Raw genomic sequence first — 54,003 nt, forward strand, 5'->3', positions numbered from 1 at the left:
CAAATCCGCGCCGCGATGCCCCGCTGCGCACGCCGTTGGCTACATGCGTGAAATATCCGGGCTAGCACCAATGGGATGCAGATCACGAGCGCCATCTTGAGGAGCGCAAGCACCATCGGCAGCGCTTGGCGCACCACGTCCATTGCCGGGAACGCCGCGATACCCCCGACGGCCATCCCCACGTCGCCGGCAGCGCGCGTGATGATGTTCGGCAAGGTCTTGTCGATCTGGCCGCCGTAGTCCGTATAGACGCTGCCCTGGTTCAGCTTCTGCTGCCGCGGTGACGCGATCGCGCGGATCACCGAATCGTCCACTTGGGCACGGCTCAAAAAACCCGCCCAGCCCGCCAGCCGCGTGAGCAGGCTCGGGTCCACCTGGCCCAGCAACCGCGCCCGCAGGCCGTTGCTGCCATCGGCCCACCATTGCCTGCAGGTCGGATAGCCGCCGCCACTGGCGACCTGCGCCAGCCCGGCGTCGCGGGTACTGTCGTAGGGCCAGTTGTCGCGCGGTGTGGCGGACCGATAGCTGTCGTAGTAGCCAGCGGTGTCCGTGAAGAAGCGCGAGCCGATCCAGGTGACATCGTGCATCTGCGCCTCATCGAGATCCGGGCGCTGCATGAAAAGTTTGGCGCGCGCCGGCCCGTAGCAGTTGTGCGTGAAATCCGCCACCTCCTGAGCCAGTACCGGATCGTCGATGCGCGTGGCATCGATCTCCATCCTCATCTGCCGAAGGTCTGTTCCGCACGGGATGGCCGCCACCGAGGCGCCCGTGACGGCACGTGATAGCGCGTGCATGAAACCCCACCAGACCGGCACCTTGGCGCTCTGGTTGTTGAGCGTGCTGAAAGACTGCGACCAGCCTGTATCCGTGGGTTGAGGCACGCTGACCTGGCACTGGGCGGAGCGCGAGCTGTCGTACTGGATGGTGTTGAGGTCCACGTCGATGAACGGGATGCCGGCGAACATCACGACGACGATGGCGACGAACACCCGGTTCTCGATGCGCGCAGCCGAGAGCACGCCCTTGTTGCCTTCGTCGGCGCCTTCCGCACGGGCCTTCAGCCACTCCTGCACGATGATCGCCACGAAGGGCAGCGCGGACACCCCGCTGGACACCAGCACCGCCCAGATGCCGTTGTTGATGATCCAGGACACGAGGGTCAGGTAGTACTCCAGGTAGTCGGTCGTGAAAAGAGTCATGGCCTGAATCTCCCCTCAGCCCCGCATCAACAGGCTGGCTTCCAGCGCCACGATGGCAACGACGCCAGCGATCTCGCTGCGCATCAGGCGCCGCCGCGCCTGCTCGTCGTCTTCGCGCGCCAGCAGCCGGCGGCGCATCCACACCCATCCATAGGCCGTTGCCCCATACAGGCACAGCCGCCACACCAGGAAGTAGCCTGAAGCTGCCGCCAGCCACTGCTCCCAGCCGGCAACGCTGCCCAGCAGGTAGATGCCCACGATGTTTGCGCCCACGGCAGCGGCGACGAGCGCCACCGCCCACAGCAGCGCCTTTGCCGCGCGCCGGCTGAACAGCCAGCGCGGGTGCAGCCAGGTCGTGTTCATGGCCTGCCCCCGGGATTGCCCTTCTGCAACCGATCGAGGCGGTCGGGCACCGGATCGCCTTCGTAGATGCCGCGCGAGCCAGCCGCCCGCGTGCTGTGGCGCTGGATGATGGCCATGGGCGAGTTGTTCGCCAGTTCGCGGCGCAGTTCCAATTCGGTCTTGAGGTTGCGGATGTCCTGGTCGAGCGTGTCGCTCTCGTGGTTCACGGTCTCGACCGCCAACTGGTTCGCCGCCACGTTGGGCTCCTTCTTGCCGGTCAACAAAGTCCGCTGAAGCAGCAATGCCTTCTCCAACACGGACGACAGCGCAACTTCGGAGGCAAGGCGCCGCGCCAGCAGGTCCTGGTCCGGCTCGTCACGCAGTGCCTCGATGACGCCGCGCGTGATCGGCAGCGAGGTGCTGCCGGCAGCGCGCAGGTTCTCGAACGTCGTGTTGCGCGCCCCCGAGACCAGTTCCTGCAAGGCTTCCAGCTTCGCCTCGTATTCCTCTTGGATCAGCGGCGTCAGCCCAACGCCGGGTACGGTCTCGGTCTTGGTGCAGGAATCGCACGTGCGCTGCACCTGTTCCCCGAGGACCCGCGTGGCCCATTCGGTTGCTTGCTGTGGCGAGGTCCAGGTCTGGCAGGACAGGCTGGCGCAACTGACGGGCGCAATGGAGGACGTGTCGGTCACGCCGCGGCCATTGACCAGGTTGTAGCCCGCCCGGGTGACGTCGCCGACCACGCGGATGGCGGTCTGGCCTGCGCCGCCGGCATTGTTGCCGCCTACCCAGGGCACGCCGTCGTTGCCCCGGCGCGTCTCGGCCTGCTCGACGGCCGACACGGCGTCGTTGCTCCCCATCGCGTCACGCAGCGCCATGCCTTCCGCCATCTGGCTCCAGCCAAGCTGGCCCCCCGCCGTCTCGGCCATCTTTTCCGCCATCGCGCGGCACGTCAGCTTGGAACGGTCGAAATCCAGCCGCGCCTGCAGCACGCCGTTGGTGAGCAGGTTGTACAGGCCAGGATCAGCGCGCTGGATGATCAGCGCAGGCAGGGACGCCACGGCACTCGTGGCGCTCTGGATCACGTTGCTCATGATCTGCTGAAAGCCGTTCGTGATGCCGTTGAGCTGGTTGCGCAGCGTGGTCTGGATGCTCATGTCACCGCAAATGAGGTTGCTGTTCCAGCCCACGCCGACCCCGATCGAGCGCATGCCGGCCGCACGGCCCATGGACACCGCGCTGCCGCCACCGATGGAGTACATGACCTCATCGCCGATCACCGGGCCGCTGGTCTGGAATCCCGTCTGTGCCCACGCCAGGCCGCAGCCCAGCGCGAGCGCGCCGGCCAGGATCGCCGGACGCAGAAGGCGACCCGTCTTGGTGGAGAGGTTCGTCAGTTCAGGACGCTTCATCGCCGTACCCTCAATAGAAATCGACGCTGCCGAGGAACACCTGGCCCCTGCGTTCGCAGCACGCATAGGGCCGCCACAGCGCCCAGGCGTAGTCGCCCTGTTGGGCCTGGGTCAGGAAGCCGCTGCGAGGGAAAACCGTGCAGGACGAGGACAGGACGGGCGTGAGTTCCTGCCACTTGCCGGTCGAGGCGTCGCCCTCCATCAGCGCGCCGGCAGGCCAGTAGCCGTCGCGGGAGCTGGCGAGCAGCGGCTGATAGACGTGGATCTGCCCGCGGCGCGTGACGACATCGCCAGCGCGTTGTGCGACTACTGCGCCAGCCTTAAGGTCGTCGCTCTGGTGCAAGAAACCGCCGCGGGGATACACGTTGCCCCAGAGGTTCATCGTGGCGCGCGCACCGACCTCGCGCCGGCCCGGAATCAGCGCTTCCGGATAGGCCATCTCGGGCACGTTGTAGCGCCAGGCCAGCGTGTCCAAGGTGCTGAGCAAGTACGGCATGAATGCCGTGCCCGCGCCCTCGCAGAAATAGCCCGAGGACGAGATGAATTGGTTGAAAACCTCGACGCCAGGGTGGCCGATCACGTCGGCGTTCTTGAACTTCGCGAGGTTGTTTTCGTGATCCTCGTTCGTGGTTCCATCGCCGCCTGCCTGGGCGGACGGGTTGGGCGTGCTCATTGCCCGGACTTCGACCCAGGGGTTCTCGCCGGTGTTGCTGTAGCTGGAGACGACTGCATCGGGAACGTAGTGGCGAACCTTGGTGGACGTGCGCACCGTGCAGCCCGTCCAGGTGCAGTAGAGCCAGTAGCAGATGCCGACGACGCGGTATTCGAGGCAATCGGGCGAAGCCACCGAGCCGACGATGGTGGCGGTGTTGAGGGCGTAGCTGCCGGTGGCACTGAGCAGCAGCACGGACGCCACGCTAGCGTGCAGGCGGCGCATCAGGTCGAATGCTCGGGTCACGGCTGGGTCCTCCGGTGCTGCTCGATGCGCGCAATGGCGCGAGCCACGTCCGGCTCGCCATAGGCCACGTAACGCTGGTCCACCACGACTGCTGGGAGGCTGGTGACGCCCAGGCTCCATGCGTCGGTGACGCCCTGATATGCGGAGGCGATGCGGCGCTGGAGGTCGGCGCCGCCGCTTGAGAGCCGGCGCTTGACGATGGCCGTCGCTTGTTCGGGATCGGTGGGCAGTTCCGCTGAAAGCTCCGCTTCAATCCTGTGAGCTTCGTCCAGCTCGATCAGCCGCTCGCCGCCCATGGTCTTGACCGGGTGGCGGCTGTCGGTGACGACCACCACGTCGGCGGCGAAGGTGGCCGGGCTGAAAACGGCCAGGGCTGCCGGCAGCGCCACGGCCAGGCCGAGGGTTCGCCAGCCCGGCGCGAACCTGGAAATAGATGCTGGCATGTCGCGTGCCCTTGAAGTTGATCAGAGCAGTAGTCAATCGCGAAGCCGACGCGGCCCCAACAAACAATGCGCATCGCGCACTGCCCGCATACCTGCTTGTCTCGCGCCCATGAAAAAGCGGAGGCCGAAGCCTCCGCGTGGATTAGCAAGCCGATGCCATCGCTACAGCAGGCCGGATTCCGCGAACGAGTACGGCGTGCCCTGGCCGACGATGAGGTGATCCAGCACCCTCACATCGATCAGCGCCAGCGCGGTCTTCAGCGTCTGGGTCATCGCGCGGTCCGCGCTTGACGGCTCCGTGCAGCCCGAAGGGTGCTGGTGCGAAAAAATGACCGCAGCGGCGTTAAGTTCCAGGGCGCGCTGCACGATTGGGCGCGCATGCACCGTGGTCGAATGGACCGTGCCCTTGAACATCGGCTCGTAGGCCAGCACCTCGTGCATGCTGTTGAGAAAAACGATGGCGAAGATTTCGTTGGGCTCGGCGGCCAGTTTCAGGCGCAGGTAGTCCTTGACGGCCGCAGGCCTCTCCAGGGATGGCCCCTTCTTGAAGACCCGCTGCTCCAGCAACGCGATGGCTTGCCGGATGATCCAGTCATCGGATTGGGACGCGGGGGAAAAACGTGGCTCCACGCAGGAGTCGTTGGCGACGAGAGACATGGCGGACCTCCAGAAAGTGAGCGGAGGGCGCCCCCTGGGAGGGCAAGCCCTCCTGGGGATGGAAACAGCGGAACAAGGTGCATCCATCACCGCGCGGCGGTGATTGTTCGCGGCCAGGATGCGAAAGCGAACGGGTAGCGGTCAGCGCGGCAAGCCGTGCCGTAGCCTCCAAGACCGAGGGCTACCTGGGCATGTCGCCGACAACGTCGGCAGGCATTTCGGATGTGGCGGTGGCGGGTGAAGCCGCCGCGTCGCTGGCCATGTCCCCAGCCGCCAGCATGTCCATGGCCGACAGCAAGGCATCGCCCTCGATAGGCCCCTGCAGCAGGATGGCCTGGCCCGTCTGGCGATCGAGCAGCCGCAGCGACGGTGTGGCGGTCACGCCGCTCTTGGTGGCTTCTGAGGACTGGACGCGAATGGCGGCGCCGGGACGTTCGCTTGCCATGCACTGCTCGATGGCTGGCGTGGATTCGGGGTACTGAAGCCCGTCGGGCAATCCTTGGCCGTCGCTGCGCGTATGGGCATAGACCCATTCGACGGCTTGCCAGAACGCAGCATGCCCGCCAGCTTCAGCGGCGCACTCGGCCAGACGTGCCTCGGCCGACGCGGCCGGCTCGTGCGCAGCCAGCGGCTGGTGGTGCCATTGCAGTGCGACGTCGGTGTTGTTGCCGACCCAGCGCTTGAGCTGCGGGAAGTACTCCCGGCAGAACGGGCACTCCAGGTCGGCATAGAGCGTCAGCGTGAAGCGGCCCTCCGGGTTGCCCATCTGCCAGGGCGGCCCGGAAGGCTGCGTCATGCTGGCCGACGCGGGCGGCTGCGGCGGGGATTCGCCGGGCGACCGGAACACCAGCCAGATCAGCAGCAGCGCGACCAGCGCAGCAGCCAAGACCCAGGGCCAGCGAGGCCGCCGAGTGCGGCCGCGGAACGCCTGGACCTGCATCGGGATGGAAGGACGTTTCGGTTCCATGGCGTTCTCCGGCTTACGACAGTTCCAGGGCCGGCGACTCGATGCCGCGCGCCTGGTCGATCTTCTCGGCCACCTTGAAAGCCGCTTCCAGTTCGGTGCAGCCGTACTGCTGCATGAGTTGGTAGCGCTCGGCCTTCTCCTCTGGTTCTGTCTGCGCGAGCGCGAGGTACAGGCTCGGTGGCACGGCGCGGAACAGCACTTCCATGCTCTTGGAGAGGATGACGCCTTCGGTGAATTTCCCCGCCTCTTTGCGGGCCGAAAGCATCAGCGCCTTCTGCGCGGGCGAGAGTTCGCGGAACCGCGCGATCTTCTCGACTTCATCGGGCGGCATGCTGAGACAGATCCACCACTCGATCATGTTGAGCATGGGCTCTGCAGCGCGTGGCAAGTCGTCGATATTCTGCGTTGCGAGCCAGAACCAGGCCCCCAACTTTCTCCACATTTTTGTAATTTTCACGACATAGGGCGCGAGCAGCGGGTTCTTCGTGATGATGTGCCCTTCGTCGGTGACGTTGATGATCGGGCGTCCCAGGTACTGATCGCGCTCGGCGATGTTGTTCACCGTGCTGATCAGGCTGATGTAGGCGATGGAGAGCTGGGCGTTGTAGCCCTCGCGGGCGTAGGTTGCGAGGTCCACCAGGGTGATGTCCGCCTCGGGCCACGGCGTGCCGTCACGGTCGAACATCTCGCCGTCCGTGCCTTGGCAGAACATGTCCATCGCGTCCGCCATCTCCAGCAGCCGCACACGCCGCATCTCGGGCAGCGTCGGGTCCTGGCCGCGGGTGCGCAGCGCGTTGCGCACATCGCGCGTGAGCACCGTGCGTTTCTCGGCCACGCAGTGCTCGGCGGCGTCGAGGATGCACTGGCGGACCAGCGAGCGGTCGGCCCGCGTCATCCGAGCTTCTTCCTTGTCCTCGCCGCCGGTGATCATCAGCCGCGCCGTGATCTCCAATTCGCCCAGCACGTCGCGCTGCTCGTCCGCCTCCATGGCCGAGGCATCCGGGGGAAGGTCCTCGTCCAGCGCGTCGGCATCGAGCGTCTGCACGTCGCTCGGCGTTTCGATCAGCCGGCGCGCATCGGCGAACGGTGCCAGGCTGATGCCCGAGCCAGGGGCCAGTTTGACCCGGTTCACGGTCAGGCCCAGCCGCTTGGCGAAATCGCTGAACAGGCCGAAACTGTTGCCGGCCTCCACGATGAACAGCCGCGGCCGATAGATGGCCGTGACCTGATTCAAGAGGTTGTTGAGCGTCGCGGACTTTCCCGAGCCCGTAGGGCCGAACAGAAACAGGTGGGCATTCATCTGCCGATCCAACCTGTTCAAGGGGTCAAACGTAATCGGGCCGCCACCGCGATTGAACATCGTGATGCCGGGGTGCCCCGTGCCTTGGGCGCGGCCCCACACCGGCGACACGTTCGCGATGTGCTGCGCGAACATCAGTTGGGTGTACCACCTACGCCGGTCCTGACCGGGGTTGTAGCAGCACGGCAGCCAGCGCAGGTAGCTGTTGAGCGGTGCCACCTCGTCGTCCTCGCGCACCGGCTGCAAGCCGGCGTTGAGCATGACGTTCGCCAGGTCCAGGCCGCGCCGGTCCAGCTCCGCTTCGTCGCGCCCGCGCAGGTAGAACGCCAGCGTCCCCCGGTAGAGCTTGTGTGCGCTGCCGATCAGGGAGCGGGCTTCCTGCACGTCCTTGAGCGTCTGCTCTGACGCCAGCGTCTCGCCCACGGCCTTCTTCGCCAGGTGGTTCAAGTCCGCTTCCAGGACATCCTGCGGCGTGGCGACCATCGTGAGACAAAGCAAGGTGTCTTCCGGCATCTGGTCGAACAGCGTGTTGATGGCATCCCCTTTGCGGGTCTCGCCGGTCAGGTGTCCGGTGCCGGGCGGCATGCGCAGCCGGTCGGTGATCAGCACGCGGTGCGGCATGCCATCGAAGTACCAGGTGCCACGCTCCACGTCGGAGCGTGGCTGGCCGAAGAACAACCGCTGGCTGAAATCCCGACCGCTCGCCAGTTCGATCTCGCCGTCCTCGGTCTCGTCGGGGTAGCGCGCCAGCGCGTAGAAGCGCTCCCGGTCCTCTGCACTCGGCCCGAGCATCGCGGGGCGCGGATTGAACCAGCGCAGCAGCCAGTCGTGGACGTCGGCTGCGACCATGCGCCGTGCCTGGATGCCTGCGTTCGCCAGCCCGCCGCACAGGCGGTCGCAGACGATGTTCAGCATCTGCTCGGGCGTCTGGCCGCGGCGGCTTGCCTGCCCGGTGGCACGGCGATAGATCACCATGCGCACCCGCCGCGTCTGGCCGCGCCAGCGCAGCCGCGTGACCACCGTGTCCTCGAACAGGCCGCCCGGCTTGGCGACCGCGCGCAGGTGGTGGCTGAAGAATCGAAGGTAGAACTCCGTGAATGCGGTGCCGCGGGCGCGCGGCTGCACGTAGTTGCGCAGGTTCTCCATGTACTGGTCGAAGCTGGGTTCGTCCTGGGCGTAGAGCTGGAGCACCCAGGGGTTCTCGTCCAGTTCATCGAAACTGTCTTGCAGCGCGTTTTCGAGCGCATCGCGGGCATGTGCCAGCCAGCCGGGTTCCCGCCCCTCGGTGCCTAGCGGCACCAACTCGTAGAAGGCCGCCACGGATTGCCCGTCTTCGAGCAGCATGGACTTCGACTGCGGCAAGAACTCCACCCAAGGCAGCAGTTCCGCGAACGACGGCGCGACGTCGTACAGCGCCTGCTCGTCGGCTACCGTCGCCGGCCTGCGGTCCTGGACCGCTGCGCCGGGTTCAGGGACGCCGGCCTGGCGCAAGGCCTCGACGTGGCGCTGACAGCCGTCCGGCTTCTCTTCGTCGCCGGTGCCGGATGCGGCCAGCTTCGGCCAGGGAAGTTTCCAGCGCATCAATAGTCCTCCAGCCGTTCACCGGGCATGGCGTACTGCACGCGCTGGTACAGCGGGAAGACCGTCGTGTAGCCCGGAACCGGCACGGGGTCCGTGCCCGCCAGGTGCGGGTACACGTACATGACGAGATCGGGGTTGGGCAGGCGCTGGAACTGGCGATAGACCTCGTTGCGCGCGGTGCGCGTGTAGCGCATCTGCTCGGCCGGTGCGGCCTGCACATCGGCGTCGGTCAGCGGCCGGCGCAGGCGCTGGCGCGCGTCGAGCAACTGCCGGCGGGCGACCTGGCCGGTGCCACTGCCGCCGCCGCCCGTTTCCTGCTGCCAGATGTCCATCATGGTGCGGTCGCTATGGGTCAGCAGCTCTTCCTTGCTGGTGGCGCAGCCGCCGAGCACGGCGACGGCCGCTGCCAGCGCGAGGCCTTTAATCGAGTTCGAGCGCATGGCTTTCTCCTGCACGGTGATCGACGCGCCGGCCTTCGGGGTCGTGATCGATGGCGAGCGGCTTTTCGAGGTGGACGGCGACCTTGGCGCCGGGCTGCACATAGACGGCGGCGAAGGCCTGGCCGTAGAGCTTGTTGACCCAGGCCGACATGTCCCGCACGCCGCCCGCGAGGATCTGGCCGACCGCTTCCTGGCCGCTGATCCCCACGGTGCCGATGGCGCCGTCCGAGCCGACGTAGGACATGCGGCCGCTGTCGCTCTCGATGAGCGAGGCGACGCCGGCACCGGCCGCCGTGATCAGGGCCTGCGAGCCGAGGTATTGCTGGGCGTTGCTGCGCCGCTCGCCGCTGACGCAGGGGATGCCGTGCGGATCGATGATCCAGCCCAGGCCGTCGCGTTGCTGGTTGTTCTGCTGGTTGCCTTCACGGTCTTCGGGGATGGTGCGGATCGTGCCGTCGTTGAAGACGAAGGTGATGCTGCGCACTTGGCCGCGCACGCACGAGAGCGTCCAGTCACCCGATGCGGTTCCGCTGAACACCGCACCGGCCACGTCGGGAATATCAATCCCGTTGGCCGTGAGGTTGTCCGGCCCGACCAACACTTTGAAGGGGTACGGATCGTTCACCGTCCCGTCGATCGGCACACGACCGATCAGCGCCGTCATCGCGACCGACCCCATCAGCGTCGAGTTGGTCGGCACGGTATAGACCGGCTTGGCCCTCTTGACGCCTGCCGCACGTGCGCCGGCGTTCGCCACGGTTTCCGCGGTGGTTTCCAGCGTGCTTTGCGCGGGGCCGAAGCTCGTCGGGAAGCTCATGCCGTTGCCCGTGCCACGACTGCCATTGCGGCCCTCGGCCTTCTTCGCGTCGTCCGGTTCGACCCATCGCATGCCGCCTTCCATGCCGGCCTCGTCGCCATCACGCAGCCCCAGGCCCACCGGCAGATCAGCATGGCCGCCGCCGCGCCCGCCGATGCTGTCCAGGCGCCGCTGCAGGTCGGCGAGCAGCCCCTCGGTCTGCTGGCGCGCGCTGGCCGCCTGTTCCTGGTCGCGGCGCAGGTTGGAGCGCTCGGATTCGAGGGCCGAATTGATGCGCTGGTCGATGGAGTTTTCGCGCTGGCGCAGCCGCTGGTTTTCCTCGCGCTGCGACTTGTTGTCGGTCAGCGCGGTCTGAAGCTCGGTGCGCAACTGCTTCACCTGGGCCACCAGGGTTGCAACGGTGTCGCGCGGGGTATCGCCTTCGATGCCCAACGCCTTCATTTCCTCGGGCGTAAGCTTGGAGCCGGCATCCGCGGCGGGCGGTGCCGACGTGCTTCCGCCGGAGAACAGCCGGATGGCAACGAACAGCACCAGCAAGGCGACCGGGATCATCAGCCACTTGAGCAAGCCGTTACTGCGCATGGCGGGCCTCCTTGCCGTCGTCGGCTTCCGCTTCCGGCTGCGGCAGATGCACGGCCGGGTCGAAGCGGTGGATCGCCGGCAGCAGCGATTGCGCGAGGCCGCGTCCGCGCGTCACCAGGTACAGGACGGTCGTGTCCTCGGGCGTCCCGCGGGGGCCGAGCGCTTCGTGCTGGAAGGTGGCGGTGAGGAAATCGCCTTGCAGCACGCGCGGGTCGAGCGTGACCCAGCCGCTGCTGCTGTTGGTCAGGCGCACGGCGGTGACCCACTGGTCTTCCAGACGCCATGACGCAAGCGCGACCGCGCGCACGGGCAGCGTCGGCATCAGCGTGCCCAGGTCGAGGTCGCGGCGCAGGTTCACCCGCATGACGCCGGGCAGCGGCTCCACGGTGCGCAGGGGCGCGTAGAGGTTCTGCGCGGCGAAGCGCGTCAGGACGACCGAAACCGGCGTCTCGCGCCGCGCTGCCCGCGTACCTGTCTCATCCTGGGCGCGTGCTGGGGCCTCATTGGCACCGCCTGCCTGATCACCATAGCGTGCCGGGGTGCTGCTGCCCTCGACGATGCGCACCGGCTCCAGCTCGGCTTCGCCGTCCTTGGGCGGCTCGGCCGCGATGTCGAGCAGGATCAGCGCGCCCGTGTCGGCGTCCTGCAATTGCAGCCGCGTGGGCTCGATCGGCTCGCTGGCGCGCAGGTACACCGCACCACCCGCGCTCTGCACGCGCAGGCGTTCGCCCACGCCCGCAGGCACGCCCACGCGGACGTTCCGATCGATGAACACGATGCGCTCCTGGCCGACCTTCAGCGGCACCGCCAGCGGCATGCGCTCCCAGCGCAGAATCTCCACAGCATGGGAGACGGGTGCCGCGGCCGCGGCCAGCAGCCCCAGCAGCACGAGTACAGGATGCTTCATGGGGTGTTTCCTCCTTGGGGCGCTTGCGGAGACAGGCCGTCAGGCGCCGGGCGCGTCGGCTCCGGGGCGCTGATGCGCTGGGGCGCACCGTCGTAGCAGTCCAGCGCCAGGCCGAACGGATTGCGGGCGGGATCGACGTCCACCCGCGTGACTTTCACCGGGTAGCGCACGAGCGCGCGCTTGACCTGCTCGGCGCCGTAGTACTCGTCGGCGGTGATGTCGAGCGTCACCACCCAGTCGCGGTCGGAAACCACGCGCACGCGCGCCGTGGGGTCGTCGCCGTAGCCGCGGCCGGGGATTTCATAAATCCCGCGCACGCGCTGGCGCAGTTCGCCCGTGCTGCGGCGGTAGTCGTAGTCCGCGCGCAGGAAGGCTTGGCAGGACGGGGTGAGGTACGGCGAGAGCGTGTGGAGGTTGCGCGCGTAGTCCTCTTCGCCGTTCGTCGGCCAGCGGTTGAGGGTCTGGAACACGTAGAACGTGAACGCATAGACCGATTCGGGCGGCACTTCCCACCACTTCCGGGTACTGCCGGAGCGCAGGTCGGGCGGGACGTGGATGGTCAGGTCGCGCGGCGCGCTCCACCAGCCACCGCCCATGACCAGGGCGACGATGACCAGCGCGCCAGCGCCCAGGCGAAGCGTCTTGATGTGCGCCTGCAGGTGGATGATCTCGTTCTTGAAGCGGCTCATCGTGCCCCCCTTGCAACGGACCTTCGGGTGGACCAGAAGCCGGAGCGCGAGATCAGCACGTGCCCGCCTACCCAGCCCGCCATCAGCGGATGGCGCGTGGCGATGCGCCATTGCAGTTGCCGGTACAGCCAGGTGTCGGGACGCCCGCGCTTGAGCCGGCGCAGGATGCCGCCGCCGATGAAGACGCCCAGGGCCACGCCCAGGACGACGAACGTCGGCGCGATGGCGATCGTGCGGAACACCCAGGACAGCGGCGCACCGACCAGCAGGCCGGCGGCGCCGGACAGGCCGCAGCAGATCCACAGTTCGTCGGCGGTGAGGCCGCGCACGACCACGGGGTGGCGGTTGAGCCGATGCGGAAGGAACGTGACCGTCCCGTCCGCACGGATGTGCTGCTGGTCGGACATACCGGCCTCGCCTTACAGGATGCCGGTGGCTTCGGTGAGCAGCCAGATGCCGATCACCAGCAGCACGGCACCGATCGCGACGGTGAGGCCGAACTGGCCCCAGGTCTTGCGGCCGGTGTGGATTTCCGCGTAGGTCCCGTAGGCGTGGTAGCAGACGCCGATGAACATCGACGCCACGACCAGGAGGGCCACGAGCATGATGATGTCGTAGCCGTAGTTCCTGATCGTTTCCATGATGCCGTTGCCGGTGCCGCGGGTTGGGTTCTCCAACTGCGGCAAGCCTTGCGCGAACGACAGCGCGGGCAGCGCGGCGGCGCCCAGTGCCACAGCGGCGCGCTGGGCAAGACGGGAATGGAGGATGCGGTTTTGCATGGTCATGCCTTTCAGGTCAGGAGAGGAGGAAGAAGCTCAGGACGAGGTACATCGCGACGAAGCGGATGCAGACGCCGAGGAACTGGCGCTGGTTGAGGCGGCTCTCGGACCACCCCACGTAGGCCGTTCGGATGGCCCAGACGCCCCAGACGAGCAGGACCGCGAACACGGCGCCGACCAGGACGGTCGCCATCGCCGACGGCGCGATGCCGCTGTTGGCTTGAAATGCCGAGACCTGGGCACCGTTCATTGCTTGCCCTCCGCAGCCGTCGTCGGCGATGGCGGAGCGGACCGCTCGGTGCGGTAGTCGCCGGCCAGTTCGGAGGGATCGCGCGGCTGGGCACGCGACGGTGTGAGATGGGCTTGGATGCCGGCGCGCACGCGCGCCAGGTCAGCCAGCAGCCGCGGGTAATCGAAGTGGTAGCGCTCGCCCGGCTGGACGGGGGCATGCGCGGCGCTGTCGGCGACGGTGCGCTCCAAGGCGTCGAGCTGGCGCAGCGCGGCGACCAGCTCCTGGCGCTGTGCGGGGGACTCGGCCAACGCCATCGGGGACTGACCCAGCAGCAGGGCCGTCACGAGAAAAATGGGCACGCCGCGATGCGCGGCGCGCTGCCAGATCGGAGCCAACATCGCGCCATTCCTGTGTGATCAGCAATGGCTTGATCGTGGGCAGCGAGGGGCTTTTAGGCCGCAAACAATAGGAACTCGCGCATGCCCGGATTGATGGCCTAGAGGTACTTCTTGAAGCTGCCTGCGGTCAGGCTCACGGCCAGTCCCAGCAAGGCGGCGCTGGGCAGCAGGATCAGCAGTGGATGCACCGAGATCGGCAAGGCCAGGTACGTGACCCACGGCAGCACGGCCAGCGGCATCAGGCTCGCCTTCGCGCGGTGGTAGATGAAGCCGGATTCCCGGCCTGCGCCGAACCGGCGCACGTCCCGGCGCACAAGACCGTCGATCAGGCCGACGAACGCCGCGGTGAAGATCAGCGGCAACGTGAGCACCAGAGCCAGCAGGCGCACCAGGAACGTGAGCGTGGTGAAGGCCGCGGCAATCAGGTAGTTCTCGGCCCAGACATAGACCTGGCTGATGTAGTAGCGGAAGTTGCGCGTCTGCCCGTGGCTGGGTGCGCGGGCGCGCTCGGCGGTCTGGCTCATGCGCTCCAGCAGCCCGGAGCGAACGAATACCCATTCGTAGCCGGTATCCACCAGTTCGTGCGCGGTGCGCCCCGGCTCCTGCACGACGACGCTACGCGTGAAGTGGCTGGACAGGTGCCCCAGTTCGTACTGCAACATCTGCTGCGAGTGCCGCCAGCCCTGGTCCTTCCAGAACAGGTGCATGCCTACGCACTCCACGACGATCGAGAACAGCAGCGAGCCGATCAGCACCCCGAGCAGCCGGAACGGCAAGGTGATGGTGCCGACGATCAGGCCCTGGCGCTGGTTCTGCTCCCGTTGTGCAGTCGAGGCGGCGTCCTTCATGGCGAGGCCTTGTTGCCGGTGTCCTCGTCGGTGGCAATGGCCACCGCGGGAGGTTCGGCCGCAGCGGCGTCATCCAGCAGGTCGTCGGGCAGGCCCGTGTCCTGCAAGGCGGGGGAACTGGTGAACTCCCACCACTGCGTCGCTTCGCTGTAGCTCTGGCGCATGTACCCGGCCAGTTGCTGCAAGTCTGCCGGCATCACTTCGTCCGGGTCCGGCGCCGGCAGCGGCATGCGCACTTTCCAAAGCTGGCCGCCCTGCAGCAACGCGAAGCACTGGCCTTTCGGCAGGCCGACGACGTGAGACGGCTCGATCATCGGCACGCTGGACATGCTGATGCGGTCCTGAGTGTTCGACGTGAAATCCGTCGCCCCGCGAATGTCCGAGCTGTCGGTCGCGCCGCTGACGATGGTGGTCGTATAGACCTCGACCTTCGGCAATTGCCGGGTCAGCAGTTCGGCGGTCGCGGTCTCGCGCACGCGCAGCATGAACAGGTTGTTGAAATTTCCGATCACCTGACCGGCCTTGGCGCGGTTGCCGATGCGGGCCTCGATGTCCGAGAGGGTCTGCGTGTACGCAGTGACTTGCAGGCCGGCACCGCCGCCCTTGTTGATCAGCGGGATGAACTCGTCTCCCATCAACTCGTTGAACTCGTCGGCGTGGACATTGATCGGCACGCGCGCACTGGCCGATGCCGACATCGAAGTGTTTGGCAGGCCATCGTCGATCCCATGCTTGTAGATATGCCCGGCGACCGACACGAGATCGCTGAAAATCGAGTTGCCGACCGCTGCGGCGACCTCGGCGTCGGAGAGCGCATCCAGGCCCACATAGACGATGGCCCTCTTACGGATGATCTGCATCCAGTCGAAGATCGGGCGCGGGTCGGCCAGGTCGGAGTAGTTCGGAGCCAGGAGCTGGGCGATCTTGCCGCTGGTGAGCTTCTCCAGCAGCGGCAGCAGCGATGCGACGATCTTGTCGAAGTACGTCTTGTCGTAGCGAACCGCCGTGCGCAGGCCATCCAGCACCGGGTCGTAGTTGCGCGCCTGCGAGAGGTACTGCTCCAGCGCCACCACGCGCTTCTCGCGCCCGATCATGTTGCGCGGGATGTTCTTCTCGTTGATCTTGGCCTCGATCTGGACGATCACCTCCCAGGCCTTGGGCTCGGTCTTGGCGAAGTAATGCTGGGCGTACTCGATGAACAGCGCGTCGATGTTGATGACGTGCCGCTGGATCAGCATGTAGTCCGGGCGCTGCCCCAGCTCCACCAACGCGCGCGCAATGATGTTGACGAAGCGCCAGGCGAACTCGCGGAACGCCGCGCTGTTGCCTTCGCCGGAAAGCTGCCCCGCGACGCGGGTGGCCACCTCGCTGATGCGCCCAAAGCGGCCCACGGCGTTGTAGCGCGCGGAAATGTCCGGCCAGCCCAAATGAAAGACGTAAAACTCGCCTTCGCGGCCCGCGCGCTTGGCCTCTACGTACATCCGCTTCAGGAGATCGGCATCGCCCTTGGGGTCGATCACGATCACCACCTCGTGCTCGCCCGCAGCGTTCACGCGCCGGATGTCCTGGGTCACGAACAGTTCGGCCAGCCGGGTCTTGCCGACGCGCGTGGTGCCCAGCACTAGCGAATGCCCGACGCGCTCGCCCAACGGCAGGCTGACATCCACCTCCTCGGGCTCGATGCCGTGCAGGCGCGGCAGACCGCCCACAGGCGGCAGCGGCCGCACCGGGTTGAAAGGCACGTCCCAGCCGGTGAGCGCTGGCAGCCGGGACAGCGGGAACGGCGCGAACTCCAGCCGTTCTTCCAGACGCCGCGCCAGCCGGTACGCGGGCGTCGGCTCGACGTAGCGGCGGAACTCCGGCCGGTACGTCTGCATCAGCCTATGGGTGTGCTTCTGCTCCCACAGGAAACCGCGCCCGACGAACAGCCGCTGCTGGCTGACCGGCACGTCCTTGCTGGTCATCACGTATCGAGGCAGGCGGCGGATGTTGCGCCGGTAGCGCAGGATGACGCGGGCATCGCGGTAGCGGATGGCACCGTAGGCGCCGAACGCCAGCGCGCTGCCGACGCCCATGGACGGGCTCAGCGCGAGCGACCATGGGGCCACCAGGGACAGAAACGCGGCGCCCGCGCATGCGGCAACGGTGTATAGCTCCACCGCTGGGCGTAGCAGTACCTCGACCGGCTGTTTCCCCGACATGGCTTCATTGCTCGATGCCGGTGGCCGTGATCAGCGCCGGGTAGTGCCGCAGGCCCAGACGCTCGGCCAGGTCGTCGCCGGACACAGGCGCGAGCGGCACACCGGGCACCAGGGCGCGCAGCAGCGCCAGGCCCTGCACGGTCTCGACGTTGACCACCAGGCCGACCGCGCCGCGCTCGCGCAGCGCTGCCGCCTGGCTGCGCAGCCAGGCCCGGGATGCCTCGTCGTCGCCGACGACCACGAAAGGCCGCAGGCCCGGTGCCTCGATGACCCGCCGCGCGACGGTGCCGGGCGTGAGCTTGGCGCTGCGCACGGGTAGCATCGCGGCCTCGTCCGCCGGCGTGGCGAGAACCTGGGGTGTCGGGATCGGCGGCCGGGCCGGCGCGTTGGCGCGCGGCTGGAGGTTCAGGGCTTCGTAGTACGGCAGCGCCGACGCGCCGCCACGGTCTTCGACCACGATCAGCGGCTCGCCGGCAAGCGAGGCCAGCGGCAGGCCCGCCAGCAGTACGAGCAGGCCCCGCAAGGCCAGATGGGATGTCGTCATGGGGATGTCTCCTGGCGTGCGGCGAGAACCGCGGCGGTTGGGCGTGCGCCCTGCACCCGGGCGAGGTGGCGCGACACGCTGCGCCGGTAGCGGGCGGCAGGCTCGCCGCCCGCAGGACGGTGGTAGCGGCCGATCGCCAGCAACCAGTCCTCGCCGGGGGTGTGCTGCTCGCGCAGGATCTCGGCAGCGATGGCGAGGTTGCGGTACGGGTCCAGCAGGTCGCACGCGCTGGCGTAGCGCTGCTGGTGGTAGCCGAGGTTGATCTGGCCCAGGCCGGCGTCGATGCGCGTGTGCGGCGTGGAGCGCATCACCTGCTGCAAGCCCGCGCAGGCATCGGCGCGGGTTGCATAGCGGCGCGACTGGCCGGCGACATTGAGCGACCACGGCCACGGTACGATGCGCCCGTTGCGCCGGATGCCGCTCTCCTGCAAGGCGACGGCGTAGAGCACCGTCGAGGGGATGCCTGCGCGCTGTGCGGCGAGCTGGTAGGCCGGTGGCGGAACCTCCTGGGCCTGGGCGACGCAGGCGCACAGGCCAGCGGCGAGCATCAGTGCGCGCAGGAGTGCGGCTATGGCTGGCGCTGCCATTGGCCGTTCACCTCGCGCACGACCGCGGGCAAGTCGCCGGGCAGGCCCAGCGACAGCCAGCGGCCGCCGTCGTGGTTGAGCGTGATGGTGCCGCTGCGCACGCGCGCCGGATCGACGTTCGCGCGTTTGGCCCAGTCGCGGATGCGCGCATCGTCCTGGCGGCTGCCGACCATGTACAGGTCGAACTCGGTCCCCGAGGATTGCAGGCGCTGTACGAGCTGCCCGCAGGCTTCGCAGCCGTCCTTGACGAACACCGCCGTGCGGCCGGAGCCGCGCGTGGCTCCCGCGACCGGCTTGTCGTCGGGCATGTTCACCCGCTGCATGCCGGGGTTCAGACGCTGCCAGGCCTCGTCGTAAGCCCTCTGGTAGGCGAGCAGCTTCTCCACGCGGCGCGCTTCGACCTGCACCTGCAGCTCGGCGTAGCGGCGCCGTTCTTCATCGGTGCGCGCCTCGATGCCCAGGGCCGACAACGGGTCCAGGTTGGGCGAGTAAATTCCCAGCGGCCCGTCCATCAGTTCGCGGTAGCGCGTCCACTCCTGCGGTTGCAGGCCCCAGTCGCTCGCCACCCGGTCGTCCAGAACGCGAGCGGCCAGCGGGCGCTCCTGGCTCTGCGCATTGCGGGCGGGAGCCGTGGCGGGCTGCTGCCCCCACGCGGGCCCCTGGGTGGACGCCAGCAGGAGCGCGGAAAGGATGATCGATGGCTTCATGCGATCTGCTCCGGTCAGGGAATCGCCACGCGGCGGGTCTGGTCGCCGGCCTGGAACACCGCGGTGTTGCCTTCGATGACCTGCAAGCGCCACGGGCCGACGGCATCGCCGGGTAGCAGCACCTGAAGCTGGTCGGGCGTGAAGTCGCCACTGCTCGGCGCGACGGACACGCTGCGCTCGCCGGCGCGCAGTTCGGCACCGACGATGCGGAACGGGAGCGGCGGGGGTTCAGACTTGGCGGCTGACTTGCTCGGTGCGCGCGGCTGGGCGGGTACTGCGGCGCGTGCGGCGGTCTGGCGCGCCTTGACCTGCTCGACTTCGGCGCGCAGTGCCTGAAGATCGTCGGCAGCGGCATAGGCGCTCAGCGATTTCTCGACCTGGGCCGCGCGTGCTTCCAGGATTTGGTGGGTGTCTTTGAGGTCTGCCGCCGTGGCGACAGCCGGACGCTGCTGGATGGCCTCGATGTTCTCGGCCAGGCCTGTCGCCTGCGCTTCGAGGCGTTGCAGGCGGGAATCGAGGCGCTCCTGGTCGGTCTGGTCGTTCATCGCCTGGTAGCCGAGGGCGACGAGGACACTCAGGCCGATCAGCCAGAGCCACATCAGGCTCTGCACCACCACGGCGGCCGTTGAACGATGGGCGGGCTGCGGGGCGTTCATGGCTGGCCTCCCGATGCCGCGGGCGCCAGCGGGAACGTCTGCACCACCTCGGCGGCGGGCGGCGCGGGTACGTTGTCGGCGGTCATGCTGTCGCCGGGCCGCTCGAAGCAGACTTGCCGCGCGCGGTCATCCGCGTGCAGTTCCCAGGCCGGACCAGCCAGGGTGAGCAGCGCATCGCGCAGGGTCATGGGACCGAGGTGCAGGTGCACCGCCGGCAGTGGCAGTGCGTACAGCTCGATCACGGCGTGCGCCGTCTGGCACAGGCCGTAGCCGCTGCGCTTGAGCACATGCCGTAGCCCGTCGCCGACCGTGGCGCGGGCATCCTCGGGCATCGACACGTCGATGGTCTGCAACAGCAGGTCGCGCTGCGCTGCCGTCGGTGCCAGTTCCACGAGGGTGTAGCGGCCGTAGCGCACGACGGGGATGTAATCGGGCGCCTCGGGTACGGGCGCGGCCGAGATTTCCTCGATGGTGTCGGGCGCGACCGGCGCGCTCGTCGTGGCGCAGCCGCCAGCCAGCACCGACCAAAGCAGGCCGAGAAAACCCGCCAGCAGGCGGCGTTCGGGATGGTGAAACCAGGGGGGAGAGGGGCACATGGCGCGTCGTCCTGAAACATCGAGCCCTCACCATCGCCGCTCGGGCCACGAGCGGCAGCAAACAATGCGAACCAGGCAGCGCCCGATTTCCCGGCAGCCTCCCTCCAAAGAAAAAGGCCCCCGAAGGGGCCAGTGAAGATGCAGCCACGTCCACGGAGACCGTGGGCGTGGCTGCAAGGTGGGAACAATGGAAAGCCGGCGGCGCGAGGCCGGCGTTGGCGTGGGGATCAGGCGGCGACAAGTTGCCGGGCCAGTGCGACCTCGACGGAATCACCGTCTTGGTTGAGCACATCGAGGCCCGATTCGGGCACGTCGCCCGAGGTGGACTGCGAGACCATGATCTTCTTGGCCATCAGCTCCAGGCAGGTCATCTGCGAGGAACCGGCGTAGCCCAGGTAGATCACGCGCACCGGCTGTTTCTGTCCGATGCGCCAGGAGCGGCGTGCCGCCTGCTGGAGCGAGTACACGTTGTAGCCCGACTGCATGAAAACGATCGTCGGGAAGTCCAACAGATCCAAGCCCGTCTTGACCAGCTCGGGGTTGGTGATGAGCACGTCGATGCCACGGTCCAGTTGCTCGGCGATCCAGTCCTCGCGGCGGCTGGCGTCCACGCTTGCGCGCAGCACCGCCACCCGAAAGCCTTCTTGCTCCAGCAATACCTTCAAGCGCGACGTGGTGTCGCGCGTGCCGGTATAGACCGTGTAGGCCAGAACCTTGCGGCCCTGCGCCTTCTCTTCCTTGCAGATGTCGATCAGCTCGCGCTCTTTCGGCGTCACCTCGAACTCGTTGAACTGAGCCGGGACGAACGCCAAGGTGTTGCGCGTGCGCGGATGCACTACGGTTTCCGACCGGAAGCAGCAGTCCGGCCAGGCCAGCAGCACGTTGAGCACCACACCCAGCAGCGTCGTATCGCGTCGCGCCAGAGCCTGTTTCAGCTCTGCGGTCAGCCGACCCGCCAGGTCGCGGTAGGCCGCGGCTTGCGCCGTGTCCATTGCGACTTCGCGGAACTCCTCGTCATACGGCGGCAGGACGTTGCCGCCGATGTCCTTGAGCTTGAGGAAGATCGTGAACGGCAGGATGCACCGCAAGACCCCCTTTGGCCCGAAGCCGGGAGCCTTGACCGTGCGCACCGATACCTTGGTGCCCCTGGCCGTCTTGTGCGCCGTGCCGGTGCTTTCGGAGTAGATGTCCTTGAGGACCCCGTGGTCCCTCATGAACGCCATGGCCGCCGAGGTCATGCTGCCGCTCGTGGTCGGGCGGTAGCCGTCTTCGATCATCCGCCCAGGCAGGGCTCGGAACAGCAGGTAGAACAGGTCGTCCCCGTAGCCGCCCATCAGCGTGCCTGTCAGCAGCAAGGTCTTGCGAGCCTTCGCCGCCAGCACGCCCATAGCCTGACCCTGGGCACTGCCACCGTTCTTGTACTCGTGCGCCTCGTCCGCGATGCACAAGTCGAACGTGCCTTGCGGCAGATAGCGCTTGATGAACTCGGACGGCTGGTAGCCGCCTTCGCCAAAGCCGAACTCCATGTTCGCCATCGCTCTTTCCATGCGATGCGCCTGGCGGTCAGAGAAGACCAGTTCGCCGTTGCCATCCATCAAGTTGATGAACTCGTGGATGTTGTCGCCCAGCATCGACGCCAAGAACCCGTCGCCGAACTTCTGCATCAGCTTCTGCGCAGTGACTTCCCCGATCGTCGGGATGCGCTTCAAGGCTTTCAGCACGGCCGAGGACTGGTCGCTGCCGGACAGGCTGCGCGGGCGGATCAGTGTCCACAGGGGGGCGGCGCAATGGCTGCACTTCCTGCGGTATTCCTCGGCTTGGAGCGCGACCGGGTTGACCGGCTCGCCGTCGAGGTCGGTGATGACCGTGCCGCAGTCCGGGCACGCCGCCACGTTGCCGTGACGGGTACGCCGCTGGGTGAAGACGGGCTTCCAGTGGAACCCCATCCGCATCCTGACCCGGCCCAAGACAAAGAACTCCTGGCCCGTGGGCTGGACATTCAACTGCTCGCGCAGCTTGATGAGCTTGACGAGCGTGTCCGGCCCGTTGAGCACCCACACCTTGGCGCCTGCCACCGTCTCCTGGATCTCGCGCCGCCACTTGTAAACAAGGTGCGGCGGCGAAAGAACCAGGGTGCGGCGGTAGCCTTCGGCGTTGAGCACAGCGGCCGTGGCGATGCCGACGGTCGTCTTGCCGCAGCCCATTTCGCCATTGACGATCGCGGCGCGTTCGCCACGGTCGATCAGCAGCTCGGCGGCGGCGTGGACGACTTCGGCCTGGGCCGGGAACAGCTTGCGCTTGAGGCTGGCGACGACGAGTTGCCGGTGCGCCTGCGGCTGGCCGTTATAGACCGGCGGGTTCGCGCTGTTGAGGGCGTCGAGCAGTTCGTCGCCGAACTCGCCGACGAAATCCTGAAGGCTCAGGGTCAGAGGGGAAGATTCCGCATCGAGCAGTTCGCCCTGTACGGGCGCGGCTTCAACGGCAGTGGTTTCGAGATCGAGGGACATGGTGATGCTCCAATGAAAAATGGGGCATGCACCACCCCCAGCGGGGCAATGGCATGCCCCGCAGTGGGAAGGAAATCGGCGCTTGGCCGAGGTGGTCGAAGTTGCCGGCCGTGGCGGCCTGCTGGTGAATCGTGCTCAGTCTTCGGACGGCAGCACGATGACGGTGGCGCTGCGCTGCGCATCGGTGACGATGCGGATGGCCAGCCCCGGATGGATCACGTAGCGGGATTCCAGCGATGCACCGGATTGCAGTGCAGTGCTGTTGGCCTGCCATTGCTGGATGTTGACGTCGCCCCAGTCGCCACGGGTGTGGCGCCTGAAGTACGGGATCGGGTCGAGGCGACCCGTTCGGACCAGGCGATCGATGCCCCTGCTGAAGATGAGCGCACCGATTGGAAACGCCAGCCTGTGGCAGTAGGTTTCAATGCGATGTGATGCCATGGGCTCCTCCTTGATGAGTCATTGAGCCACGACACCCCTGGCGGAGTGAAGTGGCTCCGGCAGGTGGATGAAGACGACAATGGTGCTGTCAGATCATGTCCCGTTCTTCGGGAAGCTGGATCACCGTGGTCTGGTGGTCCTCGCTGGTTTTGACGATCAACACCAGTTCGGGCGTGATCCTGAAGTGGGAGATCATCGGATCGTCCCCACGGATTGCGACATCGTTGGCTTGACGGGTGGCCTCATCGGTCTCGCCCCAGTCACCGCGCACATGGCGCTGGACAAGAGCCAAGGGGTCGATCAGGCCTTTGCGGGCCAGCCAATGCACCTTTTCGCTCAACTGCAACGTACCTGGTGCGAACAACGGTTGCTTCTGCGGCGCGGGCCGCTTGAACAGGCTTGAGAACATGGGTGTTTCTCCTTCGAGGTGGTACAGCAGGACGGCAGCGCGTCCGGTGGACTAACGGATGGTCAGGACCTCGCCCCGTGTCGCGGAGCCAGGCGTCATGTCCCACGCGCGGATGACGGGTACGAACTTGTCGGTGAGGATGCGGGTCTCGGCGATCGAGCCGTCTTCGCGTTCGGTGAATTCCCGCTGGAGCGTCTTGTCCTTGTGGGTGTCACCTTTGACGACGAGCACGCGCCCGGTCTTGGAGCGCACAACCCCCGAGATCGCGCCCGCGGCCAGAGCCAGGGCGAGATGCCAGTGGGACAAGGCACGCGCCGGTGGACGCAGCGATTGCTGCGCGGCCCCCAGGTGCGTGTCCAGCGACGGCCAGAGGCCTTGCAGCCGACCGACCTCATCGGCGAACTGCTCCGGCTCCATCGTCACGCGGAAGAAATGCTCCGGCTCGGCCGGACTGGCGGGGACGATGTACGGCAGGAACGGCCAATCGCTCGGCAGTTCCTCGGCTTCGACTTCGCCAAGCCCAACCTGCAGCAGCAGATTGCGCACGGCCTTGACGCCATCGGGTGCCTGCTCGCGCTGACGCACCCTGCGACCGAAGATCACCACCTGCTTGAACTGCGTTTCCACCGCTCGGTAGATCCGCAGGTCGGTGTAGTGGCGCGTCAGCCAGCCGACCAGCTCCGCGTCGAGCACGTAGCCGGGGACGATGAAGACCAGCACGCCGCCGTACTGCAACAGCGACAGGCTGCGCTGATAGAACAGTTTTTCGAGGCGGGCACGACCCTGGCCCTGATAGCCGATGTTGCCGTTGACGTCCTTGGACAGGTCGCCATACGGCGGGTTGAGCCAGAGCAGTCCGAACGACTGCTTGGAGACCATCGTGTCCATCAGGTCCGCGTGCAGGCAGTGATCGACCAGGCCACGGGCATGGCGTGCCCGCTCCGCGTCGAACTCAACGGCGAACGCCTTGGCCTGCTCGCGCCCGAGGGCGTGGGCGGCTTCGGCGATCGCTACGCCTTCGCCGGCGCAGGGATCGAGGATGCACATCGGCCCGTCGCTGGGCATCAGTGCGTTGAGGGCTCTTTCGAGCGTGGGTTCGTCGGTCGGGTAGTAACCGTTCTTGGCGAAATTGCGGGCGAGCCGCGGGAACATGAGGGCCATGGAAGTCTCCTGGTTGGCGGGGATGAAGGGCGAAAGCACGCCTTGGCGTGCTCTCGCGGGTGGGTCAAGCCGCTACCGCTTCCGGCGTCCAAATCTTGGCCGGATACGGATAGGCGGTGAGCACGTCACTGCGGATCAAGGAGCCCAGCGCCAGGGTCAGCGCCGGCACGTCGATGGCGAGCCGATGGCCTTCCAGCGGCCCGAGGGCGAACGGAAGGCGGGCCAGCATCTCGCGGGTCTGTAACAGCTCCAGCACGGTTTCGCGCCAGTGGTCGAGCAGCGGCAACGGGCAGGTGTCCCGCACCAGCATCCACAGGCGGTCAAGCCTGTGGGCGCTGTCGCGTGGCAGCAGTGCCAATGCGCTGGCGTTGGCCTTGTCGGGCTTGACGCAGCGCCGGTCGAACAGCCACACGTTGGACAGCGAGCCGAACAGCGTCCGCCGGTACGCGCGCGTGATGCGCTTTTCCAGGCGATCGACGTTGCCGATGAATACCGGGACGCTGCCGCCCTGGTCGGTGATGACGTGGAACTGGTCCAGTCCCTGCTCGTCGCGCCCGAGGGTCAGGCGAGCGAGGAACTGCTGGACGGCGGTGTCCCGCGCCCAGATGGACAGGAAGATCAGGTTGCCCTGGTCATCGCCGACGCAGGCGTCGGCCATCACGTCCGGGCATTCGTCGATGCGGTACAGCGTGGAAGAAGTGTTTGCGGGCATGGTGGTGTCCTCGGATGAACGGGAACAGCACCGCCCGCTGGGGCAAGTACTGCCCCAGGGGGTGGAAGAAAACCGCTCAGTCCGGCTCGAACTGCCGGGTGTGCGGGTTGAAGTGAAGCGCCTCATCTACCGAAGTGATTGGCGTGAAGCCCTCCAGGTAGATGTTGTTGAGGTACGGGTCGCGGTAGGTCAGTGCCTGCCGCGCCTGTTCGTCGGTGAGGCCGTTGCTGATGAAGTACTCCAGCATTTCCTCGTCGGAAGAAACTTCGTCGTTGGACAAACTCCCTTCAACGAGCTTCAGCAGCAAGGGCGGGAGCGCAGCCAGGATCGGGTCCATGTCGGTTCCTCCTGGCTCAGGCCATCAGCGCTGCGGTGGGTGCCGCAGGTGCCATGGGTGTGCGCCGCCGCGCGTGGTAGGCGCGAACGCCTGCACGCCAGTCGGCGGACTGTTCTGGTGCGAGGTCCAGATAGGACAGCGGGCACGAGTAGTGGTACGGGTGCATGGACTCGTCCAGCGGCTTGTAGCCCCACTGACCGCCGCTGCGTTCGAGAAGATCGCAGCGGATGTAGCGCAGGGATTGGCCCGGCGCCAGATGACGATGCACGCCTTCGACCTTGGCCGTCACTTCCGTGACGGACCAGAGGACGTTGCCGCGCAGCGCGTGGGCAATGACCTTGACGCTGGCGCGCTCGGTCTCTTGCGGTGCGATCAGTTCCGCGATCAGTTCAGATCGCGATTGGGGGGAAAAATACCAGCCCATGAGAGGCCTCCTGAAGAATGGAGCCGGAGGCCTCCCCGTGGGGGAGAACCCCCAGCGGGTGATGGAATGCCGCGCGTGCGGCGAAGGAACCTATGCTTTGCCCTTAGTCCCAGTCGTCATCGTCGCGATCACAACCGGCCGGGCAGTAGCCGAACTCGATCCCGTGAGAGCAATAGCCATGCTCCGCATTTCAGTCCTGGGTTTCCTGCCTTTCGGCAGGCGTTGCGTAGTCCCATTCCCGGGCTGCGATTTCCAGCGCTTGAGTGCGCTGGTCCTGCGGCAATCGACTGGCTTGCGCGTCGATTTCCGAACTGAAAAGCGTGACCCAATGATCCCAGGACAGGCCGCAACCACGCTGGGCGCGCTCGGCGGCCGTCTTGCAGACAGCGCGCCAGGCGGTTTCGTCCAGCGTGGAATGAGGTGCATCGCAAGCGATGGTGGACATGATGGAGACCTCCAGAAGAAAGCCGGAGCCTCCCCCGCATGGGGAAGGAACCCCGGCGGGTGGATGAAGAACACCGCAGGTGCGGCGTCTGCGATCACGCAGGTTGCAGTTCGGCCTGGCGGCTCCACTCCTGCGTCTTGAAGTCCAGCGTGTAGCCCAGTTTGCCCAGGCGGGCGATCTGCGCGCGCAAGGTGCGGCGGTCGATGGTCGAATCCAGTTTCACGGACTCACCCAGCGGCCAGAGCAGCCCGAACAGTGCGGCGTCGCCATCTTCGGTGCTGCCGGGGGCAGCGGCCGCAGCGGGCGTCGGCGCATCCACGCCGAAAGGCGTGGTATCGACCATCGGGTCCGCGGACGCCTGCACGGATGCGGGCTTGGCGGGTCTGGATGCCTTGGCGGGCTTGGCCGGCGTTGCCGCAGGCTGCGCCCCCAGTTCTTCATCGAGCGGATCGATGTCCTGGGTGGAAAAGCTGCGAATATCGTCGCGGCTCAGTTTGTCAACGCCGAAGAGCGTCATTCCATCCAAGTTGCAACGAATCTCGAACTTGATACCGCCCCGCATGGGGATCGGATTCGGAAAGATGTAGCGGATCACGAACTCCCCGTCGTACTTGCCTTCGGGGTATTGCTCCAGCTCCGCGTCCTTCACCGCGAAGTTTCCGATAGGAGTGACGAGGTAGCCGACGCAGAACGGACCATTGCGGCCGTGGATTGTGCGAATCGAAAGCTGACCCGATACGACGATGGGCGGGACTGACCTTGCGGATGCCGATGTGACTGCCATGATGGTTCTCCTTGGGGAATAGGAAAAAGGCAAGGCCCCGTGAGGGGCCATGCCGGATCAGAACGAAGCAGCCAATGCTGGCTCCTGCTCCTCGACTTCACCTGCGGGCTCGCGCTCGGCGGGCTCGACAGGCTGGTCGGCAGCGGTGTCGGCGGCAACCTCGGCTTCGGGCGCGGGTGCGTCCTCGGCTTGCGGCGCCTCGGCTTGCGCCTGGCTCGTCGGATAGACCTGGGTGCCGTCGATCTTGATGAGACCGATGTGGACCAGCGTCGATTCCAGGCTCGCTCCCGGTTCCCCGGCGCGCTCGCCCTTGGTGCGGATGTACGGATCGATCTTCATGTCGTTCAGACGGAAGGCGATCAGCACCTTGCGGTCCCCTTCGATGGCCTGCACGCACCGGCGAACCAGGTGCTCGGCTTCGGGGGTGGCGACGATGGTGTCGAAGTACCGATATTCCGGTTCACCGACAGGCCCGGCCAGTGCCGCGACGCAGCACGACAGGAACGGATCGCCATCCTTGGGGGAGACGTCCTTCGGACGGCTGAGGTAGCCGATGCCGCGGGTGATCAGCTCGTGCTGCTTGATCGAAGCCAGTTCGGCCCGGTCAAGTGGCTCGGCCTTCAGCAGTCGCGCCTTCAGAGACGCGGCGGCCTGGCCCTTGTGCTCACCCTTGTCGCGGATGTACGCATCGCCCCAGAGGTCGCCGAGGCGGAAGCGCACCAGCGGCCGCTGCTTGGGATCGTCAACGCCGATGTAGCGCTCGACCAGTTTCTTGGCCTCGGCACCCGAGACCTTGACGTCGAAGTAGCGGTAGCTGGGGTCCTTGGCGGAACCGACCAGTGCGGCGATGGTGCATGCCAGAAAGGGCTGCGCGCGGCGGCCGCCCCGGACGGGAACCTCGCGGGCTCGCTGGATGTAGCCGATGCCCGAGGTGTGGAGGTCGAAATACGATTTCTCGTTGGACGTGGTGCTCATGGTGAATCTCCATTGGGATGAAGCGGAGACACACCGGCCCCACGCATGCGGGGAAAGGTGCGTAACCCCGCGGTGGGTTGATAAGGCGAAAGCATCCGCCACCAGAGACTGGTGGCCGCTCGCGGACGGATGCGGTGCGAGCTGGCTCGGTCACGCAGTGGGAACTGCGTCGCAACCTCGAAGACCGATGGTTGCCTGGCATGTCGCTGACAACGTCAGCAGGCATGGGGGCAGCATGTCCGGGCCTCGCGCGCGCGGCAGCAATCAATCTGCATCCGGGCGTTTCCCTTTGTCCGCACCGCCCGGTGCTTGCCACAAGCACTTAGGGCCGCGCAGGTGGTCGGGGGTGTCAGCGCGAGGACGGCTGGGGCGACTCCAGGCACCGCCGCCGCGCGTTCCGAGCAAATGCCAGCCGGCGGCGCGCAGGCTGGCACCACCTTCATCGAGCAAGGTGTAGGTGATCAGCCGCGTGTAGCCCAAGGCCTTGGCCGCCTTCCAGGCCGCGCCGTAGAGCTTGCTGCAGGCGTTCGGTGCGCCATCGGTGCAGAGCCGGGTGACTTCGAACGTCCAGCCGTCATCCAGGTGGCGGGCGACCGGGCGGCCGACGATGGCCACGCCGCAGATGCCATCGGTGGCGGACAGCGTGACCGCCAGGGCGAACTTCGCTCCCTGAACCGGACGGTGGTGGCGGTGGTGCTTCTGCACGAAGGCATTGGCACAGCGCAGGGATACCGGCAGCAGTCGCAGCGATGGCGAGGTCGATGGCCCGGCCATGGCCGTCAATCACCGCAGAAGCAGGCGATCGGTTCCTCGGCGTCGTCGAACAGGTCGCCCTGGTCGGCGGCGAAGCGTGCCAGGTCGGCGTAGCTCGGGCCATCGGCGCGAAACCGGGCGCCGCTGGGCTTGCTCGCCAGGTTCAGCGATTCCATGCGAATCCACCACACCGCGGCCTCGGGTCGAGCCTTGATGAGGGCCAGGCGCTGCCCGCGCGGCTTCAGGAAACACAGGTCGCAGTTGCCTTCGAGCGTGCGCCCGTTCACCGTCAGCAGGTCGAGGTCGAACGCTTGCGCCTGCCAGAACGCGCCCACGTCGCGCACGGTGACGCCTGCGTCCGCCAGGGGCATGCACATGGTCTCGTGGGTCGATTCGGTGGAATGGCCGCGCGCGCGAATCTTGGCGACGCGACGCTGCTCGTCGGCGCGGATGCCGATCATCTGGTCCCAGTCCGTCCAGCCCAGATGCCGCAGGTAGCGGTGCATCGGTCGAATCTTCAGGCTGGTCGTGCAGCCGCGCGCGACGGGATTGGGCAGGTACTGACGCTTGCGGATCAGCGCCTCGAACGGCTCGCCCTGACGGCTGGCCCGATCGAAGTCCACCAGCGTGAAGCCTGGCTCCCTGGGCAGGTATTCCAGCCAGCGTATCGGCACCTGCCAGTGCCCGGCGCAGTCGCGCACAAAGCGCAGGGTCGCTTCCACCTCCTTGCCGGTGTTGGCGAAGCAGACCACGGTGTCGGCAGGCAGGCCGCCATTGGCCTGCAATACGCGCCAGAGCATGTAGGCGCTGGTGCGCCCGCCCGAGAAGCTGATGCAGGTCGGTTGGGTGATCTTGAACGGGTCGTGCATGCGGTCGTCTCCGTGGGTAGGTCGGCGGGCGAGCCGACGCGGCGGGCCATGGCGGCCGGAGACGAGCACGCACGCGGCGAAGGCCGCAGTGCGGAAAAAAGGAAGCCCCCAAGAAGGGGGCCGTGAGGGGATGGTGGTAGTCGTTGCGCTACACCGATGGCACCACCTCCAGCGACAGGTGCGTCGTGGTGGCAGACAGCATCAGATCGTCCGTGCCGTGCAGGATGCGTGCGAAGACGTCTTCCTTCGGGTCGAAGAACTCGCCGAAGTCGTCGCCACCCAGCTCGGCGCGCGCCAGTTCCCACCAGTCGTCAAACGGGTCGGTATCCGGGTTGCAGCCGACGGCATAGGCCAGCAGCTTCACGCGGCCATCGGGACGGCGCTCTCCCTGCTCGGCGAGGAAGTACACGCCCTGGTCCTTGGCGAGGACGACGCGGCATTGGTTGGCAACGGCCTCGGCCAGCACGGGGCGCAGGTCGGAGCCTTTGAATCGCAGTGACATGGTTGATCTCCTGAAGAAAAAGGCCCTCCACCCGAATAGATGGAAGGCCCATGGGGGCAAGTCGCCGGTAGGCTGCGATCAGCCGTAGCGCCGCTTGGTTGCCTTGGCGTCGATGACGCTCACGTCGATCAGACGCCAGCGTCCGTCGTCGATAAGCCGCTCCAACACTTCACCGAGCATGTCGAAATACACCTCGTCGTGCCGATCGACCAGTTCACCGTCGCGGCGCATCTCCACCACGTAGGTGTCGCCGCCGCGGTCGTAGAGGATCGTCACCTGGCCCTCGAACTTCGCGGTCGAAACCGTGAAGCTGATTGCCGGGGGCGTCTCGATGATCTTGGACGGCTTCGGATCGACCCAGGTGAAGTCGCGGGCGCCCGCATCGACCAGCATGTGGGTGATGCGCCGGAACCCGTCGGGAGCCGGCATTTCCTCCAACTGCTGGATGAGCTGCCCCAGTTCCATGCACTGCGGCTCGGGGATGGGCAGCTTGGCAGGCGCGGAGCCGAGGATGTGCCTGGTGATGGTGTAGGGAACACCGTCCGCGGTCTTCTCGGTGATCACTTCCGGGGTGTCCGCGCGCAGGCCGTCGAAGCGGCGGCGGGCATACGGTTGGACATGCACCTTGGCGCCTTCGCTGGGAACGGTAGTCACCAGGTTGGGATCGAGCACCGCGAACTCGCTGGGCTTGAGCTTGACGACGATGGCGTCGTCGTTGGCCGCGACCACCTTGCCGTCGAAGGGCTTGGGATCGATGGCAAAGCCCAGCGTCGAGGATTGCGGCTGATCATCGAAAAAGCGGTACTTGATCGACCGCACGTTGCGGGGCACATGGCCTGCGACAAGCGAAGGCATCATGGTTTTGATGAGGGAACGGTCCATGGGAATCTCCTTGAGGAAGAACAAGGGATTCCCCGCCCGCAAGGGAGAGGTCCCTTGTGGGTAGATGGACGCGGTGCGTCCGTAGGAAGAAACGACCAGCACGGCTTCCCGTGCTTGCAGCCTCGAAGGTCTCGGCTGCCTGGGCATGTGTCGGCAACACCGACGAACATGGGGTAAGGATGGCCCTAGAGTGCTCGGCCGGCCTGCATGAAACGGCACCACACCGCACCCGGTTTCTTCCTATGGTCTATGCCATTTGCTTCCTCAGGATTTCATGATGCTGTCTTCTGGAACAGGCAGAAAACGAACTGCTGCACTGTCCCGAAGGGCGTGTGATGCGCCTGGCGCTCCTGCCGCAGCATCGTGAAGGCATCGCCGAACTGCGCATGCAGCTCGTCCGGGCTGTAGCGCGTCACCGGCAAGCCGCTGCACTGCTGCGGCCCGTCGTCCGCGAAGGTGGCGATGATGGCGAAGCCGCCCGGCCGCAGGGCATGCAGCATCGTCCGCACATAGGCTTGGCGCTCCTGCGGCGCCGTCAGGAAGTGGAATACCGCCCGGTCGTGCCACAGGTCGTAGGCCAGCGCGGGCAACTCGACCTTTGTAATGTCCCCGACCATCCAGGCCACCGCCTGGGCGCGCTCGCCCAGCCGCGCCTGGGATGCCGCCAGCGCGGCACCCGACAGATCCAGCACGGTGAGGCTGGTATGGCCCTTGTCCAGCAGGTCGTCCACCAGCGTCGAGGCACCGCCGCCCACGTCGATGATCGGCACATCGAGCGGCACGCCGGTTTCCCGGATCAGCACCAGTGAGTGGCTGGCGTGCGGCTGGAACCAGCTCACGCCGGTCGGCTCCTTGGTCCGATAGACGTGATCCCAATGCTCTCTGGATGGCATTTCCTGTTCTCCCGCGCCGCAGGCGCTACGCGGCCGGTGGCGAAGTGTCGAAGTCCACCACCAGCGGCTCGCGCCCGCACGAGCGCATGAAGGCCACCAGTTCCTGCGGCGCCAGCCCGACGCTCTCGGTCTGCCGCAGCGGATGGAAGTTCAATTGCGCATCGCCCATCAGCGAGGCATCGATCACCACCGTCACCACGCCTTCCTCGTCCTGCATCAGGCCCAGCGGCGTCAGCGCGCCCGGCTGCACGCCCAGCAGCGCCTGCATGCGCTCGCCGGCCACGAAACTCAGGTGCCCCTTGCCGCCCACCAGCGCGGAAGCCGCCTTCAGATCCAGCGTCCGGTCCTCATGGATCGCCAGCAGGAAGTGCCGGCCCTTCTTGTCCTTGAGCAGCAGGTTCTTGGTGAATGTCCCGGCCATGGCGCCGCGCAGCGCCTTGCCTTCCTCGACGGTCGCGTGTTCGGGATATGGCACCACCTTCGCGCCGATGCCCAAAGATGCGAAGCGCTCGAACAGGCAGCGGTATGCGGTTTCATCGGTCGTTTCCCGGTTCATGCGCCCACCTTCGCGGCTTTAGACCGCTGACGCATCCCCAGCCACAGCAGCGACAGCGCCGCCAGCGCCAGCCACGGGATCAGCGCCAGGTTCATGGTCTGCCAGCCCAGGGCTTGCAGCAGCCCGCCCGCGCTGAAAGAGCAGGTCAGTCCCACGGCGAAGATCGTCATGTCGTTGATCGCCTGCGCACGCCCCTTCTCGGCGGTGGTATAGGTGTCGGTCAACAGCGTGGTGCCGCCGATGTACATGAAGTTCCAGCCCACACCCAGCAGCACGAGCGCGCTGGCGAAGGAGCCGAAGCCCGTGCCGGTGAGCGTCGTCAGGATGTGCGCGATGAACAGCACCACGCCCGTGAGCATGATGCGCAGCACGCCGAAGCGCGCGATCAGCGAGCCGGTGAAGAACGACGGCAGGAACATGCCCAGCACGTGCAACTGGATCACCGTGGCCGCCGCACCCAGTTCGTGGTGATGCAGCCGCATGGCGATGGGCGTCGCCGTCATCGCCAGGATCATGATGCCGTAGCCCGTGGCAGCGCCGAACAGCGCCACGAGATAGGCGGGCTGCGCGACGATCTGCTGCCAGGATCGGCCCTTGTCCACCGGGCCGGTAGACGCGGCAGGCGCAGGGATGTGCAGGTTCAGCAGCACGCCCGCCGCCACCATCGACACCACGGCCAGGATCAGGAAGGAACCCAGGTACTCGGGCGAGAGCAGCGGCCCGCCCAGCCTTGCCAGCAACGGCCCGGCCAGCGCTGCGACCACGCCGCCGGCCATCACCAGCGAGATCGCGCGTGGGCGGAAAGCCGCGTCCGCCACTTCGCTGGCCGCGAAACGGTAGAACTGCGCGAACGCCTGGTAGCAGCCCACCAGGAAGGTGCCGAAGGACAGCAGCGGCAGCGAAGCCTGATGGATGCCCCAGGCACCCACCAGGCCCCCCGCCACGCCCAGCGTCGTGCCGATCAGGAACCCGGCCCGGCGGCCGGCGCGGGCCATCCACATCGAGGCCGGAAACATCATCGTGGCCGTGCCGAGGAACATGGTGGCGATGGGCAGCGTGGCCCAGCGCGGCGATGCGGCGATCTGCCCGCCGGCCAGGCCGCCAACGGTCATCACCATCACCGACACGATCTGGAACAGGGCCTGCGCGCAGGCCAGGATCAGCACCTGGCGGTGCATGGGGTTCTTGAGCATGAGTTTCTTCGCGTTGTTGTTCTATTCATCGACTCGCGATGGCGCGCAAGCGCTCGGCCACGGCGTCGATCTCTGCTTGCGTGGTGCCGCGCCCCAGGCTGAAGCGCACTGCGCCCATGCCGACCTGCTCGGGCACGCCCATGGCGGCCAGCACGGGCGAGAGTTCCACGCGGCCCGCATGGCAGGCCGAGCCGGTGGAGGCGGCCACGCCGTCCAGATCGGCCAGTACCTCGGCGCCGATGCGGCCGGCGAAATTCACGTTCAGCGTGTTGGGCAGCCGGTGCTCGGCGTGGCCGTTGAGCACCACGCGCTCACCGAAGATCGCTTGCAGCGCTTGCCAGAAGTGATCGCGCAAGGCGCGCAAGCGCTCCGGCTCACCAACATCGAGATTCGTTCTCGCCAGTTCGCAGGCCGCGCCCAGCGCCGCAGCCATCAGCACGCTCTCGGTGCCGGCGCGGCGGCCCGCCTCGTGGCCGGCGCCGTGGATCAGCGGCTCCAGCGCCGTGCCGCGCCGCACGTACAGCGCGCCTATACCCTTAGGCGCGTAGAGCTTGTGCCCGGCGATGCTCAGCAGGTCCACGCCGAGGTCGTCCACCTTCGTCGGCAGCTTGCCGACGGACTGCGCCGCATCGGTGTGGAAGCGGATGCCGTGTTCGCGAGCGATGGTGCCGATGACCTTGATGGGTTGCAGCGTGCCCGTCTCGTTGTTCGCGTGCATGACGCTGACGAGCACAGTGCGCGGTGTGATGGCGCGGCGCACCGCCTCGGGATCGACCCGGCCCGTGCCATCCACCGGCAGCCGCGTGACGCTCGCCCCCAGTCGCTCCAGAAAGGCCAGTGGCTGCAACACCGCCGGATGCTCCGTGGCCTCGGTGATGATGTGCTCGCCGCACTCGCGCAGCGCGAAGAAGCTGCCCTTGAGCGCGAGGTTGTTGGCCTCGCTGCCGCCGCTGGTGAAGACGATCTCATCCGGCGACGCGCCCAGCAGCCCCGCCACCTGGGCGCGGGCATGTTCCAGGGCCGCCTTGGCTGGGGTACTGGCCCAATGGCCGCTGGATGGGTTCCCGTAGGCCGTCTCCAGCAGCGGCAGCATGGCCGCCTGCACTTCCGGCGCGATGGGCGTGCTGGCGTTGTAGTCGAGGTAGATGCCGGCCATCAGAACACCAGCACCTTGTCGGCGGCCACGGTGGCGGCGGCCAGTTCATCCATCGTGCTGCGGCGTGCGCCGGGCATCACTTCCTCGTCCTTGATGCCGCGCGCATCCAGGCAGGTGCCGCACAGGAGCACCTCGCCCTGGGCATTGTTCGTCACGCGGCGCAGCATGCGTTCAACGTTGTAGTAGCCGTCGGGGGTCTTCTGACCGGCCTTGCAGCCGGAGACGGCATCGGCCATCAGGAACACGCTGACGTGGTTGGCGGCGTCCTTGAGCAGCGCGGAAGCCAAGCGCAAGGCGTTGTACATGCGCTCGGTGCCGTAGGGCGGGTCGTTGATGATCAGGAGGGTTTTCATGGAGTCTCCAGCGGAGAAAATGGCTTTTGTCCCGGATGGCTTGATGCTGGGCAGCAATCATGCCATCATTCAATCAATGTGTTGATTGTGTAATTGTGAAATCCATGTTGTCAACCTCATCCGAAAGCCCCAAGCACGTGGTGTTCGAGAACCTGGCCGCCGTGGCGCAAGCGCTGGGCCATGCGCATCGGCTCGAACTGCTCGAAGGCATGGCGCAGGGGCCGCGCAGCGTCGAAGACCTGGCCGGACTGGTCGGCCTGTCGATGGCCAACGCCTCACGCCACCTGCAACTGCTGCGGCGCGCGCGGCTGGTGGAGGCCGAACGCCAGGGCAAGCGGGTCTTCTATCGCCTGGCGGGCGATGTGGAGGTGGTGGCGCTGCTCAAGGCGCTGGGCCGCGTGGGCGAGCGCAACATCGCAGAGGTACGCGGCGTGATGCGCGACTTCTTCCATGACCGTGACGCGCTGGAAGCCGTTTCGCGCGAAGAACTGGCCGAGCGCCTGAATGCCGGCCAGGTGACGGTGCTGGACGTGCGCCCGGAAGCGGAATACGCGCTGGGCCACGTGGCGGGTGCCATCAACATCCCGGCCGACGAGCTGGAGCGTCGCCTGGCGGACTTGCCCAAGGGCCACGAAATCATTGCCTACTGCCGTGGGCCGTACTGCGTGATGTCCTTCGAGGCCGTGGCGGCGCTGCGCGCCAAGGGCTTCAAGGTGCGACGGCTCGAAGACGGCTTCCCGGAGTGGAAGGCGGCCGGGCTGGCCGTGGAGGCTTGAGCCTCGCCGTTGTGCAATCAAGGATCGACATGCAAGCCATCCAAGATCATTACCCGGCCGAATTCGCGCACTGCTACGGCTGCGGGCCAGCCAACCCCCAGGGGCTCCATCTCAAGAGCTTCATCGAGGGCGAGCGCACCCATGCGCGCTTCTCGCCGGCGACGATGTACAGCGGCGGCTATCCGGGCAACGTCTATGGCGGCATGCTGGCCTCGCTGCTGGACTGCCACGGCACCGCCAGCGCGGCGGCCTTCGCATACCGGGTGCAAGGTCGCGTCATGGGGGATGGTGGCCCGCCGATCCGCTTTGTCACCGGCTCGCTGAAAGTGGACTACCGGCGGCCCACGCCGCTGGGCGTCGAATTGCTCATCGAGGGCACGTTACGTTCGCTGGAGGGGCGCAAGGCCATCATCGATTTGACACTCAGCGCCGGCGGCGAGGTGTGCGTCACAGGCGAGATGGTGGCCGTGCAGTTCGCGGCGAAAGCCTGAAAACAAGCAGCCCCTCGGATGAGGGGCTGGCAGGTCAGGCTTCGTACACGAAGTAGTGCTCGCGCTGACGAGGGAAGAAGACATGCTTCCATGTGTCGCCGCTGGTGTTGCCACCGTCGAAGACGACCATTTCGTAGTCATCAATGTCGGTGTCCATCAGGTCGGCGCTGACGATATGGCGCATGTGCAGCGCGCCGTGCGTGCGCTCGAATACCAGGATCTGGCCGATGGCGTCGTCCTGGCTCATGGCGTTGACGCAGGCTCCAAGCTGATGCTCGAAGTCGGCTGCGGGCGAGATGAGGTCGGGGAACATGAGGTTGCGCCTATGAAAATGGACCAGCCCGGCTCCTGGGGGAAACGGGCTGGCATGGGGGGACAATGAGGAAGGCCGGCGTGTCGCGCGGCTGCTAGGACTCGGCCAGCGGCAGGCCCAGCAGCGCGGGTGCGTCGGCGTCGAGGATCAGAATGCGCACATCGGCCTGGCCGGCCAGTTCAAGGATGTTTGCCAGGTCCTCCGGCATGCCCTTGTTCCGGTGCTCCTGCCGAAGCTGCTCGGCGGTGATGCCCTCGGCGTGCTCCAGGTTCTGGTCCGTCCAGGGCGTGGAGATCAGCTTGACGCCGATCGCCGGGCTGTACGGCACACGGAAGGCGATGAACAGCATGGCCTCCGGCGTGGCGATGTCCGCCAGGTCGGCGAGGTAGTGCCAGGTATCGACCGTGATGTGCTCGCGGCTGATCTCCCAGCACCGGCTGTAGTAGCCGGTCTCGAAAGTCAGGCGCTGCACCACTTCCCGCGCAGCCTCGGCCGAATAGGCATCGCCGACGTGGACTGGGCGACCGTCGAAGTCCTCGCCATGGATGGCATAGACCACGGCACCAATCACGCCTTCGCCGCTGACGCCTTCACCGGCGTCGCATTCGGCCAGCACGTCGTCGCTCAAGGGTTCAGGGCCGTTGCTGACCACGGCGAAATCGTTGGTGACGATGCAGGACGATGAAACCAGTTCTTCGTCGGAAAGGAATTGCTGGCTCGCGTGGATGTTGCGCCAGACATGCGGGCTTCCATCGTCGTAGCTGATGCACAGCGTGCGGACGATTTTCAGATTCCAGTAGCCGCGAAGGAAGGGATTAGGATTCTGGGACATGGGATCTCTCCAGATTGAATAATGGAGCCAATCCCCGCCACCGGGAATTGGACCCGGTGGGTTGAAAAATGGAAAAAGCGTCAGGCAGCGCCGACCATGGCGTTGTCAGCACTGCGCTGGACTACGGGAAACAAAATGAGGGGCACGGCCTCGTGGGCGCGTGCCCCTCGTGGGGAGTGAACGAAGACGTGGTGGTGTGCCGGAGACCGGCTCACCAGCCGTTGTAGTTCACGAGCAGGTCGGCGAGGACCTTACGGCGTTGCAGGTCGAGACCGTCGAAGTCCGACAGTCCGTTGAAGTGGCAGCGCTTGAGCATGGCACCGCCCTCGCGCGCGTTGTAGAAGCTGACCATGGCGGACAGGAACATGCGTTCGCCGCTGCTCAGGACGCCGAGGGCATCGTTGAGCCGCAGCATGTTGGGACGCAGATCCCACTTGCTCTTGGCCTGGTTCAGACCTTCACGGGTGCCGTCACCGAACCATTCGGGGCCAGCGATCTCGACACCGCGCTTCCAGGCCTCGAAGAAGGCTTGGGGCGCGGCCGCGAAATGCTGTTCTTCCCGCATGATCTGATCGACGACTTCCCGTGGCAGTAGCTGGTTCATGACGTGATTCCTCCAGTTGGATCAGGGAATGGCGAGCTGGGACCAGCCGCCTCTTTCGAGGGCACGTTGAGCCGCGGCATGGCTGCGGAAGTACTCGCGGGATTCCCGCGAAACGGGCCCTTCGGTATCGCGCGTGCCGATGTAGTGACCGGCGGCGCTTTGCAGGACTTCGAGCGGCAGGAACTTGCCGCAGTAGGTCGAGGCCAATTGGCCGAAAGAGGCTTGCTGGGACATGGACGGGCTCCTTGGAAAAGCGGGGCCTCGTCCCTCACGGGATGGCAGCTCCCGCACGCGGTTGAAAAAATGCATCAGCGTCATGGGGACGCGCGTCCGCAGACTTGATGCGATGCGGACTGGTGGGCAACGCGGGAGAGACCCGCGGCAGCTTGAAACCCTGGCTGCTGGCATGTGCTGACGAATCAGCGAACATGCGGGCAGCTTCGTGCGCGGGCCGCGTCGCGTCAGTTGGAAAACGGCATCCGGCCCACCCCCGATTGATGCGCGCAGAGAAAAAGAAACCCCGCATCGAGTGCGGGGCTGCCAGGAGAGTGCGTCGGTGCTGGGTCAGTCGGGCTTGTCGCCCAGGACATGCTGCTTCCACAGGTCGAATGCCTGCTCGGGCGCAAGCTCGGCGAGGATGACGATGGGCTGGGCCTGCCGAGCGCGCAGCGAAGCGAAGTACGCCTTGCGGTCAGCAATGGCCTTGAGCTTGATGCCCTTGATGAACAGCAATTTGCCGTCCTTGATGAACAGCACCTTGTTGCCGATGTCGCGGTTGAACGCGGCTCGCACCTTGCGTTCCGCGTGCATGGCGTCGGCAAGTTCATCGACCAGGAAGTCGAGCGTCATGTCGATGTAGTGAGGGTCTTCGCCCTCCTGGCCGAGGTTGAGCGGCGCAGGCGGCAGGCCCTTGGCGAAGGCTTCGGCCTGAGCCAGCAACGCCGCCTTGCCGCTGAGCGCGCGCAGGAACGTCGAGCCGCCGTGGCCGTCGTTGCGGGCCTCGGCGATGGGAGTGCCGTCGAACACGACGGTGGCGCTGAAGCACATCGTTTCTTCGCTGGCGAAATCTGCCACCTTGAGGCTCTTCAGCGTGATGCGGTTTTGCTTGGTGATGTTGTCCATGGGAAGTCCTGAAATCGACCGGGTGGCGACATGCCCCTGACGGGACGTGGCGGCCATCCCGTGGGTTGGAGAAAGAGGCATCGGTGCCCCGGTGGGCAGCGTTCGCCGGTGAGATGCCGAGGCGAACTGGCGGGTGGCGCGGGTGGAACCCGCGGCAGCCTTGACACCCTGGCTGCGGGCTGCTGCCAATACATCGGCAATGCAGGAGGGAGAATGGCGCGGCCCGCAGGCTGCGTCGCCGATCAATCCGAAGCGGTCGAGCCCGTCTTGTGCAGGTACTGCACCAGGCGCTGGCCCAGCCATGCCATGCACGGTACAGCCATGGAGTTGCCGATCGCCTTGTAGCGTGGAGCGTCGGCGGCGGGCTTGCCGCGGTAGGTGATCAGCGTGTAGTCGTCGGGCATGCCTTGCAGCCGCTCGCACTCCACGGGCATCAGCCGCCGCACCCGCCAGTGCGACCAGTCGCCGGGGCCAGGGCCGTTCCAGTCGTAGCGGAAATGCGCCTCGAAGTCGGGAGCCAGCACATGGGGCTTGTCCGCGCCGCCGCCGCTGGTGCGAAGTGCGCCCGCTACGGTGCCGCCCAACTCGGCGGCAAGGCCGTTCTCGCGGCCACGCAGAGATACGCAGGCTACCATCGGCACGCCGTAGCCCGGCTTGCCGTTGGACAGCACGGTGCAAGCCACCTGTCCATGGCCGGATTCGTAGCGCACTTCACCGCGGTTGTTCTGCGCGAAAGCGATGGCGGGCACGACACCGGCGTTCGCATGGCTGTTGCGATGGCCGCCAGCGCGCAGCGTCGGCGTCAGGTCGAACGTGGCATCGGCGCCGCTGCCCTGGGCAGTAAAGGCGATGATCGGAACACCCTTGCCGGTGCCATCCTCGCTGCTGCCCCTGCCGTTGTTGGCGGTGTCGAGGGTGTGGGCGATGCTGCCGACGACCGACTGCACCATGAACGTCTCGGTGCGAATGTCGTGCTTGGGGCCAGCGGCCATCAGGCACGCCGCCACATCGACGGGGCCAATGCCGCCGCTGAATCCGAACGTCGTCGTGACCTTGCCGTAGGGCTGCTTCAGCCCTGCGAATCCTGCAAGTCCTGCGCATGCGCCTGCTGCTTCAGCACCCGGTCCAGCATCGTGGGCAGCTTCTTGCCACGGCGCGCGGCCCGCACAAGAATCCCCGAGCAGGCCTGCGCGCTCAAAAAGTACTTCTGCGGGATCGAGGTCATCTCCACCACTTGCCACAAGAAACACGCGCTTGCGGCGTTGGGCGACACCGAAATATTGAGCGTCGAGCACGCGCCACGCGATGCGGCGGCGGGGTCCAGACACACAACCAGCGTGCGCCCACCGATCCCCTGGCGGCTGGAGCGCACGGCTTTCCCCGACCAGTGCCCCCAGGAAATGCCCGAAGGCATTGCTGCGGTCGTTGAGGACGCCGGGGACGTTTTCCCAGACGAGCGTGGCCGCCGGGCGGCGGTCTTGTTGGCGGGTTTGGTCGATGGCATTGGCAAGCTCCACATAGGCAAGGGAAAGGGCTCCGCGCGGGTCATCCAGCCCGCGCCGGCTACCTGCAACGCTGAACGACTGGCACGGCGTGCCGCCGACCAGGATGTCGGGCGCCGGCACGGTGCCGGCGCGCACCTGGCGGGCGATCGCGGTCATGTCGCCCAGGTTGGGCACGTGGGGGTAACGGTGGGCGAGCACGGCGCTCGGGAACGGCTCGATTTCGGCGAACCACACGGCTTCGAGGCCGAGGGGTTGCCAGGCGAGGCTCGCGGCCTCGATGCCGCTGCACACGCTGCCGTACAGCAGTGGCGCGGCCTGGGGCGCACCGCGTGAGGTGCGAGGTTGCGGGTTCATGTCGGGTCTCCTGTTCGTGTGGCCCTGGACCGTGTGGCCGGGCCGGGACGTTGATCGGCAGGAGAAAGGCGCCGAAGGCCGTGTGGCCTTCGGCTCGGGAGGACGGAACCACCCGTGGGCTGTTGCAGGCCCGGTCGTCGCTAGAACCGTCTGCTGTCAGCAATCGCACCCGGCGCATGTCGTGGTTGGCGCCGGCATCTTCTGGCGCACATCCGCGCACAAAAGGAGCCCAGTTTTTCGCCGTTGGGCACGGCATCGAATACCGCTGACCACGAAGGGTCTCCGGGTGGCTCGCAGGCCGGCAAGCCACCGGGGGACCCTTCGCAGAGGCGGAAAATGCTGATCAGCAGAACGCGCCGGGAAACCCCGGACATGGTTCGTGGAGAAGATACCTTCAGGTCCCGCGGCTGGGGGACGGCTGGGCGGGACGCGCACACGGACAAGAGAAGGCGTTGCGCGCTGGGCGTCCCGCAGGGCGTGCGGGACATGGGCCACGCCGCCGATGGCGGGCACGGCTCTCGGGGAGCGGGGTCGGTCAGGAGCCCTTGCGGCCGCTACTGCGCGGGCGCGAGGCACCGCGCTTGGACGTGCCGGGATCGACCGGCAGCGTGCCTTTGCAGTCGGGGTAGCGACTGCACGACCAGAAGGGGCCGGTCTTGCCGGTGCGCTGGCGCGTCGGTGCGCCGCACTGCGGACAAGCAGGCCCCTGGGGAACCTCGATGGACAGCGAGGTGCTGCCGTACTGCACGATCAGTTGCGAAATCCATGCGGCCTGCTTGCCGATGAACACATCCAGTGTGAGTTGTCCGGCCTCGATCATGTCGAGCGCCTGCTCCCACACGGCGGTGGTTCCGGGGTCGGCAATCGCCGCGGGTACGGCATCGATCAAGGTGAACGCCGCATCCGATGCGCGAATGGAGCGCCCCTTCTTCACGATGTAGCCGCGGGTGATCAGCCCGCTGATGATGTTGGCCCGTGTCGCCTCGGTGCCGATGCCGACCGTATCCTTGAGCTTCTGCTTCAGGCGCGGGTCCGTCACCAGCTTGGCGACCCCCTTCATGGACTTGACCAGTTCGCCCTGCGTGTACGGCTTGGGCGGCATCGTCTTGAGCGCCTTGATCTCGGCCTCGGCCACCTGGCACGCCATGCCCTCGCGCAGCGGGGGGAGTACCTGGCTGCGCGCCGTGGCTTCACCGTCCTCATCCGCTTGCGGTTCGGCCAGCACCAGGCGCCAACCCTGGGCGACCATCTGCTTTCCGGTGGCCGCCAACTTCTGTTGGCCGCAGGACAGCTCGGCGACAGTGCGGTCGAACTCGTGGTGAGGGAGGAACTGCGCCAGGTAGTGCGCCCGGATGAGCCGGTACACGGCCAGCTCCTTCTCGCTCATCGCAGAGAGGTTCGCGGGTTCGAGCGTCGGGATGATGCCGTGGTGGGCTGTCACTTTGCCGTCGTTCCAGGCGCGCGAGCGCTGGTAGCGGTCGAGTTGGCCCATGATCGGGCGCAGCGAGGGATCGGTCTTGAGCAGGCTGTCAAGGACAGTCGGCACTTCCGCGAACATGCTTTCGGGCAGGTAGCCGGAATCCGAACGCGGGTACGTTGTGGCCTTGTGTGTCTCGTACAAGGCCTGCGCGATTTCGAGGGTCTCTTGAACATCCAGCCCAAGCTGCTTGGAACAAACCTCCTGAAGCGTTCCCAGGTCGAACAGCAGCGGCGGACCTTCGCGCACGCGCTCGGTCTCGACTAATAGGACCTGGGCGCTGCCCGCAGCGCGGATCTGCTGCGCGGCCTGCTGGGCGATCGGCTGCTGCAGGCAGCGACCGGCGTCGTCGGTGCAGCCATCGGGCGGAACCCACTGCGCGCTGAAAGCCTGTCCACCTGCGGACAGGGACACGTCGATGGCCCAGAACGGCACCGACTTGAAGGCCGCGATCTCGCGGTCGCGGTCCACGACGAGCTTCAAGGTCGGCGTCTGGACGCGACCGACGGACAGCACGCCGTCGTAGCCGGCCTGACGCCCGAGCACCGTGAACAACCGGCTGAGGTTCATGCCCACGAGCCAGTCTGCGCGTGAGCGCGCAAGCGCCGAGTAGTACATCGGCAGCGTGTCGGATGAGGGCCGCAACTTGCCGAGCGCGGTGCGGATCGACGCATCGTTGAGCGCCGACAGCCATAGCCGCTCGATGGGGCCGCGGTAGCCGCACAGGTCGATGATCTCGCGGGCGATCAGCTCGCCCTCGCGGTCGGCATCGGTGGCGATGACCAGATGAGTCGCCTTCGCCAGAAGCGCTTTGACGACCTTGAATTGCGTGGCGGTCTTCGGTTTGACCTCGACCCGCCACTGCTGGGGAATGATGGGCAACTGCTCCAGCGACCAGCGCTTGAGCGCCGCGTCATAGACCTCGGGAGCTGCCGCTTCTACGAGATGGCCGATGCACCAGGTGACGGTGACGCCGGAGCCGCTGAGACAGCCTTCACCGCGCTGCGTCGCGCCGAGGATTCGACCAATGTCTTTGCCTTGCGATGGCTTCTCGCACAAGAACAGCCGCATGTCCGTCCATCCGAATTCCGTGGTTCATTGAGTTGCTGGAATCGAGGATGCCGAGCATCACCAGGGGCAGCAGCAAACAAGCCGCATGCGGTGGCGACCACTTTCATGGGATGGAATGGCCGGGACGGAAGTGGCGTGCGGCCGGGGGTGTGCGGGCCGGGAGCCACGATTTTTTGGAGCGCGCGGACGCCGGTGGACGTTGATGGAGCTATCCCCTGGGGATAGCTCGCGAGGGCGTGGGGCGACGGACGACTGCCGCCGCCCCATGCTGCATCACTTCCTGCGCTTCGGCTCCTTCGGCGCGGTCGGTTCCTGGGCGGCCTGGGAATTCGGCTGCGTGTCCTGCGCGGTCTCCTGCTGCCTGGGGCTGAGGGTCACCGACTCGATGCGGAACGGCAGGATGCCGACGCTGCGCGCGTTGATCTGCCAGGTCTCGCGCGGCTGATCCTCGTTGTCCGTCCAGGGTTCGCGCTCCATGCGGCCGACGACCAGCACGCGCATGCCTTTCTGGTACAGGTCCTTCCAGTGCGCGGCGTCGCGGTGCCAGATTTCCACCGGCGCCCAGAAGCCGCCGCGATCCTCGAAGTCGCCGCCCTTGGTGGGGACGGGGTTGTCGAAATACACGTTCAGCCGCAGCAAGCGCCGCGGTTCGTCGTTGCCGTTGGGAAACTCCCGGTACTCGGGGGGCGAACCGATGTTGCCTTCGCCAGAAAAATGCGTGCTCATGTTGCAATCTCCGTGGTGGTTGAAATACCCGCACCTGGTCGGCGGCGGGCGCGTGCTGGGGTGCCTGGCGCGATCACCGATCACGCATGGCGGATGGCATGGACTTGAGCCGGCGCAGGTAGGCGTCTTCCGCGTCGGCGGCCTTGCTGGCGCACTCCTGGGCCTGCCTGCCCAAGGTGTGCAACAGGCTGATCTGCATGTTCAGCGTGATGCGCTGAAGCTCGATCGCGTGCAGGTCGGCCAGGAGGTTGACCGGCGTGCTGGTGCTCGCCATCAGCTCCTGCCACAAGGCGACGCCCATGGCCGAGCGGTCGTGCTTGCGCCAGCGAAGAAACGCCGTGCCTGCGCCAGTGGTCTGCTGGGCCAGCTCGATTGAGAGCAGGTGGAAGGGATGCCCGACGGCCTGTGGCAGCACCTGTCGCTGCGCCAAGCCAATCAACTCGTCGCGCATGGCGAAGCACTGGCTGGCCCAGGCCTCCAAGTCCCCTTTACCTTTAAAGGGCTTTAAAAGGCCTTTTAGAGAGCCTGCGTGTTCCAGCCGCATGAAGGCGGTCTGTTGCAGCGGGCGGAAGTAGCGGGTGTCGCGGTTCGGGTCGCTCATGGCTGCGCGTCCTCGTCGGCGGCGGCCTCGGGTGCCTCGGTGGTGGCAACCTCGTCGGTGGGCGATGCGGCTGCGGCAGGACCGTCACCGCGCTGCTGCAGGCCACGGCGCACGATGGGCGGCGCAAACTTCGAGCGGCGCGTGCCTTCCAGCACGTCCTGCGGCAACTCGCCGAACTTCTCCAGCGCCGCCCGGGCTGCGGCGTTCTTCGCGGCGAAGTCGTCGCGGGTGCAGCCCGAGTAGCGGTACTGCTGGGCCAGCGAGAACAGGCTGCGCAGTGCATGGGCGCCTTCGTTGAGCCAGCGTTCGAGCGTCGAGCGATCGATCAGCGCGGTGTGGTGCGCGAGGATCAGCTTGCGGGCGATGTCGTCGTAGTCGGCCAGCAGATACACCGCGGCAAAGCCCAACTGCGCATTGACGAACAGCGGCAGCTTGACGGGCTGCACGTTGAGGTTCTCGCCCAGGGTGAGTGCCGGCGGCACGCTCGCCAGGGCCTGGTCCACCTGCTCGCGCAGCGATTGCAGCGTGGCCTTCGTCTGGTCGAGCTTGTCCTCGATGCGCAGCATCCAGAAGTCGCTGTACGGGTCGTCCTGCTCCGAGCCGCGCCGCATCTTGTTCATCTGGGCGATGTAGCCGTTCAGGCCGACGATGCCGGGTCGCCCCTCGCCGGCGGCGCGACCGTGCCAGATGCGCGAGGCGTGGTGAGTGTGCAGCGTCAGCGACATCGCGCTGCGCAAGGAGCCGAGATTCAGTTGCAGAGGTTCGTTGGTCGTTGCCATGGTGTCCGCTCGTTGTTGGAAAAGAGCGGCCAGCTTCGGCAGGAAGCGGAAGGCAGTCAGTCAACAAACCGAAACCCGCCCGTCCCCGGTTCAGGCCGCGGCGGGTGCATGAGACGCGAGCTATCCCCAGGGGATAGCTCCATGGAGCGCCAAGGAACGCTGCACGCCCGGATCAGCGCGGACAAGGACGATCTCGCGGCAAGCGATCGGGGCTTGGCGTGCAGCGGTTCGACGTCGTAGCCGTCAGTGGAACTATCCCCAGGGGATAGTTCCATGGAGAGCCAAGGAACGCTGCGCGCCCGGCTCAGCCCGGACAAGGCCGATCCCGCCGCAGGCGATCGGGGCCTGACGTGCAGCGGTTCGACGTGTAGCCGTCAGTAGAACTACCCCCTGGGGATAGCTCTGCTGGAAGCCACTGGCATCCACTTCACCGCCTTGCAGGCCCGCTCACTTGCTGGCGAGCAGGTTGCGCAGCCGCTCGATGTGCTGTTTGGCGACTTCTGGCGGCACCGGCTTGCCCTGCGGCTGGGATGGTGGCGGTGCTGGTGGTGGCCGCTCATTCGGCGGAGCGTATGCAGATGGCGCGTCTTTCTTGGCCCAGGCGTTGAACTCGCCATGGATGGCCCGTTGGATGATGCCGAACAGATACCCCGCAGGATTGCGGATGCCGTGGCTGCTGCATCGCGTGGCCCATTCGTCCAGCACGGCCTGCCTCAGCGAGGCATCGACCTGCTGCAACGCCACCCGCGCACCTGTCTGCTGCTCTGCCTTCAGTTCCGCGAAGCGTTTGGGCCATTGCAGGTCGCCCAGCACGCGCGCCTGCGCGGTAGTACGTACTTCATTAATACGACGACTACGTACTGTACGGGCCTGCTTCGGATTCCGAAGAGAGGCGTCTGGCGCGGGTTTCGGCCCTGCTTCGGAGTCCGAAGTGGGGTCATCAGGATTCCGAAGAGGGCTCGCAACCCCTTCTTCGGAATCGTGAGTGGCATCCTCTTGTGGATAACTTTCGGTCGCCGTGATGCCTTGGCTGGCGAGACGTTCGGCCAGGACCTGCAGCCGTGACGGCAGTGTGCGGCCGGACAGCAGCGGGTCTTCCGCGATTTCCTTGAGTGTGTTCAGGCCCACGATCTGCACGGCTTTGGCCGAATGGCCGAGCGCCTGGCTGACGAGTTGCAGGTAGTCTGGGTCGAGCTGCATCGCTTCAAAGGGGGTCAGCGGCTCGTCGTGCAGGACATAGAGGTTGCCGAGGATGCGGCCGGTCTTGGGCTCGCGGCGGCGCCGCACCAGGCTCAACCATCGGGTGAGGCGCAACAACGTCAGGGCACGCGCCACGGTTTCGTGCGAGGCTTGCCCGGCACAGGGCATCGACGCTAGCCAGGGCCGAAGCTGTTCATACGTCGGGAACGCCGTCACGCCATCGTCGTTGAGCATCAGCCGGAAGACCTGCCAGGCGTTGCGCTCCAACGGCGTCAGGCGACGGTCGAGGAAAAGGCGCCGCGGTACGGTCTCGTGCCGATTGCCGCTGAACAGGAAGGCATCGCCAGACGTCGGGGTCGTGGGCATCGCGACAGGCGTGGGTGTGGACGGGGGGGCGTCGGCGTTGGGCTTGGGCGCAAGGTCTTTCAGCGCAGCGTCGAACAGGTCTGCGAGTGCGATGGGGCCACGACGTGGTGCGGTGTCGTCCACGGCCATGGTCAACCCAACCCCTGATCGACCCAGCTCTTGATTGAGGCCCAGACCACCGACAGAGGCAGCAACATGCCTTCGGCCAAGTCCATGGCGGCATCGAGGATGGAGGTTTCGTCTTCGAGATCGACGTTCCTGCTGCTGGTCACTGCCTTCCACTGTCGCCACAGTTCCGTGTCCTGCTTCTCGTCTAGGACAGGGTGACGCCCCTTGCGCTTGGGCAGGCCCAGCACCTCACGGCGCAGGGCGACTTCCTGATGGGTCAGGCCATAGAAGCGGCTGACCATCTCCGTGCTGGCCCCCAGGCGCAACATGCGATCGACGGTCGCGATTTCCTTCTCCACGTCCTGCGCCTGCGAGAGCAGACGCCGGAGCACCTCGCGGTTCACGGACACGGAACACCACGAGACATTGGCGTTGGCCAGCACGCTCACCATGGCGGGATGCTTGAGCGCATCCAGCTCGGCCTCGCTGAAGCCCATCGCCTTGCAGCGGCGCAGTTGGCCGTTGCGCAGGTCGTAGAGCGCCTGGGCGATGACGGCCTGATTGAGCGGGTGCGGGGCGGCCATGCGGGTCTCCTTCCTTCATGCCCCAGGGCCTGCGGCACCGGACTCCAGGTCCAGCAGGCGCCGGGCCAGGCGCAGCAATCGGAACAGCTTGACCAGCGCGGTGTCGCTCAAGCGGCGGGTCGCATCGCCTTGGCCGTGCAGCAGCGCCGGCAGTTCGGCGGCAAGCTGCCCGCCGTCCAGATCGGCATCGGTGAAGCTCTGGCCTGCCAGGCTCGCCAGCAATGCCAGCACGACGCGGCCCTGCGGTGATGGGGGCTGTGCGTTGGGATGGCATGCGAAGCCCACACCGTCCGCGCGGTCCTCGATGCACTGATCGAGGCCTGCCTCGCCCGCGATCTCGCGTGCGAACTGCGCGATGTGGATGCGCAGGCGATCGGGCGTGTCCAGGCCCGCGTCGATGTGCCAGACGTCGGAAATCGGGTAGAGACCGCCCGCCTGGACGGGAATGGACTGCAAGACGTTGGCCGAAAAATCGGGCAGCGCATCCCCCAGCTCGTCGGCGACCATCCGCTGAATGGATTGCAGCCGCTCCGTCGTCGGTGCAGGCGAAACGATGTGCCCCTGCAGCAGATCACCAGGAGCCGCCACGGGGCTTCCTGCGGGCGAGCCGTCCGTCCCCGAGCCGCCCTCGCGCTCGCGCGACCCAGGTGTGGTCGCCGGCGTCGGGGCCGATGGGGCCGGCGCGGCGGGCGGGCGTGCCACGGTGCCGGGCTCAGGCAGCGCGGGCGGTGCCGATGGTGGGGTCGGGTCGCTGATCAGGGCGCGATGGCGGCTTTCGGATTCGGTGAGGTCGAGCGCCAGTACGTCGTAGTCGATGCCGAGCAGTTCGGACATCTGGCCGATCAACTCGTCCTGCACGCGCTGGGGGGCGAACTCGTCGGCCTGCGTGTCGAACTGCGACAGCACCTCCTGAAAGAAGTCGTCGAAGTCCTGCACCAGCGTGCGGCCCTTGGCGTAGCGCTCCCACGCGAGCATGCAGGCCTTGCGCGTGACCGACAGGCGTTCGACTTGGTGGCGGCCGAGCCCGCCATAGAGCACGGTCGGGATCGCCGGCAGGAGGTAGCGCACCGCGTCGTTCATGCGGCTGATGTGCGACTGCTGGACTGGGAAGCCGTCGGCAGCGAGCCGGCGCGCCAGCTCCGACTGGCTGAGGGCGGCGCCGCTTTCCTGCTCGTAGAACTCGCGGACTTTCTCGACGCCGAGGGCGCGCTCGATGAACGTCAGGCCCCCGCGCAATTCGTTCTCGGCCAGGTGGCCGGTCAGCATCACGACTTCGCCGCGGCTGGGCCACGGGCGGAACAGGCACGATATGCGGAAGAACCGCTCGTCCTTGGTCTCCGACCACAGTTCGCGCAGGATCGCCAGGCGCGTGTTGCCGCCGTTGCGGATGATGTAGTGGTCCTCGCCCGGGCGCCGGGTGATCGCCGGCGCTGCGTCCAGGCCGCGCTCACGGATGGACGCCTTGATGTCCTCGTAGGCTGGGTTGCGCTTCTTCCTGGGATCGTGGTCGTAGGGGCGCAACTGGTCCAGGGTCACGACCATGGGCGTGTCGGCGATCGGGTCGCTCAAGGCCGAGGTGGACGGGCCGCTGCGCTCGAACCCGGCCGCGAGCAGCTTGCCGGCCATCTGCTGGGAGGTCATTTCAGCCATGGCGGCCTCCCTGCGCTTCGGACCGGGCCTCGCGCTCGGCGCGGCGGATCTGCGCGCGGGCGTTGAGGGCGGCCCGGTGGTCGCTGGCCGTCGAACTGGTGTAGATCGCGGCGCAGCCTGCCTTCGTGAATTTGAGGTGGCCGCCTGGCGTGCGCTTGACGTGCCAGCCCTCGCCGACGGCGAACTCGATCAGGGCGCGCAGCCGCTTGTGGCCTCGGGCCAGTTCATGTGCGTTCGCCATGGGGCCTCCCGGTATCAAGAGGAAATGGCGGGCGGCCGGACACGCGAGCCAGTCGGTGCTGCCATTGCGGGAACAGTTCGCCGGCGAGGCCGCGCATGGTGTCGAGCGCGGCGGGGGCGACTCTGCCCGGTGGCTGGCGGTACTCGACGCGATGCACGGGCAGGCCGCGCGTCGCGGCGCGTGGATAGGCTTCGATGGCCGGCACGTCGGCGGCCAGCACGCGGATGCCGGTGTGGTCCTGGAACAGGTCACGCAGGGCTTGCTGGATCAGCCGGGCGTTCGCCGACACCGGGTGGACCCGGTTGATGAGCAGATGCAGCGGCGGCGGCTCGATGCCCAGGTGCCGGTACGGCGCGATGTCTTCCAGCAACTGCATGGTGCCGCGCCGCAGCTCGCGGGCGGCGAGGATTTCCGGGGTGACAGGCGACAGCGCCAAGTCGGAGGCCAGTACTGCCATCTCCAAGGTCACGCTGCGCGCGCCCTGGGTGTCGATCAGCACCAGGTCATAAAGGGGAGCCAGCATCGGCAGCAGGTGCCGCAACCGCAGGCGCCCATCCGGCGCGTGCAGCAGCAAGGTGTTCAGCTCGCCCCGATGGTCGTTGGACAGCACCAGGTCCAGGCCTGTGATGATCGTGCGGGACACGAGCTGGCCGAGGTCGCGCTCGTTGAAGGCCAGCAATTCATAGATGCCGCCGGGCGCGCGGTGGGCCAGCTCGTAGTAAGAGGACAAGGTGGGCTGCACGTCGAGATCGAGCAGCAGCACGCGCAGTCCCGCATCGGCGGCTAGCCCGCCCAGGTTGGCGGCCGTGGTCGTTTTACCGACGCCCCCTTTGGTCGAGACAATGGATACAACCTGCATGGCGTTCTCCGGGTGAGGATGGGAAGTCCGTGGGAGAACGGGTCAGGCCCGGTTGTTGACGCGCTCGGCGATCCACTGGTCGATTTCGATGGAATCCCAGCCGACGGCGCGCACGCCCAGGCGCAGCGCCTTGGGGAACTTGCCGGCGCGCATCAAGTTGTAGAGGTGGGCACGCTTGAAGCCGGACTTCGCTTCGACTTCTTCCAGGCGCAGGATGCGGCGCTCGTTGGGCGGCAGTGCAGGTGTTGGCGACATGGCGGTCACTCCTGAACGCTCAGTGGCGTTTGTTGGCGTGACCTCTATTCAATAGACGCGGCTGCGGAAAGACATTGCCAATGCAATCTCCGCGGCTGCCTAAACAAGCTGGAAAACCTTAGAGGATGGCGCTATGTAGCCGGCGCCTGGCTGTGGCGAACTTGCCGTTCAATGTCCGCTCCGCGATCCCCATGACGCCGTGGTGATGGGCGACCAATGCGCTGACCACGGCCTCCTGCGTCTTGAAGCTGGAGTACGGCGTGCCCGAGGGCGACTGGCCGAGTATCAACTCCAGCATGCCCCCGATGATGTTCAGGTAGGTGGTCTCGGCCCGATCGCTGATCGAGCATTGCGCGCATGCGGGGATCACCGAGGACTGCTTGAGCAGCGCGTCGTGCGTGTCCTGCAGCTCGCGAAGTTGGCGCTTGGACTGCTCCAAGGCGGATTTCAGGGCGAACTGCTCAACCAGCATGGCTTGCCCGGTTTCCAGTGAAATGGAAGGATGGGCGATGCGCTCGCTACGGGAAAAGAGAAAGCCTGGTCGGTGTTCGGGATAGTGCTGGCGCATCCAGCGCTTCAGATCGACATGGCGGACGGTGAGATCGGGAGAGTCGATCAGTTCGGTATCGTGCGTCGTGATGCCGTCCCGTCCGAAGGGAAGTTCCCCATTGAGGATGCCGTCATAGATGCGTTCGGTGTACAGCCGCAGTTCGCCCCAGCGCGGGCAGTCCATCGAATGTGGCAGGTTCCGCGCCGACGAGATCGACGCCAGGATCACCTGTTTGTATCGCAGTAGCCCGGCCCAGCGGATGGACGCTTCGATCGGGCGATAGAACACCTTTGATTTTGGTGCATTGTTGTTCATGCTCCCATCCCCTTCCAGGAGAGTTACATGGCCGACTCCTTTGGTGCCAACCGCATGGTCGGCCTGTTGTCTGTGCATGAAGCGGGGGTCAGGGACCCGCTTCGTCGTGGGGCTTGAGCCTTCTCACCAGCTCTTGCAGGTAGCCGTCGCGCGCTCGATGTGCAAAAATATGTGAGCTATCCAGATGACTGGGCCTTGGCAGGTATGGCTCAACAGTGGCCTCACACTGGCAGCGTCATGGGTTGCAGCGATCTACGCAAAACCGTTTGGGTATGGCCTGATAGCCCAGTGGTTTCAGAAGCCGCAAGCAGCGTCAACTGCTGCTTGGAACCTTGGATTTGCAGGGAGAATCCAGTGGGGCGATATCTGATTAGGATGCTGATATATCGAGATAGCATTACGCACGAGCAGTTTGTGGTGACAGCGAACCGCAGATTTGACGCTCACCAAGCCGTTGCTTCATGTTGCTGCTGGTGCGGTTGGAGGCCGCAACGTGGAGCGGGGATGCTGAGTAGCCACTTTGGCTCAGTAGCTTGCCCTTGTTGCGGTTGAGATCACATCAGAGGGCGAATAGCTCGCAGTTCTCTGCATACCGAAGGATGAGTTGTCTGTTCTCTAAGAGTGGACTTTGGCTAGCATGCCCGTGGTAAAATGAGAACGGCTGATACAGGAAGTGCGTTCGGAAGTCACCGGATTGGTTTCCAGCGTTTTAATTCAACACTTTGGTCTGTCCATGACTCGTACCGCTTCGACCAACATCGCTCTGTGGTGGCGCTTCCAATAGGAAGCGGCATGTCGTTGCGGTCTTGACCGCACCTTGCCGCCGTACCGGCAGGCAAGGTTTCAAAGAAGGCTACTCCGGCACGGCGGCTCCAAGATTTGAGGAGATTGCCCGATGCCCTTAGCACCCCAGCCCCATCTTCGAGCTCAGGCCCCGCGCGCCGCGTCGCCGCGGGCCGTAAGCTTGGCCGTTTTGTCTTGGCCCTCAAGCCAGCCACGCGAGCGGAGGCGCTTCCTCAGTACACCGTGTCGGCGCACCCTACGGCCTCTCTCAAAATTCATTGTGACCCAGTGCCGACCTCTACCTGCGCTTCGTCCATCGCAATCGACCGTCGATGTGTGTAATGATGTGTGTAATGGAGGTGGTGTGTAATGAAAAACATCAATAAAAACAAGGAGTTATGATGATGAAAGTCCTGATGATCGACAACTACGACAGCTTCACTTTCAACATCGTGCAGTACTTCGGCGAACTGGGCGCGCAGGTCACCGTGCTGCGCAACGACGAGGTGACGCTGGAGCAGCTCAATGCGATGTTCCAGCGCGGGGAATTCGACCGCCTGTGCATCAGCCCCGGTCCGTGCTCGCCCACCGAGGCGGGCGTGTCGGTAGTGGCCATCCAGCACTTCGCCGGCAAGCTGCCCATCCTCGGCGTGTGCCTGGGCCACCAGGCCATTGGTGCGGCCTTCGGCGGCGACATCGTGCGCGCCAAGGTGCAGATGCACGGCAAGACCAGCACCATCAGCACCACGCAGCAGGGCGTCTTCGCCGGGCTGCCGGCGCAGTTCACCGTCAACCGCTACCACTCGCTCGTCATCGACCGTGCCACCTGCCCGAAAGAGCTGGAAATCACCGCCACCAGCGACGACGACGGCGAAATCCAGGGTGTGCGCCACACCGGCTACGCCCACGACGTGCGCATCGAAGGCGTGCAGTTCCATCCGGAGAGCATCCTGACGGAGCATGGGCATGCGATGTTGGCGAATTTCCTGCGCTGAACGCCGCCGTGGAGAGCATGCCATGCTGAAATCGCTGTTCGAGTACAAGCGTTGGGCCAACGATGAACTGATGACATTGGGTGAGATGGCGCAGTCCACTTTGACTGCTACTGACCTTCAGCTTTTCATCCGTATCCTCAACCACACGTTCGTGGTGGACCGCATCTTTGCGGGTCATTTGGTCGGCGAGCCGCACGGTTATGCGGCCACCAACACCGACGAGACGCCCGACTTGCTTGCGCTGAAAACCAA

At 66.3% G+C, this 54,003-nt stretch carries 62 protein-coding genes and 1 pseudogene (1 of these 63 only partly in view); 4 read left to right on the forward strand and 59 right to left on the reverse strand.

What is annotated here, in order from left to right:
• From ACFSCU_RS18395 to ACFSCU_RS18600, 42 genes and pseudogenes are all read right to left on the reverse strand, one after another.
• A partial coding sequence (locus ACFSCU_RS18395) for a conjugal transfer protein TraG N-terminal domain-containing protein (RefSeq protein ID WP_377561325.1) occupies positions 1-1,199 on the reverse strand: 1,199 nt, incomplete at its 3' end.
• Positions 1,200-1,214: 15 nt separating this feature from the next.
• A complete protein-coding gene (locus ACFSCU_RS18400) occupies positions 1,215-1,562 on the reverse strand; it encodes a hypothetical protein (RefSeq protein WP_180550131.1) in 348 nt (115 codons plus the stop codon).
• On the reverse strand, positions 1,559-2,953 hold the full coding sequence (locus ACFSCU_RS18405; RefSeq protein ID WP_377561326.1) for an integrating conjugative element protein: 1,395 nt from the start codon (positions 2,951-2,953) through the stop codon (positions 1,559-1,561). The genes ACFSCU_RS18400 and ACFSCU_RS18405 overlap by 4 nt, the downstream gene beginning before the upstream one ends.
• A 10-nt stretch (positions 2,954-2,963) precedes the next feature.
• Positions 2,964-3,911, reverse strand: a complete 948-nt coding sequence (locus tag ACFSCU_RS18410; RefSeq protein WP_180550130.1) for a TIGR03756 family integrating conjugative element protein — start codon at positions 3,909-3,911, stop codon at positions 2,964-2,966.
• Entirely contained in the window at positions 3,908-4,354 is a 447-nt protein-coding gene (locus tag ACFSCU_RS18415; RefSeq protein ID WP_180550129.1) for a TIGR03757 family integrating conjugative element protein, read from the reverse strand. The genes ACFSCU_RS18410 and ACFSCU_RS18415 overlap by 4 nt, the downstream gene beginning before the upstream one ends.
• 162 nt (positions 4,355-4,516) lie before the next feature.
• Positions 4,517-5,011 carry a JAB domain-containing protein gene (locus tag ACFSCU_RS18420; RefSeq protein ID WP_377561327.1) on the reverse strand — a complete coding sequence of 165 codons (495 nt, stop codon included), beginning with the start codon at positions 5,009-5,011 and terminating at the stop codon, positions 4,517-4,519.
• A 181-nt stretch (positions 5,012-5,192) separates the two neighbouring features.
• Positions 5,193-5,978 (reverse strand): DsbA family protein, encoded by a 786-nt coding sequence (locus ACFSCU_RS18425; protein ID WP_180550128.1) that lies wholly within the window; start codon positions 5,976-5,978, stop codon positions 5,193-5,195.
• A 13-nt stretch (positions 5,979-5,991) separates the two neighbouring features.
• A complete protein-coding gene (locus ACFSCU_RS18430; protein WP_377561328.1) occupies positions 5,992-8,859 on the reverse strand; it encodes a conjugative transfer ATPase in 2,868 nt (955 codons plus the stop codon).
• Complete coding sequence (locus ACFSCU_RS18435) at positions 8,859-9,299, reverse strand: TIGR03751 family conjugal transfer lipoprotein (RefSeq protein ID WP_180550127.1); 441 nt, start codon at positions 9,297-9,299, stop codon at positions 8,859-8,861. The genes ACFSCU_RS18430 and ACFSCU_RS18435 overlap by 1 nt, the downstream gene beginning before the upstream one ends.
• Positions 9,280-10,698 carry a TIGR03752 family integrating conjugative element protein gene (locus ACFSCU_RS18440; protein ID WP_180550126.1) on the reverse strand — a complete coding sequence of 473 codons (1,419 nt, stop codon included), beginning with the start codon at positions 10,696-10,698 and terminating at the stop codon, positions 9,280-9,282. Before ACFSCU_RS18440 ends, ACFSCU_RS18435 begins: the two co-directional genes overlap by 20 nt.
• A complete protein-coding gene (locus ACFSCU_RS18445; protein WP_180550125.1) occupies positions 10,688-11,605 on the reverse strand; it encodes a TIGR03749 family integrating conjugative element protein in 918 nt (305 codons plus the stop codon). Before ACFSCU_RS18445 ends, ACFSCU_RS18440 begins: the two co-directional genes overlap by 11 nt.
• A complete protein-coding gene (locus tag ACFSCU_RS18450) occupies positions 11,602-12,294 on the reverse strand; it encodes a PFL_4703 family integrating conjugative element protein (RefSeq protein WP_180550124.1) in 693 nt (230 codons plus the stop codon). The genes ACFSCU_RS18445 and ACFSCU_RS18450 overlap by 4 nt, the downstream gene beginning before the upstream one ends.
• On the reverse strand, positions 12,291-12,701 hold the full coding sequence (locus ACFSCU_RS18455; protein WP_377561329.1) for a TIGR03750 family conjugal transfer protein: 411 nt from the start codon (positions 12,699-12,701) through the stop codon (positions 12,291-12,293). The genes ACFSCU_RS18450 and ACFSCU_RS18455 overlap by 4 nt, the downstream gene beginning before the upstream one ends.
• Positions 12,702-12,713: 12 nt before the next feature.
• A complete protein-coding gene (locus ACFSCU_RS18460) occupies positions 12,714-13,073 on the reverse strand; it encodes a TIGR03745 family integrating conjugative element membrane protein (RefSeq protein WP_023095489.1) in 360 nt (119 codons plus the stop codon).
• Between the two features lie 16 nt (positions 13,074-13,089).
• Positions 13,090-13,323 carry a TIGR03758 family integrating conjugative element protein gene (locus ACFSCU_RS18465; protein ID WP_003821106.1) on the reverse strand — a complete coding sequence of 78 codons (234 nt, stop codon included), beginning with the start codon at positions 13,321-13,323 and terminating at the stop codon, positions 13,090-13,092.
• Complete coding sequence (locus tag ACFSCU_RS18470; RefSeq protein ID WP_377561330.1) at positions 13,320-13,703, reverse strand: integrative conjugative element protein, RAQPRD family; 384 nt, start codon at positions 13,701-13,703, stop codon at positions 13,320-13,322. Before ACFSCU_RS18470 ends, ACFSCU_RS18465 begins: the two co-directional genes overlap by 4 nt.
• A gap of 98 nt (positions 13,704-13,801) precedes the next feature.
• On the reverse strand, positions 13,802-14,551 hold the full coding sequence (locus ACFSCU_RS18475) for a TIGR03747 family integrating conjugative element membrane protein (protein WP_180550123.1): 750 nt from the start codon (positions 14,549-14,551) through the stop codon (positions 13,802-13,804).
• Positions 14,548-16,752, reverse strand: a complete 2,205-nt coding sequence (gene traD / locus ACFSCU_RS18480) for a type IV conjugative transfer system coupling protein TraD (protein WP_377561331.1) — start codon at positions 16,750-16,752, stop codon at positions 14,548-14,550. The genes ACFSCU_RS18475 and traD overlap by 4 nt, the downstream gene beginning before the upstream one ends.
• Positions 16,753-16,756: 4 nt before the next feature.
• Complete coding sequence (locus ACFSCU_RS18485) at positions 16,757-17,296, reverse strand: integrating conjugative element protein (RefSeq protein WP_033448804.1); 540 nt, start codon at positions 17,294-17,296, stop codon at positions 16,757-16,759.
• Positions 17,293-17,883, reverse strand: a complete 591-nt coding sequence (locus ACFSCU_RS18490; protein ID WP_033448807.1) for a transglycosylase SLT domain-containing protein — start codon at positions 17,881-17,883, stop codon at positions 17,293-17,295. Before ACFSCU_RS18490 ends, ACFSCU_RS18485 begins: the two co-directional genes overlap by 4 nt.
• Entirely contained in the window at positions 17,865-18,590 is a 726-nt protein-coding gene (locus ACFSCU_RS18495) for a TIGR03759 family integrating conjugative element protein (protein ID WP_180550122.1), read from the reverse strand. Before ACFSCU_RS18495 ends, ACFSCU_RS18490 begins: the two co-directional genes overlap by 19 nt.
• 14 nt (positions 18,591-18,604) lie before the next feature.
• A complete protein-coding gene (locus ACFSCU_RS18500) occupies positions 18,605-19,246 on the reverse strand; it encodes a hypothetical protein (protein ID WP_377561332.1) in 642 nt (213 codons plus the stop codon).
• Positions 19,243-19,842 carry a PFGI-1 class ICE element type IV pilus protein PilL2 gene (gene pilL2, locus ACFSCU_RS18505; RefSeq protein ID WP_377561333.1) on the reverse strand — a complete coding sequence of 200 codons (600 nt, stop codon included), beginning with the start codon at positions 19,840-19,842 and terminating at the stop codon, positions 19,243-19,245. Before pilL2 ends, ACFSCU_RS18500 begins: the two co-directional genes overlap by 4 nt.
• A gap of 227 nt (positions 19,843-20,069) precedes the next feature.
• On the reverse strand, positions 20,070-22,349 hold the full coding sequence (locus tag ACFSCU_RS18510) for a helicase-related protein (protein WP_033448816.1): 2,280 nt from the start codon (positions 22,347-22,349) through the stop codon (positions 20,070-20,072).
• Between the two features lie 135 nt (positions 22,350-22,484).
• Positions 22,485-22,790 (reverse strand): hypothetical protein, encoded by a 306-nt coding sequence (locus ACFSCU_RS18515; RefSeq protein WP_033448819.1) that lies wholly within the window; start codon positions 22,788-22,790, stop codon positions 22,485-22,487.
• An 88-nt stretch (positions 22,791-22,878) separates the two neighbouring features.
• Positions 22,879-23,199: a hypothetical protein gene (locus tag ACFSCU_RS18520; protein ID WP_033448821.1), complete on the reverse strand. Its 321-nt coding sequence runs from the start codon at positions 23,197-23,199 to the stop codon at positions 22,879-22,881.
• A gap of 51 nt (positions 23,200-23,250) precedes the next feature.
• Positions 23,251-24,384: a DUF6094 domain-containing protein gene (locus ACFSCU_RS18525; RefSeq protein ID WP_377561338.1), complete on the reverse strand. Its 1,134-nt coding sequence runs from the start codon at positions 24,382-24,384 to the stop codon at positions 23,251-23,253.
• Positions 24,385-24,424: 40 nt separating this feature from the next.
• Positions 24,425-25,072, reverse strand: a complete 648-nt coding sequence (locus tag ACFSCU_RS18530) for a hypothetical protein (RefSeq protein ID WP_180550121.1) — start codon at positions 25,070-25,072, stop codon at positions 24,425-24,427.
• Between the two features lie 76 nt (positions 25,073-25,148).
• Positions 25,149-25,409: a hypothetical protein gene (locus ACFSCU_RS18535; RefSeq protein WP_033472268.1), complete on the reverse strand. Its 261-nt coding sequence runs from the start codon at positions 25,407-25,409 to the stop codon at positions 25,149-25,151.
• A 16-nt stretch (positions 25,410-25,425) separates the two neighbouring features.
• Complete coding sequence (locus ACFSCU_RS18540; RefSeq protein ID WP_377561334.1) at positions 25,426-25,833, reverse strand: hypothetical protein; 408 nt, start codon at positions 25,831-25,833, stop codon at positions 25,426-25,428.
• Between the two features lie 103 nt (positions 25,834-25,936).
• Positions 25,937-26,278, reverse strand: a pseudogene (locus tag ACFSCU_RS18545) (hypothetical protein).
• 94 nt (positions 26,279-26,372) lie between these two features.
• Positions 26,373-27,062 (reverse strand): DUF3275 family protein, encoded by a 690-nt coding sequence (locus ACFSCU_RS18550; RefSeq protein ID WP_033448834.1) that lies wholly within the window; start codon positions 27,060-27,062, stop codon positions 26,373-26,375.
• Positions 27,063-27,119: 57 nt separating this feature from the next.
• A complete protein-coding gene (locus ACFSCU_RS18555) occupies positions 27,120-28,037 on the reverse strand; it encodes a DUF3577 domain-containing protein (protein ID WP_033448836.1) in 918 nt (305 codons plus the stop codon).
• A 264-nt stretch (positions 28,038-28,301) separates the two neighbouring features.
• The gene (locus ACFSCU_RS18560) at positions 28,302-28,811 is read right to left on the reverse strand and encodes an XF1762 family protein (RefSeq protein ID WP_033472270.1); all 510 of its coding nucleotides are present in this window, start codon (positions 28,809-28,811) and stop codon (positions 28,302-28,304) included.
• Positions 28,812-28,816: 5 nt separating this feature from the next.
• Positions 28,817-29,659: a phosphoadenosine phosphosulfate reductase domain-containing protein gene (locus tag ACFSCU_RS18565; protein WP_180550120.1), complete on the reverse strand. Its 843-nt coding sequence runs from the start codon at positions 29,657-29,659 to the stop codon at positions 28,817-28,819.
• A gap of 148 nt (positions 29,660-29,807) precedes the next feature.
• Positions 29,808-30,161, reverse strand: a complete 354-nt coding sequence (locus tag ACFSCU_RS18570; RefSeq protein ID WP_033448843.1) for a DUF3085 domain-containing protein — start codon at positions 30,159-30,161, stop codon at positions 29,808-29,810.
• A gap of 78 nt (positions 30,162-30,239) precedes the next feature.
• Positions 30,240-31,043 (reverse strand): hypothetical protein, encoded by an 804-nt coding sequence (locus ACFSCU_RS18575; RefSeq protein WP_033449053.1) that lies wholly within the window; start codon positions 31,041-31,043, stop codon positions 30,240-30,242.
• Positions 31,044-31,315: 272 nt separating this feature from the next.
• Positions 31,316-31,882, reverse strand: coding sequence for a class I SAM-dependent methyltransferase (locus ACFSCU_RS18580; RefSeq protein ID WP_211260862.1), 567 nt, complete (start codon positions 31,880-31,882; stop codon positions 31,316-31,318).
• Between the two features lie 79 nt (positions 31,883-31,961).
• Positions 31,962-32,492 (reverse strand): prolyl-tRNA synthetase associated domain-containing protein, encoded by a 531-nt coding sequence (locus tag ACFSCU_RS18585; RefSeq protein WP_050485351.1) that lies wholly within the window; start codon positions 32,490-32,492, stop codon positions 31,962-31,964.
• On the reverse strand, positions 32,489-33,685 hold the full coding sequence (locus ACFSCU_RS18590; RefSeq protein WP_033472273.1) for an MFS transporter: 1,197 nt from the start codon (positions 33,683-33,685) through the stop codon (positions 32,489-32,491). The genes ACFSCU_RS18585 and ACFSCU_RS18590 overlap by 4 nt, the downstream gene beginning before the upstream one ends.
• 25 nt (positions 33,686-33,710) lie before the next feature.
• The gene (locus tag ACFSCU_RS18595; protein ID WP_033472276.1) at positions 33,711-34,841 is read right to left on the reverse strand and encodes a cysteine desulfurase family protein; all 1,131 of its coding nucleotides are present in this window, start codon (positions 34,839-34,841) and stop codon (positions 33,711-33,713) included.
• Positions 34,841-35,194 (reverse strand): DsrE/DsrF/TusD sulfur relay family protein, encoded by a 354-nt coding sequence (locus ACFSCU_RS18600; protein ID WP_033472278.1) that lies wholly within the window; start codon positions 35,192-35,194, stop codon positions 34,841-34,843. The genes ACFSCU_RS18595 and ACFSCU_RS18600 overlap by 1 nt, the downstream gene beginning before the upstream one ends.
• A 104-nt stretch (positions 35,195-35,298) precedes the next feature.
• On the opposite strand from ACFSCU_RS18600, the gene ACFSCU_RS18605 reads away from it, so the two are divergent.
• Together ACFSCU_RS18605 and ACFSCU_RS18610 are read left to right on the forward strand one after the other, a co-directional pair.
• Complete coding sequence (locus tag ACFSCU_RS18605; RefSeq protein WP_033448856.1) at positions 35,299-35,970, forward strand: ArsR/SmtB family transcription factor; 672 nt, start codon at positions 35,299-35,301, stop codon at positions 35,968-35,970.
• A 29-nt stretch (positions 35,971-35,999) separates the two neighbouring features.
• Positions 36,000-36,461, forward strand: a complete 462-nt coding sequence (locus ACFSCU_RS18610) for a PaaI family thioesterase (protein WP_033448859.1) — start codon at positions 36,000-36,002, stop codon at positions 36,459-36,461.
• A gap of 34 nt (positions 36,462-36,495) precedes the next feature.
• On the opposite strand, the gene ACFSCU_RS18615 is transcribed toward ACFSCU_RS18610, so the two are convergent.
• The 17 genes from ACFSCU_RS18615 to ACFSCU_RS18695 all read right to left on the reverse strand — a co-directional run bounded on the left by ACFSCU_RS18615 (position 36,496) and on the right by ACFSCU_RS18695 (position 51,973).
• Complete coding sequence (locus ACFSCU_RS18615) at positions 36,496-36,774, reverse strand: hypothetical protein (RefSeq protein WP_033448862.1); 279 nt, start codon at positions 36,772-36,774, stop codon at positions 36,496-36,498.
• Positions 36,775-36,868: 94 nt separating this feature from the next.
• Entirely contained in the window at positions 36,869-37,606 is a 738-nt protein-coding gene (locus ACFSCU_RS18620; RefSeq protein ID WP_033448864.1) for a DUF5983 family protein, read from the reverse strand.
• Between the two features lie 211 nt (positions 37,607-37,817).
• On the reverse strand, positions 37,818-38,210 hold the full coding sequence (locus ACFSCU_RS18625; protein ID WP_033448867.1) for a hypothetical protein: 393 nt from the start codon (positions 38,208-38,210) through the stop codon (positions 37,818-37,820).
• Positions 38,211-38,231: 21 nt separating this feature from the next.
• Positions 38,232-38,444 (reverse strand): hypothetical protein, encoded by a 213-nt coding sequence (locus tag ACFSCU_RS18630; RefSeq protein ID WP_033448869.1) that lies wholly within the window; start codon positions 38,442-38,444, stop codon positions 38,232-38,234.
• 330 nt (positions 38,445-38,774) lie between these two features.
• A complete protein-coding gene (locus ACFSCU_RS18635) occupies positions 38,775-39,332 on the reverse strand; it encodes a hypothetical protein (protein ID WP_033472281.1) in 558 nt (185 codons plus the stop codon).
• 242 nt (positions 39,333-39,574) lie between these two features.
• Positions 39,575-41,191 (reverse strand): DNA cytosine methyltransferase, encoded by a 1,617-nt coding sequence (locus tag ACFSCU_RS18640; RefSeq protein WP_033472284.1) that lies wholly within the window; start codon positions 41,189-41,191, stop codon positions 39,575-39,577.
• 535 nt (positions 41,192-41,726) lie between these two features.
• On the reverse strand, positions 41,727-43,739 hold the full coding sequence (locus ACFSCU_RS18645) for a DNA topoisomerase III (protein ID WP_033472286.1): 2,013 nt from the start codon (positions 43,737-43,739) through the stop codon (positions 41,727-41,729).
• A gap of 273 nt (positions 43,740-44,012) precedes the next feature.
• Entirely contained in the window at positions 44,013-44,465 is a 453-nt protein-coding gene (locus ACFSCU_RS18650) for a single-stranded DNA-binding protein (protein ID WP_033448879.1), read from the reverse strand.
• 73 nt (positions 44,466-44,538) lie between these two features.
• Positions 44,539-45,066: a DUF3158 family protein gene (locus tag ACFSCU_RS18655; RefSeq protein ID WP_033448882.1), complete on the reverse strand. Its 528-nt coding sequence runs from the start codon at positions 45,064-45,066 to the stop codon at positions 44,539-44,541.
• On the reverse strand, positions 45,063-45,845 hold the full coding sequence (locus ACFSCU_RS18660; RefSeq protein ID WP_033448885.1) for a PFL_4669 family integrating conjugative element protein: 783 nt from the start codon (positions 45,843-45,845) through the stop codon (positions 45,063-45,065). Before ACFSCU_RS18660 ends, ACFSCU_RS18655 begins: the two co-directional genes overlap by 4 nt.
• Positions 45,846-46,292: 447 nt before the next feature.
• Complete coding sequence (locus ACFSCU_RS18665; protein ID WP_377561335.1) at positions 46,293-47,540, reverse strand: STY4528 family pathogenicity island replication protein; 1,248 nt, start codon at positions 47,538-47,540, stop codon at positions 46,293-46,295.
• A gap of 2 nt (positions 47,541-47,542) precedes the next feature.
• On the reverse strand, positions 47,543-48,103 hold the full coding sequence (locus ACFSCU_RS18670) for a DUF2857 domain-containing protein (protein WP_180550119.1): 561 nt from the start codon (positions 48,101-48,103) through the stop codon (positions 47,543-47,545).
• A 15-nt stretch (positions 48,104-48,118) separates the two neighbouring features.
• Positions 48,119-49,753 (reverse strand): ParB family protein, encoded by a 1,635-nt coding sequence (locus ACFSCU_RS18675; protein ID WP_033448893.1) that lies wholly within the window; start codon positions 49,751-49,753, stop codon positions 48,119-48,121.
• Positions 49,746-49,994: a hypothetical protein gene (locus tag ACFSCU_RS18680; RefSeq protein WP_024002065.1), complete on the reverse strand. Its 249-nt coding sequence runs from the start codon at positions 49,992-49,994 to the stop codon at positions 49,746-49,748. Before ACFSCU_RS18680 ends, ACFSCU_RS18675 begins: the two co-directional genes overlap by 8 nt.
• Positions 49,978-50,853, reverse strand: coding sequence for a ParA family protein (locus ACFSCU_RS18685; protein WP_033448900.1), 876 nt, complete (start codon positions 50,851-50,853; stop codon positions 49,978-49,980). Before ACFSCU_RS18685 ends, ACFSCU_RS18680 begins: the two co-directional genes overlap by 17 nt.
• 42 nt (positions 50,854-50,895) lie before the next feature.
• On the reverse strand, positions 50,896-51,108 hold the full coding sequence (locus tag ACFSCU_RS18690) for an AlpA family transcriptional regulator (RefSeq protein ID WP_033448903.1): 213 nt from the start codon (positions 51,106-51,108) through the stop codon (positions 50,896-50,898).
• Between the two features lie 118 nt (positions 51,109-51,226).
• Positions 51,227-51,973, reverse strand: coding sequence for a hypothetical protein (locus tag ACFSCU_RS18695; RefSeq protein ID WP_180550118.1), 747 nt, complete (start codon positions 51,971-51,973; stop codon positions 51,227-51,229).
• Between the two features lie 1,187 nt (positions 51,974-53,160).
• Here ACFSCU_RS18695 and ACFSCU_RS18700 point away from each other — a divergent pair.
• A complete protein-coding gene (locus tag ACFSCU_RS18700; RefSeq protein ID WP_180550117.1) occupies positions 53,161-53,751 on the forward strand; it encodes an anthranilate synthase component II in 591 nt (196 codons plus the stop codon).
• A gap of 22 nt (positions 53,752-53,773) precedes the next feature.
• Positions 53,774-54,003: the 5' end (the start) of a DinB family protein gene (locus tag ACFSCU_RS18705; RefSeq protein ID WP_377561336.1), read on the forward strand. 259 nt of this gene lie beyond the right edge of the window; only the first 230 of its 489 coding nucleotides appear in the window; it begins with the start codon at positions 53,774-53,776; its stop codon lies off the right edge, out of view.

Source organism: Ottowia beijingensis (assembly GCF_042680925.1).
Classification (GTDB): domain Bacteria; phylum Pseudomonadota; class Gammaproteobacteria; order Burkholderiales; family Burkholderiaceae_C; genus Ottowia; species Ottowia beijingensis.

Coding starts and splice junctions, on each gene's coding strand:
- ACFSCU_RS18475 (WP_180550123.1), bottom strand. CDS start 14,551: ATGAAGGACGCCGCCTCGACTGCACAACGGGAGCAGAACCAGCGCCAG.
- ACFSCU_RS18680 (WP_024002065.1), bottom strand. CDS start 49,994: ATGGCGAACGCACATGAACTGGCCCGAGGCCACAAGCGGCTGCGCGCC.
- ACFSCU_RS18470 (WP_377561330.1), bottom strand. CDS start 13,703: ATGTTGGCTCCGATCTGGCAGCGCGCCGCGCATCGCGGCGTGCCCATT.
- ACFSCU_RS18465 (WP_003821106.1), bottom strand. CDS start 13,323: ATGAACGGTGCCCAGGTCTCGGCATTTCAAGCCAACAGCGGCATCGCG.
- ACFSCU_RS18570 (WP_033448843.1), bottom strand. CDS start 30,161: ATGTCACTGCGATTCAAAGGCTCCGACCTGCGCCCCGTGCTGGCCGAG.
- ACFSCU_RS18455 (WP_377561329.1), bottom strand. CDS start 12,701: ATGTCCGACCAGCAGCACATCCGTGCGGACGGGACGGTCACGTTCCTT.
- ACFSCU_RS18615 (WP_033448862.1), bottom strand. CDS start 36,774: ATGTTCCCCGACCTCATCTCGCCCGCAGCCGACTTCGAGCATCAGCTT.
- ACFSCU_RS18590 (WP_033472273.1), bottom strand. CDS start 33,685: ATGCTCAAGAACCCCATGCACCGCCAGGTGCTGATCCTGGCCTGCGCG.
- ACFSCU_RS18660 (WP_033448885.1), bottom strand. CDS start 45,845: ATGGCAACGACCAACGAACCTCTGCAACTGAATCTCGGCTCCTTGCGC.
- ACFSCU_RS18495 (WP_180550122.1), bottom strand. CDS start 18,590: ATGAAGCCATCGATCATCCTTTCCGCGCTCCTGCTGGCGTCCACCCAG.
- ACFSCU_RS18435 (WP_180550127.1), bottom strand. CDS start 9,299: ATGCGCTCGAACTCGATTAAAGGCCTCGCGCTGGCAGCGGCCGTCGCC.
- ACFSCU_RS18400 (WP_180550131.1), bottom strand. CDS start 1,562: ATGAACACGACCTGGCTGCACCCGCGCTGGCTGTTCAGCCGGCGCGCG.
- pilL2 (WP_377561333.1), bottom strand. CDS start 19,842: ATGTGCCCCTCTCCCCCCTGGTTTCACCATCCCGAACGCCGCCTGCTG.
- ACFSCU_RS18630 (WP_033448869.1), bottom strand. CDS start 38,444: ATGTCCCAGCAAGCCTCTTTCGGCCAATTGGCCTCGACCTACTGCGGC.
- ACFSCU_RS18420 (WP_377561327.1), bottom strand. CDS start 5,011: ATGTCTCTCGTCGCCAACGACTCCTGCGTGGAGCCACGTTTTTCCCCC.
- ACFSCU_RS18450 (WP_180550124.1), bottom strand. CDS start 12,294: ATGAGCCGCTTCAAGAACGAGATCATCCACCTGCAGGCGCACATCAAG.
- ACFSCU_RS18510 (WP_033448816.1), bottom strand. CDS start 22,349: ATGTCCCTCGATCTCGAAACCACTGCCGTTGAAGCCGCGCCCGTACAG.
- ACFSCU_RS18650 (WP_033448879.1), bottom strand. CDS start 44,465: ATGAGCACGCATTTTTCTGGCGAAGGCAACATCGGTTCGCCCCCCGAG.
- ACFSCU_RS18690 (WP_033448903.1), bottom strand. CDS start 51,108: ATGTCGCCAACACCTGCACTGCCGCCCAACGAGCGCCGCATCCTGCGC.
- ACFSCU_RS18405 (WP_377561326.1), bottom strand. CDS start 2,953: ATGAAGCGTCCTGAACTGACGAACCTCTCCACCAAGACGGGTCGCCTT.
- ACFSCU_RS18515 (WP_033448819.1), bottom strand. CDS start 22,790: ATGGCATCACATCGCATTGAAACCTACTGCCACAGGCTGGCGTTTCCA.
- ACFSCU_RS18500 (WP_377561332.1), bottom strand. CDS start 19,246: ATGAACGCCCCGCAGCCCGCCCATCGTTCAACGGCCGCCGTGGTGGTG.
- ACFSCU_RS18665 (WP_377561335.1), bottom strand. CDS start 47,540: ATGGCCGTGGACGACACCGCACCACGTCGTGGCCCCATCGCACTCGCA.
- ACFSCU_RS18540 (WP_377561334.1), bottom strand. CDS start 25,833: ATGGGCTGGTATTTTTCCCCCCAATCGCGATCTGAACTGATCGCGGAA.
- ACFSCU_RS18585 (WP_050485351.1), bottom strand. CDS start 32,492: ATGAACCGGGAAACGACCGATGAAACCGCATACCGCTGCCTGTTCGAG.
- ACFSCU_RS18490 (WP_033448807.1), bottom strand. CDS start 17,883: ATGGCAGCGCCAGCCATAGCCGCACTCCTGCGCGCACTGATGCTCGCC.
- ACFSCU_RS18520 (WP_033448821.1), bottom strand. CDS start 23,199: ATGTTCTCAAGCCTGTTCAAGCGGCCCGCGCCGCAGAAGCAACCGTTG.
- ACFSCU_RS18575 (WP_033449053.1), bottom strand. CDS start 31,043: ATGGACCGTTCCCTCATCAAAACCATGATGCCTTCGCTTGTCGCAGGC.
- ACFSCU_RS18700 (WP_180550117.1), top strand. CDS start 53,161: ATGAAAGTCCTGATGATCGACAACTACGACAGCTTCACTTTCAACATC.
- traD (WP_377561331.1), bottom strand. CDS start 16,752: ATGTCGGGGAAACAGCCGGTCGAGGTACTGCTACGCCCAGCGGTGGAG.
- ACFSCU_RS18670 (WP_180550119.1), bottom strand. CDS start 48,103: ATGGCCGCCCCGCACCCGCTCAATCAGGCCGTCATCGCCCAGGCGCTC.
- ACFSCU_RS18535 (WP_033472268.1), bottom strand. CDS start 25,409: ATGGACCCGATCCTGGCTGCGCTCCCGCCCTTGCTGCTGAAGCTCGTT.
- ACFSCU_RS18620 (WP_033448864.1), bottom strand. CDS start 37,606: ATGTCCCAGAATCCTAATCCCTTCCTTCGCGGCTACTGGAATCTGAAA.
- ACFSCU_RS18595 (WP_033472276.1), bottom strand. CDS start 34,841: ATGGCCGGCATCTACCTCGACTACAACGCCAGCACGCCCATCGCGCCG.
- ACFSCU_RS18610 (WP_033448859.1), top strand. CDS start 36,000: ATGCAAGCCATCCAAGATCATTACCCGGCCGAATTCGCGCACTGCTAC.
- ACFSCU_RS18600 (WP_033472278.1), bottom strand. CDS start 35,194: ATGAAAACCCTCCTGATCATCAACGACCCGCCCTACGGCACCGAGCGC.
- ACFSCU_RS18460 (WP_023095489.1), bottom strand. CDS start 13,073: ATGCAAAACCGCATCCTCCATTCCCGTCTTGCCCAGCGCGCCGCTGTG.
- ACFSCU_RS18415 (WP_180550129.1), bottom strand. CDS start 4,354: ATGCCAGCATCTATTTCCAGGTTCGCGCCGGGCTGGCGAACCCTCGGC.
- ACFSCU_RS18555 (WP_033448836.1), bottom strand. CDS start 28,037: ATGAGCACCACGTCCAACGAGAAATCGTATTTCGACCTCCACACCTCG.
- ACFSCU_RS18695 (WP_180550118.1), bottom strand. CDS start 51,973: ATGAACAACAATGCACCAAAATCAAAGGTGTTCTATCGCCCGATCGAA.
- ACFSCU_RS18685 (WP_033448900.1), bottom strand. CDS start 50,853: ATGCAGGTTGTATCCATTGTCTCGACCAAAGGGGGCGTCGGTAAAACG.
- ACFSCU_RS18425 (WP_180550128.1), bottom strand. CDS start 5,978: ATGGAACCGAAACGTCCTTCCATCCCGATGCAGGTCCAGGCGTTCCGC.
- ACFSCU_RS18530 (WP_180550121.1), bottom strand. CDS start 25,072: ATGCCCGCAAACACTTCTTCCACGCTGTACCGCATCGACGAATGCCCG.
- ACFSCU_RS18430 (WP_377561328.1), bottom strand. CDS start 8,859: ATGCGCTGGAAACTTCCCTGGCCGAAGCTGGCCGCATCCGGCACCGGC.
- ACFSCU_RS18625 (WP_033448867.1), bottom strand. CDS start 38,210: ATGAACCAGCTACTGCCACGGGAAGTCGTCGATCAGATCATGCGGGAA.
- ACFSCU_RS18655 (WP_033448882.1), bottom strand. CDS start 45,066: ATGAGCGACCCGAACCGCGACACCCGCTACTTCCGCCCGCTGCAACAG.
- ACFSCU_RS18560 (WP_033472270.1), bottom strand. CDS start 28,811: ATGGCCGGGCCATCGACCTCGCCATCGCTGCGACTGCTGCCGGTATCC.
- ACFSCU_RS18565 (WP_180550120.1), bottom strand. CDS start 29,659: ATGCACGACCCGTTCAAGATCACCCAACCGACCTGCATCAGCTTCTCG.
- ACFSCU_RS18640 (WP_033472284.1), bottom strand. CDS start 41,191: ATGAACCCGCAACCTCGCACCTCACGCGGTGCGCCCCAGGCCGCGCCA.
- ACFSCU_RS18485 (WP_033448804.1), bottom strand. CDS start 17,296: ATGACGACATCCCATCTGGCCTTGCGGGGCCTGCTCGTACTGCTGGCG.
- ACFSCU_RS18605 (WP_033448856.1), top strand. CDS start 35,299: ATGTTGTCAACCTCATCCGAAAGCCCCAAGCACGTGGTGTTCGAGAAC.
- ACFSCU_RS18440 (WP_180550126.1), bottom strand. CDS start 10,698: ATGCGCAGTAACGGCTTGCTCAAGTGGCTGATGATCCCGGTCGCCTTG.
- ACFSCU_RS18645 (WP_033472286.1), bottom strand. CDS start 43,739: ATGCGGCTGTTCTTGTGCGAGAAGCCATCGCAAGGCAAAGACATTGGT.
- ACFSCU_RS18550 (WP_033448834.1), bottom strand. CDS start 27,062: ATGGCAGTCACATCGGCATCCGCAAGGTCAGTCCCGCCCATCGTCGTA.
- ACFSCU_RS18675 (WP_033448893.1), bottom strand. CDS start 49,753: ATGGCTGAAATGACCTCCCAGCAGATGGCCGGCAAGCTGCTCGCGGCC.
- ACFSCU_RS18635 (WP_033472281.1), bottom strand. CDS start 39,332: ATGGACAACATCACCAAGCAAAACCGCATCACGCTGAAGAGCCTCAAG.
- ACFSCU_RS18445 (WP_180550125.1), bottom strand. CDS start 11,605: ATGAAGCATCCTGTACTCGTGCTGCTGGGGCTGCTGGCCGCGGCCGCG.